Genomic DNA, 57,671 nt, shown 5'->3' on the forward strand with positions numbered 1-57,671 from the left:
GGCCGCGGCAACTTCACCGCGCAGCTGCCGTTGCTGCCGGGCAAGAAGCGCTTCATCAACGACACCATCGAACAGGTGCGCGGCAACCTCACCGGCTTGATCGCCGAGATCAACCACATGTCGGCCGAACACGAGGCCGGCGATATCGACGTGGTGATCGACAGCACGCGCTTCGATGGCGACTTCCGCAGCATGGCGTTGGGCATCAACCAGATGGTGGGCGCGCATATCGCGGTGAAGAAACTGGCGATGGGCGTGGTGGCCGAATTCGGCCGCGGCAACTTCGATGCGCCGCTGGCGCAGCTGCCCGGCAAGAAGGCCTTCATCAATGACACCGTGGAGCGTGCGCGCGGCAATCTGCGCAGCATTTCCGAAGTGATCCAGGTGATGGGCGCGATGGCCGAAGGCGACCTCACCCACACCGTGGAAGGCCGCTACGAAGGCGCGTTCGCCGACATGCAGCGCTACGTCAACACCACCATGAGCCGGCTGACCGAGATCGTCGATGAGGTCAACCGCAACGCCGAAAATCTGGCCAGTGCGTCGGAAGAAGTCAGCGCCACCGCGCAGGCGCTTGCGCAGGCCGCCAGCGAACAGGCCGCCGGCGTGGAAGAAACCAGCGCCTCGCTGGAGCAGATGACCGCCTCCATCGCCCAGAACACCGAAAACGCGCGCGTCACCGACAGCATGGCCGCCAAGGCCGCCAGCGAAGCGGCCGACGGTGGCGACACCGTGCGCGCCACGGTGGTGGCGATGAAGGACATCGCCAAGAAGATCGGCATCATCGACGACATCGCCTACCAGACCAATCTGCTTGCGCTCAACGCCGCCATCGAAGCGGCGCGTGCCGGCGAACATGGCAAGGGCTTTGCGGTGGTGGCTGCCGAAGTGCGCAAGCTGGCCGAGCGTAGCCAGATTGCCGCGCAGGAAATCGGCGAAGTGGCCGAATCCAGCGTGGAACTGGCCGAAAGCGCCGGCCGCGTGCTTGGCGAGATGGTGCCTTCGATCCGCCGCACCTCCGACCTGGTGCAGGAAATCGCCGCTGCCTCCGAAGAACAGACCGCCGGCGTCAGCCAGATCAATACTGCGGTCGGCCAGTTGAACCAGACCACCCAATCGGCCGCGGCCAATGCCGAAGAGCTGGCGGCCACGTCCGAAGAAATGAGCGCACAGGCCGAACAGCTGCAGCAGTTGATGGGCTTCTTCCGGCTGGGCAATGGCGGGCGCGGCACCACCTCGGGCAGCAGCAGGCCGGGGCCGCGCCGGATTGCAACGCACGCGCCCGCCGCTGTGAGCAGCGCGCCGCCGCGACGCACCAACGTGCGCCAGATCAGCGCGGTGGCCGCCACTGCCGATGCGATCGACGAATCGCAATTCGCCAGCTTCTGAGGAGCCGACGATGCACGCGCACACTGCAACCAGCCCCAACGCGCTGCCGTCGCCGGCACCGCAGCAATACCTCACGTTTTTGCTGGGCGGCGAGATGTTCGGCCTGGGCATTCTGGGCATCAAGGAAATCATCGAATACCGCGCGCCCACCGACGTGCCGATGATGCCGCCGGCGCTGCGCGGGGTGATCAACCTGCGCGGCGCGGTGGTACCGGTGGTGGACCTGCAGCAGCGCTTCGGCCGCACCCCCAGCGCGATCACCAAGCGCAGCTGCATCGTGATCGTGGAAATCGCGCACGGCGAGGTGCATCAGGTGCTCGGGCTGTTGGTGGATGCGGTCAGCGAGGTGCTGGACATCGCGCCGGCCGACATCCTCGACACACCCAGCTTCGGCGCCGGCATCGCGCGCGACTTCATCCATGCCATGGGCAAGATCGGCGAGCGTTTCGTGATCCTGCTCGATGCCGATTCCGTGCTGGGCAACGATGCACTCGCCCAGCTCCCGGCCGCCGAACTGGCGGCGTGACCTCACGCATGCACCCAAGGACTCCCATGCGCCCTGCCCTTCTCTCCTGCAACTGTGCGTTGGCCGGCCCGGTCCTGGTCGTGGACGACAGCGTGGTCCAGCGCGAACACGCCATGGCGTTGTGTCGCCAGCTCGGCGCCAGCGTGGTCGACGGTGCAGTCGACGGGCACGCGGCACTGGAATGGCTGACGGGCGCCGACGCGCCATCGCTGTTGCTGGTGGATCTGGAAATGCCCGGCATGGACGGCGTGCAGTTGCTCGACGCCCTGGCCCGCGGCAAATACAGCGTGCCGGTGGTGGTGGTGTCGCAACGCGGCGGCGCCCTGATCGATGCGGTGATGCAACTCAGCCGCAGTGCCGGCGTGCGCGTGCTCGGCGGTATCGAAAAACCGATGAACCTGCAGGACCTGGCCACCGTGCTGGATTGCGAACCGGAGCCGGCCGCCGACGCTGCCGTGTTCGCGCCGGTGGCGATTTCGTCGCTGATGTCCAGCGGCGGCGCGGCCGCCTCGCGACTGGATCGTGCCATGCGCCGCGGCGAGATCCGCGTGGCCTACCAGCCCAAGCTCGATCTGCAGGATGGCCGCCTGCGCGGCGTGGAAGCGCTCGCGCGCTGGCGCCGCCCGCAGGGCGACATGATCGGCCCGGACCGCTTCATCCCGCTGGCCGAGCGCGAAGGCCTGATCCATGCGTTGACCCAGCAGGTGATCGACAAGGCCATTGCGCAATTGGTGGACTGGCGCGCCGAAGGCTTCGAGCTGAGCCTGGCATTGAACCTGTCGCCCCGCTTGCTGGGCGAAGAGAATTTTCTCGAGCAGCTGTGCGGCAAGCTGAGCGACAACGGCCTGAGCCCGGCGGACCTGGTGCTGGAACTCACCGAAAGCGCCATCGTGGAGCCGGCCAATGCCTTGAGCATGCTGGCGCGTTTGCGCTTGCATGGGTTCGGCCTGTCCATCGACGACTACGGCACCGGCTTTTCGTCGCTGCAGCGTCTGGCCAGCATCCCGTTCACCGAACTCAAGCTGGACCGCAGCTTCGTGCATGCCGCGCATCGCAGCCGCAGCCAGCGCACCGTGCTCGAATCCACGCTGGAGCTGGCGCATCGGCTGGAACTCACCGCCGTGGCCGAAGGGGTGGAAACGCCCGAGGATTGGCGGCTATTGCGCGAACTCGGCTGCGATCTGGCACAAGGCTATCTGATGGGCTCGCCGATGCCCGGGCCGATGCTGTCGGAGTGGTGGCGCGAACATGCCGTACGCATTGCGCGCCTGAGCGATAACAGCGTCGCCAGCGACGCGGACGTGGCCTGAGCCGATGAGTACCGCCACCGCCATCACCGAACAGGAGTTCGGCCGCTTCCAGCGTTTCATCTTCGAAGCGGCCGGCATCAGCATTTCTTCCGGCAAGAAGGCCATGCTGTGCGGCCGCCTGGGCAAGCGCCTGCGCGAGCATCAGTTCAGCACCTACACGCAGTACCTGCAGCTGCTGGAAAGCCGCCAGGACCGCAGCGAGATCCAGACCGCGATCGACCTGCTCACCACCAACGAAACCTACTTCTTCCGCGAGCCCAAGCATTTCGAGCTGTTGCGCAAGCTGGCCGGCGAACACCGTGGCGGGCTGCCGTTCCGCTGCTGGAGCGCGGCCAGTTCCAGCGGAGAAGAGGCCTACAGCATGGCCATGGTGCTGGACGACACCTTGCAGGGCCGCCCGTTCGAGGTGGTCGGCAGCGACATCAGCACCCGTGTGCTGGCCAAGGCACGCACCGGCCATTACGCGCTGCAACGCATCGACGGCATCCCGCAGGCGTATCTCAAACGCTACTGCCTGCGTGGCCAGGGCGAGTACGACGGCACCTTGCTGGTGGAGCGGCGCCTGCGCGAGCGCGTGCAGTTCGTGCATGCCAACCTCAATACCGCGTTGCCGGCCTTGGGCAGTTTCGATGCGATTTTTCTGCGTAACGTGATGATCTACTTCAACGGCCAGACCAAGCGCGAAGTGATCCTGCGCGTGCTGTCCAATCTCAAATCGGGCGGGCATTTCTGCATCGGCCATTCGGAAAGCCTGAGCGAACTCGACATCGATCTGGTCCAGGTGGCACCCTCGATTTTCCGCAAGGCATGACCCAAGGATTCACCGTGTCGACAGCGCTCAATCGCCCCACCCCCCCCCCTATTGCCCGTAGCAACGCCATCAAGGTCCTGGTGGTCGACGATTCGGCGGTGGTGCGTCAGGTGCTGCTGGGCGTACTCAACGACGCGCCCGGCATCGAGGTCATCGCCACTGCCGCCGACCCGCTGCTGGCCATCGAAAAGATGCGCCAGCAATGGCCTGACGTGATCGTGCTGGACGTGGAAATGCCGCGCATGGACGGCATCACCTTCCTGCGCAAGATCATGAGCGAGCGCCCCACCCCGGTGGTGATCTGCTCCACGCTCACCGAAAAAGGCGCGCGCGTCACCATGGATGCACTGGCCGCCGGCGCAGTGGCAGTGGTGACCAAGCCACGGCTGGGGCTCAAGCAATTTCTCACCGACTCTGCCGACGAACTGGTCAATACGGTGCGCAGCGCGGCGCGCGCCAACGTCAAGCGACTGGCCGCACGCGTCACTGCGGCGCCGCTGGAGGCCGAGGTCAAACACACTGCCGATGTGATCCTGCCGGCGCAGAGCGGGCGCGCCCTGGCGCAGACCACCGAACGCATCGTGGCCATCGGCACCTCCACCGGCGGCACCCAGGCACTGGAAGAAGTGCTTACCGCCTTGCCGCGCGTATGCCCCGGCATCGTGATCGTGCAGCACATGCCGGAGAAGTTCACCGCCGCCTTCGCTGCGCGTCTCAATGGTTTGTGCCAGATCGCCGTCAAGGAAGCCGCCAACAACGACCGGGTGATGCCGGGACGCGCATTGATCGCGCCCGGCGGCAAGCACCTGCTGCTGCGCCGTAGCGGCGCGCAGTATTTCGTCGAAGTGATGGAAGGCCCGCCAGTGAATCGGCACCGCCCGTCGGTGGATGTGCTGTTCCGCTCCGCCGCGCGTGCGGCCGGCAGCAACGCACTGGGCATCATCATGACCGGCATGGGCGATGACGGCGCCGCCGGCCTGCTGGAAATGCGCCAGGCTGGCGCACGCACGGTGGCGCAGGACGAACACACCAGCATCGTGTTCGGCATGCCCAAGGAGGCGATCAAGCGCGGCGGTGCAGACCGCATCCTGCCGCTGGGTGCGATGGCACGCGAGATCGTGACGCAGCTGCAATAACCAACGGACGTCCGCGTCACGCGCGAACGGATCTGACCGGGCCACCGCACTCCCTTCTCCCGCCTGCGGGAGAAGGTGCCCGAAGGGCGGATGAGGGCAACCACTGAGCAACCAGCTACAGCTGCGACTCCAGCGGCAACCAGCCCATCACCGTCGCGGTGCCACGCCGCCACACGCTCGCTGCCGGCTCGCGCGACCACACCTCGGGCGGTTGCGCCGCATCGTCGTGCCACCGCAGTGCGCCCTGGTCCAGGGTGACGCGATAACTCACCGGCGCACTGACCTTGCGGTTGTACAGCCGCTCGAGTTCTGCGGTCACCGCACGGTCGTTGAACAGCAGGCCCATTTCGGTATTGAGGTTCATCGAGCGCGGGTCGAGGTTGAACGAGCCGATAAAACCGCTGCTGTCGTCGACCACGAATGCCTTGGTATGCAGACTGGCGCCACTCGAACCGAACAGGCTGCCCTCCGGTTTGCCCATCGGCTTGAGTTCGTGCAGCCGCACGCCCTGTTGCAAGAGCGGCACGCGATAGTCGGCGTAACCGCTATGTACGGCCACCACGTCGTTGGCCGCCAGCGAGTTGGTCAGAATGCTCACCCGCACATCGCGACGGCGCAGGTCGCCGATCCAGCGCATGCCGTCGGCATCCGGTACGAAATACGGCGAAATCACTTTCAGTTCGCGCTGCGCATGCGCCATTTCGCCAATCAGCACCGGCGTCATCCAGTCGGCTTGCGGCGGTGCGCCGTCTGCTTTTTCCGGCGGGTCGGAGACGATGCGCGCCTGCGATACCCAATGCACCGGGCGGTCGCCCTGCATCAGTTCGCGCACGCTCGGCGAACGCCGCAGGCGTTCCACATACGGATTCGCACGCGCCGATGCCATGCCAGCATCCAGGCTGCCGCGCAGCGCATCCAACGCCTGCGGCCTGGCGGTGACCAGGGCGGCCAGCGGCAAGGCGTTGGGGCTGTTCCAGTAGGCGTCGAATACCTGCTCGGCCTGGCCCACGGCCGGCCCCATCAGCGCTGCGTCCATGTCCATGAAATTGGTGTCGCGCGCCGCATCGAAGTATTCGTCGCCCACGTTGCGCCCACCCACCACCGCGATGCGGCCATCGGCAATCCAGGCCTTGTTGTGCATGCGGCGGTTGATGCTGAACATGCGCAGCACCATCTCCACACCGCGCATCAAGGTCCCTTCGCGGGCGCGGGTCGGGTTGAACAGGCGGATGTCGATCAGCGGGTGGCTGTCCAGCGCGGCCAGCACCGAATCGCTGCCGTGGATATTCATGTCGTCCAACAGCAAGCGCACGCGCACGCCGCGATCGGCCGCGCGCAGCAACTCGTTGTGCAGCAGGTTGCCGGTGAAATCGGCATGCCAGATGTAGTACTGCAGATCCAGGCTGCGCCCGGCCGCACGCGCGGTGAGTGCACGCACCGCAAACGCATCGATGTTGTCCGGCAGGATCACCATGCCGGTCTGGTCGGTGTGCGCCTGTTGCAGTGGCGCAACCACCTTGTCGATGGGGGTCGCCATCCCGGTGGCAGGCAGTGCATGACTGACCGGGCCGCGTTGGCGGTCGGCAAAGCGCCCGTAGCCGTACAGCGACAGCGTGCTGGCCAGCACCAGCAGCACCAGCGCAATGCCGCCCCATTTGAAAACCTTCCGCTTCGTCACTGCCGGCTCCGCACTTCACAGCGCGGCTGTGTAGAGGGCGTGCACGCACACTGGTGTGCAGACGCTGCTACAAGCAGGCCCGACAATACAGGTGAAAACCAGGCAGTTGTGTTGCAAGCGACCAACCAGACAACTGCATGCCTCACCGCGCAACCACGGTGATTTGCAGCGTTTTCAGCTGTGCTGCGCAAGCGTTGCCAGAGCAACCGCTCGCGCGCGCCATGCCAGGCTTACCAGATGGTCACGCGCTCCTTGTCGCCGCGCACCATCGCATCGCCGGGCTTGCACTGAAACGCCTGCGCAAACGCCGGCATGTTCGACGGCGCACCGTTGGCGCGGAAATTCGCCGGGGCATGCGGATCGGTATTCAGGCGCACGCGCAATTCGCCATCGGTGAAATTGCGACGCCACACGGTGGCCCAGTTCATGAAGAAGCGCTGGTCCTGCGAATAGCCGTCGATCTCCTTGTTGGCAGCGGGCTGCTCCTGCAATGCCATCTGCAAGGCGTCGTAGGCCACGGTCAGGCCGCCCAGGTCGCCGATATTTTCGCCCAGGGTGAGCTTGCCTTTGACATGCACACCCTCGATCGCTTCATAGCCGTCGAACTGCGCCACCAGCTGGTCGGTGCGCTCGGTGAACAGCTTGCGGTCCGCATCGGTCCACCAGGTATCGAAGTTGCCCTTGGCATCGAACTGGCTGCCGGAATCGTCGTAGCCATGCATCATTTCGTGCCCGATCACCGCGCCGATACCGCCGTAATTGAGCGCCGGGTCGGCCTTGGGGTCGAAGAACGGCGGCTGCAGGATCGCCGCCGGAAACACGATCTCGTTGCGCGTCGCGTTGTAGTACGCATTCACCGTCTGCGGCGTCATGTGCCACTCGCGCTTGTCGACCGGCTTGCCGATCTTGTCCAGCATGTAGCGATAATTGAACGCCTGCGCGGCCTGCATGTTGGCAAGGAATCCATCGCCACGCGTTTCCAGGCCAGACCAATCGCGCCACTGGTCCGGGTAGCCGATCTTGGGAGTGAAGCTGGCCCACTTTTCCAGGGCGCGCTGCTTGGTTTCAGCGCTCATCCATTCCAACTTTTCCAGCCGCGCCTTGAGCGCCGCCGACAGGTTCTGCACCAGCTGCTGCATCTGCTCTTTCGATTCGGCGGGAAATGCGGATTGCACGTACAGCTGGCCCAGCGCCTCGCCCATCGCCTCGTTGACGGCGTTCAAGGTGCGCTTCCAGCGCGGCAGCATGTCTTTCTGGCCACGCAGCGTCTTGGCGTAAAAGTCGAAGTTGGCCTGCTCGAAGGGCTTGGCCAGATACGGCGCCGCCTCGTCCACGCTATGGAAGCGCAGATACGCCTTCCAGGTATCGACCGGCGTGTCGGCCAGCATCGCATCGAGCTCGGCGAAATAACCCGGCTGGCTCAGCGAGAACGTGCCGGCCGGGACCTTGAGCGCGCTAAAAAATGCCTGCCAGTCGAAGTGCGGCGTCACCGCGTTGGCACCGGCCACATCGACCGGGTTGTAGCGTTTGGCAGGGTCGCGCAATTCGATGCGCGACAGCGACGCGGCCGCCAGCCGCGTTTCGAACGCCATCACCGCCTTGGCCTGGGTGGCCGCCTGCGCCGCAGGAATCCCGGACAGTTCCAGCACACGCGCAATGTAGGCCACGTACTGTTCGCGGATCTTGGCCTGCGCCGGATCGGTGTAATAGCCCTTCTCGGGCAAACCCAAACCGCCCTGCCCTGCGTAGGCGATCATCTGCTCGGAATTTTTATAGTCGGCATTGGCGCCGAACGAAAACACAAAGCCCTGGCCTTGCGCATAGCTGTTGCGCAACCACGCGGCGATGGCCGGCGCATCGGTCAGCGCATTGATCGCTTTCAACTGCGGCTGCAGCGGGGTGATGCCGGCGGTGTCGATCGCCGCTTCGTCCGAACCTGTGCGCCACAGGTCGGCGATCTTGGCATCCACCGAGCCGGCCGACAGATTGCCGCGTGCCAGTTGCTCCACCAAGGCGTGCTGGATGGTCAGCGAACGCTCGGCCAGCACTTCGAAACTGCCCCAGCTGGTGCGATCGGACGGCACCGGGTTGGCCTTGAGCCACTTGGCGTTGACGAAGCCGTTGAGGTCCTGGCATGCGTTGATGGCCGGATCCAGATCGCCGCTGCCGAACGCCACGATCGGCGCATCGAGCTTGGACACATCGACCTTGGTCGGCGCAGCCTGCGGGGCGGTGGGCGCCCCCTTGGCAGTGTCGTCGGAGGCGCCGCATGCAGACAACGCGACCACGATGGCCACCGCAAGCGATAGCGGGGCGAACTTGCTCAACTTCATTGAATTCTCCAAGGCATGACCGCGCATGCGCGGTCGAAAAAAGTCGGCAGCCCGTCGGGAGCCGCCAGCGAAGAGCAGCGCATCAAGCGGCGCTCGCTCCTTCGTCAGTCGCTCTGCAACCGGCCACACCAGATCACTGCAGCGGCACCGCAACGCTCTAGCGTCCGTTGCCGCGCTTTATCGAAACGTCATTGCAACGACAGGCCGCTGGCGCGTCTGCCACGGACGCTGCGACCGTCTCACCCAATACCTGCATCCCGGCACAACGCGCGCCATCGCATGCAGTCACCGGCGCGCGTAGAACGGCGCCATCACCACGTACACCGGATACGCCACCACCATCAGCACCAGGGCGACCTCATGCCCGGACGCCGCATCGGCCCACGCTTCCATCTGCCGTACCGGTCCGAACAGACCCATCGCCAGCAACACCACACCGAGCATGCAGATCAGCAAGGCCAGTGCCAGCCCGGGGCCGGAGATGCTGGCGCCGGTCAACACCGCAACTGCACCGCTTCCACCGGCCAACAACATCCCAACGGTCACCAGATAGGCGCGACAGTAAGTGGCAGTCATCTGCTGGGTTCTACGTTTGCCGGACATCATGTCTCGCCTGCACCAACGCGGCGCGTGCGCGATTCACGCCCACACACCGCTTCCATTCACCACGGCGCGCAGCCTCTTGGGGCGGCGTGCCACACAAGACGAGCGCTGCGCGCAACGCACGCCGCGCTTCAACCGCCAGCGGCGCTTACTTCGCCTTGCCCTGGTTGGCCACTGCTTCGGCCGCGCGCTTGGCCGCTTCCGGGTCGCCCAGGTAACGGAAGTTACGTACCTGCAGGTTGTCGTCCAGTTCGAACAGCAGCGGGATGCCGGTGGGAATGTTGAGCTCCAGGATCTGCTCGTTGGAGACCTCGTTGAGGTACTTGTACAGCGCACGCAGCGAGTTGCCGTGCGCGGTCACCAGCACGGTCTGCCCGGCCTTCAACTGCGGTGCAATCGCGTCGTGCCAATACGGCAGCACACGCACCAGCGTGGTTGCCAACGATTCGGTTCCCGGCAACGCATTGCGGTCGAGCGTGGCGTAGCGACGGTCGTGACACGGATGGCCCGGGTCGTTGACGTCCATCGCCGGCGGCGGGATGTCGTACGAGCGGCGCCAGATCTTGACCTGCTCCTCGCCATGCCTGGCTGCGGTTTCGGCCTTGTCCAGGCCTTGCAGGCCGCCGTAGTGGCGCTCGTTCAGACGCCAGCTCTTGGACACCGGCAACCAATCCTGGTCGAGTTCCTTCAACGCGCCCTGCAACGTGTGGATGGCGCGCTTGAGCACCGATGTGTGGGCAACATCGAACTGCAGCCCTTCGTCCTTCATCAGCTTGCCGGCCGCCGCAGCTTCCTGGCGGCCCTGCTCGGTGAGTTCCACATCCACCCAGCCGGTGAAACGGTTGTCCAGGTTCCATTGGCTCTGGCCATGGCGCAGCAGTACGAGTTTGCGGGTCACTACGGTTCTCCGATTGGGGGCCGATCAGCCTGCGATTGTAGCGGCAGCCAGCGCATCGCTGGCGTGCACGATCTGCCCACGTGCGGGGCGCGATGCTGCGGCCATGTCCAGCATCGCTCCGGTATTCGCCGATTGGGACGGCAGCGCCGCACAGGCGCGACAGTTGCAGCAGCAACTGGCACACCGCGTGGTATTGCAAGACCAAGTCGCCGCAGCGCCGCAACTGCTGGCCGGTTTCGATGTGGGCTTCGAAGACGATGGCCAGACCACACGTGCCGCCGCCGTGCTGCTGGATGCAGCGACCTTGCTCGCGTTGGAAGCGCATGTGGCGCGCGTGCCCACCTCGATGCCATACGTACCGGGCCTGCTCAGTTTCCGCGAATTGCCGGCGTTGCTGCAGGCATTGGCGTTGCTGTCGCGCGCACCGGATCTGGTCTTCATCGACGGCCAGGGCATCGCGCATCCACGCAAGCTCGGCATCGCGGCGCACTTCGGCGTGGTGACAGGCCTGCCGTGCATCGGCATCGCCAAGCAACGCCTGGCCGGCAGCTTCGCCGAGCCCGGCCCCGAACGCGGCGACCACACTCCCATCCTGCTGGGTGGCATGCAGATCGGCTGGGCATTGCGCAGCAAACCGCGCTGCAATCCGTTGATCGTCTCGCCCGGGCATCGCATGTCGATGCAGGGCGCACCCGACTGGACCCTGCGCACCTTGCGCGCGTACCGCCTGCCCGAACCCACGCGCCTGGCCGACCGGCTCGCCTCGCGCCGTGGCGCGGTCGATGTCCCCACCCAAACAAATTTGCTGTAGCCAGCCAGATGCGCCACCACGGCGCGTTCGTTCGCACGCCGCGCACAGAACATTGCGTCGCCGCCAGACACGCGCACGCAGCGCCTGGCGCATGCCAAGCTCTGGCTCCGCGTCCGTCACGAGCCGCCGCCATGACCATCTTGATCGCCCCGCGCGTGCATGACATCGGCGGACTGCAAGTACGTCGCGCGGTGCCCACTCTGCAGGCGCGCAGTGTGGGCCCGTTCGTGTTCGTCGACCATATGGGCCCGGCCGTGCTGGAGCCGGAGCACGGCATCGACGTGCGCCCGCACCCGCACATCGGCCTGGCGACTGTGACGTTTCTGTGGGCAGGCGAGATCGGCCACCGCGACACGCTGGGCTCGGATCAGGTAATTCGCCCCGGCGACGTCAACTGGATGACCGCCGGCCGCGGCATCGCCCATTCCGAGCGCACGCCCGGCCCGGCGCGAGCGCGCGAACATGCGCTGCACGGCATGCAGACCTGGATTGCCTTGCCACGTTCGGCCGAGGAAACCGCGCCGGCGTTTCACCACCACGCTGCGGCGAGCCTGCCGCAGCGGCACCGCGACGGCGTCTGGCTGCGCGTGATCGCCGGCCGCGCCTATGGCGAGGAATCGCCGGTGCAGGTGTTCAGCGGCACGCTCAATGTGGCGCTGGATCTGGCGCCCGATGCCAAGCTGGATCTGGACACCGGCCACGCCGAGCGCGCCCTGTACATCCTGGAAGGCGAAGCGCAGCTGGATGGCGCCGATGTGCCGGCACGCCACCTGATCGTGCCCTCGCCCGGCGCCCGCGGCCGCCTGCGCGCCAAGACCCCGCTCAAGGCGATGCTGCTCGGCGGCGAGCCGCTGGATGGGCCACGCCATCTGTGGTGGAACTTCGTTTCCAGCTCCAAGGAACGCATCGAGCAGGCCAAGGACGACTGGCAGGCCGGCCGCTTCGGCAGCATTCCCGGCGACGACAAGGAGTTCATTCCGCTGCCTGAAACCCCGGCGCCGAAGCCGGTTGATTACCCTTGAAACCGTGCGCGCCGCATGCGTGCGGGCAAGCCCGATCACCAGGTCTCGTAACGGAAGTGCCACGCCGCACATGCCATGCCACTGCCGCTTGCGACATCGCTTGAGCTGATTCGCAAAACTGTGGTAGTGATGGACGTGTAGACGGAGCGCGTTGCGTGGACGGCAGGTTTTGAGCGGGGAGCTTGAGGCACTGCTGCGGCACCAGATCGGCGCGCCCGCATCGTCATCCAATGCCGGGGAATCGTGTATGAAGTCTGCCTTCTGCCTTGTCGGCCTGAGCTTGCTGCTGGCCGCTGCCACCGCCCATGCCCAGACCTCGCCGGTCTGCCCGCCACTGCCGCCGGCGTCCAACCTGCAGTGGAACGAGCTTGCAGGTGCCGATTACCTGGTCTGCAAGGCAGTGACCGCCGATGGACGGCAAGTCGTCGGGGTGATGCTCACCACCCGCGACCCGGCCATGACGCTGGCACGCGACCGCCGTGCCGAAAAGGGCCAGATCCAGCAGGAAGATTTCTACTGGTACAAGCTCGATCTGGGCGGCCGCGACATGCCGGGCATGGAATCGCGCCGCGTCACCGTGGTCGAACTGGGCAAGAAACGCTACGCGCAGCTGTGGATCGACGGCGCCAGCACCGAAGAGCTCGCCTCGATGCAATCGATGGTGCAGAACATGGATCTGCAGCCCGCCAGCCTGGCGCTGCAGCGCTGACGCAGCACATGGTGCAGCACTGCTGGCTGTCGATATAGCGCCCCTGCAGCGCGCCGGGTGGCCCGGTACGCTGCAGATCGCATCTGGCAGCACGGTTGCGGCCGGCCGTGCCGCTGCGGATCACCGTCACCTGCTCGCATGTCTGCGCCAGCGTCATGCAGACGTCAGCGCCAGCGAAGATGCTTTTTCTCTAACGTTGAGCCCGGGCATCGCGACTGGGCTCTAGCAGCCAGCGTAGCGATCGCTCGTTCCGATTCCGATCGCATCATCCGTCCACTCGGCGACAACGGCAGCGTTTGTCAGCCTCCCGGAATCGCCGTGCCGCCGGTGCCGCTTGCGGCCTGCAACTGGCTCTCGATGCGCACCTCGCCCGTCAGCAGGCGATGGATCGGGCAGTTGTCGGCCACCTCCATCAAGCGTGTGCGCTGTGCGTCATCCAGCGCACCGTCGAGCACGATTTCGCGGGTGATCGCCGTGCCGGCGGCACCGCGCTGGGTGTAGTGCAGATGCACGTGCACCGCCGTCAGCGGCCACTGCTTGCGCGCGGCCACCATCGACACCGTGATGGCCGTGCACGCACCCAGCGCACCCAACACCTGCGCTTCGGGGTCCGGCCCGGCGTCGGCGCCGCCGTTGGCCGGCTGCGTGTCGCCGCTCCAGGTGTGCTGCCCATCGTGGATGCTGACGGTGTACGGCACCGCGCCGGTGCTGACGCTGACAGGCCGGTCACTCATTGCGCGCTCCCACTGTCGTGCAGCCGCGCCGGTTCAAAACCGGCGTTCCTGGAAATCGACGAACGCCTGCATCAATTCCTGCTTGGTGTTCATCACGAACGGGCCATGCCGCATCACCGGCTCGTTGAGCGGGCGGCCTGCGACCAGGATCAGTTGCGCACCATCGGCACCGGCGCGCACATGCAGGCGCTCGCCGCCACCGAGGACCGCCAGTTCCTGCGCCGGCAACGCGCGCGCTGCATCGCCCTCGCCCACTGTCAGTGCGCCTTCGAAGGCATACGCAAACGCGTTGTGACCGCCGGGCAGCAGGTAATCCCACTCCACGTTCGGCTCCAAGGCGATATCCAGATACACCGGGCTGGTCGCGGGCTGCACGATCGGGCCGACGACATCGCCCACCGCCCCGGCAATCACCTTGACCGTGACACCGGGCGCCGGATGCGCCACCGGAATGTGGTCCGGCGCATATTCCTGGTACTTGGGGTCGCTCATCTTGTCGCGCGCCGGCAGGTTCACCCAGAGCTGAAACCCGCGCATGCGCCCGGATTCCTGCTCGGGCATTTCCGAGTGGATCAGGCCGCGTCCCGCCGTCATCCACTGCACGCTGCCCGGGGTCAGCAGGCCTTCGTTGCCGTGGTTGTCCTTGTGCCGCATGCGCCCGTCGAGCATGTAGGTCACCGTCTCGAAGCCGCGATGCGGGTGGCTGGGAAAACCGCCGATATAGTCTTCGGCCTTTTCGGTACCGAACTCGTCCAGCATCAGAAACGGGTCCAGCTCCGGCAGCTGCTGGGTGCCGATCACGCGGGTGAGCTTGACGCCTGCGCCGTCGGAGGTCGGCAGGCCGCGGATGGTGCGCAGCACATGCGCCGCTGTGGTGGTCGTGGTGCTCATTGCTTGTCCCTGTGCGCTGTGGCCTAGCGCCAATGATGGGTGCAGGTACCGCGCTGCCCAACCGCGACCATTGCAACCGATCGTTCCAAACGCCGGCCTTCGGCTGGCGACTAGCGACTAGCGCATCTGTCGCGCCACGACCCTACGACCAAAGTTTTACCCCGCTGCGGAGCGCTGCCATTGACCGCAGCCCGGCACGGGGTGACCCTTGAGTGAATCGTTCCTGAGGGGCATGCATGAAAGGGTTCTCGAAGCTGGCCTGGGGCGCGCTCGCGCTGCTGGCCGCGTTCTGTCTGGGTACCGTGGCGCTAAGGCGCGGCGAACAGATCAACGCGTTGTGGATCGTGGTGGCCGCCGTCTCGATCTATCTGATCGCCTACCGGTTCTACAGCCTGTTCATCGCCGACAAGGTGATGCAGCTGGACATCACCCGCGCCACCCCGGCGGTCGCCAATAACGACGGCCTGGATTACGTGCCCACCAACAAGCACGTGCTGTTCGGGCATCACTTCGCCGCCATTGCCGGCGCCGGGCCATTGGTGGGCCCGGTGCTTGCCGCGCAGATGGGCTACCTGCCCGGGCTGCTGTGGCTGGTGGTGGGCGTGGTGTTTGCCGGTGCGGTGCAGGACTTCGTGGTGCTGTTCCTGTCCAGCCGCCGCAACGGCCGCTCGCTGGGCGATCTGGTACGCGAAGAGATGGGCCAGGTGCCCGGCACCATCGCCTTGTTTGGCGCCTTCCTGATCATGATCATCATCCTGGCGGTGCTGGCGATGGTGGTGGTCAAGGCACTGGCCGAAAGCCCGTGGGGCATGTTCACCGTCATCGCCACGATGCCCATCGCGCTGATGATGGGCGTGTACATGCGCTACATCCGCGTCGGCAAGATCGGCGAGATCTCGGTGGTCGGGTTGATCCTGCTGCTGGGCGCGATCTGGCTGGGCGGCAAGGTCGCCGCCGACCCGACGTGGGGCCCGGCCTTCACCTTCACTGCCAAGCAGATCACCTGGATGCTGATCGGCTACGGTTTCGTGGCCTCGGTGTTGCCGGTGTGGCTGCTGCTGGCACCGCGCGATTACCTGTCCACCTTCCTCAAGATCGGCACGATCCTGGCGCTGGCCATCGGCATTCTTGTGGTGATGCCGGACCTCAAGATGCCGGCGCTGACCCAGTTCGCCTCCACCGGCGACGGCCCGGTGTGGAAGGGCGGCATCTTCCCGTTCCTGTTCATCACGATTGCATGCGGCGCAGTGTCCGGCTTCCATGCCCTGATCGCCTCCGGCACCACGCCCAAGCTGCTCGCCAATGAAGGCCACATGCGCTACATCGGCTACGGCGGCATGTTGATGGAATCGTTCGTGGCCATCATGGCGCTGGTGGCCGCCTCGATCATCGAGCCGGGTATCTACTTCGCCATGAACAGCCCTGCCTCGCTGGTCGGCACCGACACCGTGGCGGTCGCGGCCAAGGTGTCCGAATGGGGCTTTGCCATTACCCCCGAAGTGTTGGAAGCCACCGCGCGCGATATCGGCGAGCACAGCATCCTGGCGCGCGCCGGCGGTGCACCCACGCTGGCCGTGGGTATCGCGCAGATCCTGCATCAGCTGCTGCCCGGCGAAGACACCATGGCGTTCTGGTACCACTTCGCCATCCTGTTCGAAGCCTTGTTCATCCTCACCGCGGTGGATGCCGGTACCCGCGCCGGCCGCTTCATGCTGCAGGACCTGCTGGGCAACTTCATCCCGGCGCTGAAGAAGACCGAATCGTGGACCGCCAACATCATCGCCACCGCCGGGTGCGTGGCACTGTGGGGCTATCTGCTCTACACCGGGGTGATCGATCCGTTCGGCGGCATCCAGACCTTGTGGCCGTTGTTCGGCATCTCCAACCAGATGCTGGCAGGCATCGCGCTGATGCTGGGCACGGTGGTGCTGTTCAAGATGAAGCGCGACCGCTACGCCTGGGTCACCATCGTGCCGGCGCTGTGGCTGTTGCTGTGCACGACCTACGCGGGGCTGATCAAGATCTTCGACAGCAACCCGGCGCAGGGCTTCCTGGCGCAGGCGCACAAGTTCCAGGACGCCATCGCCAGCAACACCATCACCGCACCGGCAAAAACGGTGCCGCAGATGCAGCAGATCGTCACCAACGCTTACGTCAACACCGGGCTGACGGTGCTATTTCTGTTCGTGGTGGGTTCGATCCTGATCTATTCGATCAAGACGATCGTGGTGGCACGCCGTAACCCGCAGCGTAGCGACCGCGAAACTCCGTACGTGGCGTTGCAGCCGCACCAGATGGCAGACCTGTAATGGGCACGCAACTTGTCCTGGCCAGTCAATATCAGGTGCATCGCCGCATCTGGCGACGCCTGATCCAGACCGCGCGGTTGTGCTGCGGCATCCCCGATTACGACAACTACGTGCGCCACATGCTGGAAAAACATCCGGACAAGCCGGTGATGGACTACCCCACCTTCTTCCGCGAACGCCAGGACGCGCGGTATGGCGGCAAGAGTGGGTTTCGTTGTTGTTGATTTGGTGATCGGTTGATCGGTTGATCGGTTGATCGGTTGATCGGTTGATCGAGAAGTTGAAAACGCAACAGGGCGCGATGCGAATCGCGCCCTGTTGTTTTGATGTAGATGCGACAGCGCTTATTTTCGGCGCGATCAGGCAATACGGCAGGTCGATTGCAGAGCGGCTGATCTGGAGCTTGGGTGCAGGGCCCTTGCCCGCCCACCATCGCAGGACACGCCGTGAATCCGTCCATGGAGGCTCTGGCGCGGCATCCATGCCGCTCAAGGTCCCGCGACGGTGAGCGGGCAAGGACCAGTCACGATGGTCGGTGCGTTTTCAACAAGCAACCAGCAAGCTAGCAACTCGGCGTCACGCTCTTCAACAAACCACCAGCCGACCGCTTGGTGCAGTGATTTCTTTCTTCAATAACGCTACCGGTGAACTATCTGGTGCGGTGTCCTTACCGATTGCGGGACCGTTGGCGGCATGGATGCCGCCACCGAGCCCCCATAGACGGGTTAACGGCGTGTCCCGCGGGCGGTGAGGACACCGCGCCCTCGACCGAGGCTGCGCGTTTGCTGCAGGGCCCTTGCCCGCACACCATCGCAGGACACGCTACAAGTACGTCCTTGTAGCTCTGGCGCAGCATCCGTGCCGCTCAAGGTCCTGCAACGGTGAGCGTGCAAGGGCCAGTGATGATGGTCGGTGCGCAACGTTTTCAACAAGCAACCAGCAAACCGCGACGTGCTGTCCTCGAAGTGGTCGGACAGCGCCGCAGGTCAACTGCAGCGTGCAGCTCGCGCATTGGCTGCGCCCGCTACCCACCGAACGGGTGACTCAACCAGCGCGCTTTTGCGCCAACCGCGCGAACAACGCAGGCAAATCACGCATCTCATCGAACACCTCAAGCACACCGATGCGGCGCAGGGTGTCGCCATGGCCCGGCGGAATGTGGCTGGCACCGGTAAACCCCAGTACCTGCATGCCTGCCGCCACGGCCGCCGTCGCGCCGGTGGGGCTGTCTTCGATGACCAGGCAACGCTCCGGCGCCACTCCGGCTGTGCGCGCGGCCAGCAGATAGACATCCGGTGCCGGCTTGGGTCGCTCCACCATGTCGGCACTGAAAATACGTCCCGCCGCACGCGCGGTGAGCCCGGCCCGTTCCACCGACGCGATGACATTGTGACGCCGGCTGTTGGATGCTACCGCCAACGGCAGCGGAATCTGTTCCAGCGCCTCGCGCACGCCGGCAATCGGCTGCACCTGCGCCTGGATCAACGCCTCGCTGCGCGCCTGGATCTGCGCTAGCAAGGTCTCCGGCAACTGCAGCGCAAAGCGCTCTTCCACCCGCCGCAACACCTCGCGTGTGGTCTGCCCGAAGGTGGTTTCCAGCAGATGTTCCAGCGGCTCGCCTGGCACGAAAGCCGCCAGCGCTTCACGCATCACCCGGTCGGCCAATATTTCGCTGTCGACAAGAACGCCATCGCAGTCACTGATCAGTAGCTCGTACGCCATTGCACCCATCTGCTCGCAAAGCGCCATTATGCCGGCCGGGATGTGACCGTCGGCTGTGGGGGGCGGCACCGTGGCGTACGGGTAGCGCGTGCACTACCGCGCACCTGCGCTGTCTGCGCCACCCACGCAGCCGGCCCCAAGCATGAGACCAACCCCAGGTCACTTCCCCAAGGCCCGTGTCACGAAATCTTTCCGCCCGCGATGTTTGCAGCTGCTAGCATTCGGCCGGCTGTGGCGGGACATGCCGCAGCGTCATCAGGAATGCGCTCAGGAGAAGGAGATTTCGATGCAACCGCGATTCCCCGCCCTGCTCGTTCTTGCGACCTCGTTTTTCGCGGTCTCATGCACTGCCTCGCCCGGTGCCAAGGAGCAAACCACCATGTCAGCTACGCTGCAGGACCACGCCGTCGCCTTCCGCGACCCCACTCTGACCGAGATCGCCAAGGCCATCGCGCACGGGGATGTCGCCCGGATCAAGGCACTTGCCCCCGACGCCGCTGTTTCGTGCGGTGCAGAGCAAGCGCGATGCGCAGATCGATGTGTTGATCAAGGCCGGTGCGGATGTGCAGCGCCTCGACCATACCGGCAACAGCGTGCTGCATCTGGCAGCACAAAGCGGCGCGGCCAGCCCCGCAGTGCTCAGGCTGCTCGAGGCCGGCGTCGATCCAACGCTGCGCAATGCCCAGCAGAAGACCTTTCAGGCGTATTTCTTCACCACCCCGGATCGCCTGCTCAATGCCAGCGGCCAGCAGGTCAGGTCGGACGTGCGCGCGTGGTTGAGCGCGCACAATATTGCCGCAGAAAGCAGCCGCTAAGCGCGCTTTCCGCATGACAAACGCAAGGAGCCGCGCATGAGCCCGTCAGAATCCACTTCTTCTTCCACCCCGGGATTCGGTGATGAAAGCCCAGGACATACAGGCGCAAGGCACGCAATTGCAACCAGGCAGCCAGCTGTTCAACGACGCAGTGGTGCAGCTTGACGGGCAACGCGAGCGCCTGGGATTGCGCGATGACACGGCGTTTCTCAACACCGCCGCCAGCGTGGCCGCGCGTGCGGGCAGCGATGGCCTGCAGCGTATCGATCATCTGGTCCCGAACCGCGATGGCGACAGCCTGATCGCAGTGCAGGGCCGCATGGACGACCCGGCCCATCTGCGCAGCCATGTGCAGACGGCATCCGCAGCCAACGAGCCGGCGCAGACCAATGTCAGCCAGTTGCAACAGCACAACCAGCAACACACCCAGCAACACACCCAGCAGCCGGCGCACCCGCAGGAAGAACAGCGTCGGGTGATTCAGCAGCAAGCCGGCCCGCGGAAAAGTGCGGGCCGCAGATCCTTGCATATCTCAAGGATGTGGCCGAGCACACTGCCGTGTTGTCAGCTGCAGTCGTTACGAGCGCGCGCTCCCTGCACGTTGCTTGGCAGATGCGTGCAGTGGAGCGTTTCTCAGCGGCTGCACGTCTGGCCGGATCGCGGCCCGGCGTGGCTGACACCAGGTAATGAGCAGTCGTCGGGCGAAACCGACGCCGCGTAACAGCCGCATGCGTGCGCAGTCCATGCCGCGACGCCGAGCGTGGGCCAGGCCGGTCGGCGATCACGCCCGACTGGCCGCCGCGCAGCCGTCTGGTTAGCTGCTGCTAGCCCGCACCGGCCATCGCGCGCAAGGCGATGCCGACCAGATATGCCAGATAGGTGCCGGTGGCGTAGCCCATGGTGCCCAGCAATACACCGACCGGCGCCAGTGCCGGATGAAACGCGGCGGCGACCACCGGTGCGGAGGCCGGGCCGCCGATATTGGACTGCGAGCCGATCGCAAAATAGAAAAACGGCACCCGCAACAGACGGCCAAGCCCCCACAGCAAGCCGATATGCACGGCGATCCAGATCAGGCCGAGCAGGAACAACCAGGGCCGGTCCAGCAACGCCAGCAGGTCCATCTGCATGCCGATGCAGGCAATCAGGAAATACAGCAGCAAGGTGCCGACCCTGGAGGCGCCCGCACCTTCCAGCGTGCGTGCGCGGGTAAAGCTCAGCAGCAGGCCCAGACTGGTCGCCAGCACCACCACCCACACGAACGGCGTGTCCAGACTGAACTGGCTGGCCCAAGGCAACTGCGCCTTGCACCACGCCGCAAGCGGGTTGGCCAGCGCATGCGCCAGGCCGACGCCGCCGAAGGCCACTGCCACGATCACCATCAGGTCGGCCAGGCTGGGAATGCGCGCATGTTCGGCCTGAAAGCGCGCCATGCGCTCCTGCAAGGCATCCAGCGCACGGGTATCGGCACCGCTGCGTGCGTCGATGTTGCGCGCGCGGCCGGCCAGGAAAATCAACACCGCCATCCACACGTAGCCCACGCCCACATCCACCACCGCAAATTGCCCGAAGGTGGTTGCGTCCACAGCGAAGACTTCGCGCATCGCCAGCATGTTGGCACCACCGCCGATCCAGCTGCCGGCCAGCGCCGCCATGCCGGCCCAGGTGTCGCCGGCCACAGTGGCCGGATGCAGCCAGCGCATCACCCAGAACGCCACCACCGCGCCCAGCATGATGCTCAGCGATGCGCCCAGATACATCGCCACCAATTTGGGGCCGAGCCCCAGGATTGCGCGCAGATCGATACTCAAGGTCAGCAGGATCAATGCGGCGGGCAGCAGCACGTCGCGGGCGATCGGGTTGTATAGACGGGTGTTGGCGCCGTCGATCAAACCGACCGTGTTGTAGATCCCGGGCAGCAGATAACACAGCAACAGGGCCGGCACGAAGGCGTAAAAGCGCCGCCAGGGCCCGTGCTCGCGCGCTGAGGTCCAGAACACCGCGCCCAGGGTGGCGGCAATCAAGCCGAACACGACGATATCGTTTTGGATCAACGCAGCACCGGCAGCATTCACGACAGGCGGACATCCGAAAAAAGGTAGCCGCCAACATGCGGGTCGGGCCAACAGCGGCCGACGCCTTGAATCTAGCCGACCTGGCCGTCTGCGCAAACCCGCCAGCGTTGCCGGAAGGCCGCGGTGTCAGTTAGAAACGTGCTGCCGGGATGCGGCAGAGTAGCGCGCGTCTCAGCCGTAACGCCGCACCACGCGGTCGCCGGCGCCGGTATTGACCACCACCCCGCTGGGCTGACCGGTGGTCAGACAGTGCAGCTTGGCCATCAGTTCGGCGTACTCCAGGGCGCCCTGCTCGCGCAGATAGCGCAGCGGCGACCACTGCGGGCGGGTGACCCACCACCCGCCTTGTTCGGGGTGTATGCGTACGACGTAACGTGACTCGTCCATCAGGCCTCCGGCCAGTGCGTACAGCGGTCGAGCAATGCGCAGGCCGCGCGGAAAGCCACGGTGCATGGGAGTAGTGGGAAGACTTTCTCCTGTCCGGGATGCCGGCGCGCCCTTACTCAAGGGGCCGCGGGAGAGTGGCCAAGGGCCCCGCGTCCGGCATAGCCAGAATGTTCTTTTAAGCATGTCAATGCTGTAGGGCGGACACTGGCGTACAGGTAGGAAAATTCTTACGTGACTCACATCACATCCAGCGCTACATTCGGCCTGGAACGGTGAACGCCGTGTCGTGAGCAACCGTCAGACGAGGGCGGACGGTGCGCACTGGGGTGATCGGTTGCTCTTGAAGACTGCCTCTGGGGAGGAATTGCATGTATCTGCTCAGGAAATTTCACTTTTCGGTCAAGACCGCCATGGTGATTGGCTATGTTCTGGTGATCAGGGAAGCGGTCGGCTTATGGTCGTGAACGCGTCGGCTTGCGGAGCAACGCAGGCCGGACGTGGCCGGTGGCGCGACGCAGCGAGTGCGCTGAGCGGCCTGTAGCCCAGTCATCGCCACCGGTCACGCCACCGTCTGAGCGTGCAGTGACGGCGCCTGTCTTATCGCCCCACCGACTTGCGTACCCGTTGAAACCCAGGCTGACAGGGATTTGTACGCATACCCGTCATGGCGTCTCACTCTGCGTCCACCCACCCGCGTTGCTGCGCGGCGGCAAGGTCGGCAGGCGTGTCGATATCCAGCGCCAGCGCTGGGGCGCTCACGCAGCCCAGGGTCTGCACGTCCAGGCTGGCAAACAGGCCACGCAGGCCGCTGTCGGCCTGTAACGGGACATCCGCCCAGGCGCTATGGGTGACCACCGCGGGAATGCCGCGCACGCCGGCATAGCCGCTGGTCGCACAGCCCGACGTGGCGCGATCGGCTTCGTCCAGCAATGCGCGCAGATGCGGGGCGTCCAGCGCCGCCTGGTCGCAGCCCAGAATCAGGCTGCGCCGCAGTGCCGTGTCGTCCTGCACATGCTGACGCAGCGCGGCCAGGCTGGAACCCATGCCTGCCGACCAGTCGGCGTGCCGCAATATTTCCACGTCCAGGCCCTGCAACACCTGGGTCAACGCGTCCGCATCGGCGCCCAACACCACTACACAGCGACTCGGTGCAGTCTGCAGTGCGATGCGTGCGGCGCGGCGCAGCAAGGGCTCGCCGTCGCGCATCAGCAATTGCTTGGAACGGCCCAGCCTGCGCCCCGCGCCTGCGCCCAGCACCAGCGCGGCGTGATCGCGCCTCACGCCGCGCCCCCTGCTACCGCCGCAGAACTGCGCAGTGCCAAGCGCGACATGGCGCCGGCATCGCGCTTCGTGGCGCAGCAGTGACGCGCGCGCTGAGCGGTTACGAAAAACTCGATGCGCACCGCGTTGCGCGATACGTCGACGTGCTGATCGAAAACAAGGGTCATGGCGACGTGGTGCTGATGGGAGACAGCCGCAGCGTAGAGAGCGAGCTGTGCGTGCAAGGTGACCGCAGATTGCTCGAGCAGCTGCTGCGTCAGCGGACGTCATTCGCACGGTCACCGCTGGTCACGGCGGGCTGCATGCATACGTCCACCACGCTTCCGATTGCCAGTGCCTCGGCGTTGCGAGCTAATAACTCACCTACACCAGACAGGAGCACCGCGACTTATCGGCTCGCTGCAGTGGCCTGCATCTCCGCCACCGCCTGCGTCGCCTCGGCGATGATGCCGAGCGCGATGGTGTGCGGCGATGAGCGCCCCATGCGCCAGCCGGCGGGCAGCCGCAGACGCGCAAGCGCTGTGTTGTCGTAGCCGAGCGCGCGCAGTGCCTGCAACCGGCCTTCGCGTTTATGCCGGCTGCCCAGGATGCCGATGCAGGCCACATTGGACGCAAGCCCGTGCTGCGCGACCTGCAGATCGATTTCGGCATCGTGGGCCAAGCTATACAGCGCACTGTCGGCATCCAGATGCAGGTCCTGCAACGCATCGCCCAGCGCGCGCCGGTCGTAATGCTCCGCTGCAAGCCCCGGCGGCGCTTCGCCGGGGCCGTGCGGCCGCAGCACGCGTACGTCGATGCCCATCTGGCTGGCCATCGACACCAGCACCAGCAGCGCGGGGTCGGCGCCGACCAGCACCAGCCGCAACGGCGGCCGGTGCGTCCGCAGGAATTCGCCAGCACGCGCGTCCTGCGCAGTCGCCGGGTAACGCACCGTGCCGGAGGCACGATCCAGCGCCACATGAAACGCGCGCCGGTGCTGGCGCGCGTTGCGCCACCGCGCCAGATACTCGCCCAGGTCGGGCACCGGCCACACCAGCACCCCGATGCGCCCGCCGCAGCTGAGCTGGATGTCCAGCACCTCGCTGCCCTCGCCGTAATCCAGCCACCGCGGCTGGCCGTCGCGCAGCGCTGCCATGGCCTCGTGCGCCACCGCCGCTTCCACGCAACCGCCGGACACATAACCGGCCACGTTGCCGTCGGCGCAAATCGCCATCTCGCTTCCCAGCGGACGCGGCGATGAGCCTTGAACGTCGACCAAGGTGGCGATCGCCACGCGCTGGCCGGCGCGCTGCCACGCGGTCAGCGTTGGCAGCAAATCGTCGTGCAACGCGTAATCCGGCCATGCTGGCCAGGCCGCTTGGGCCGGGGGCGCATGCGTGACCGGGGCAACCACTGCACTCACGCGCGCAGCATCTCGGGCAGGTGCGGCAGCAGCTTGTCCAGCGTGACAGGGTAGTCGCGCACGCGCACGCCGGTTGCGTTGTACACCGCATTGGCAATGGCGGCGGCCACACCGCAGATGCCCAGCTCGCCCACGCCCTTGGCCTTCATCGGCGACGACAGCGGATCGCTTTCGTCCAGGAACACCACTTCCTGATGCGGAATGTCCGCATGCACCGGCACTTCATAGCCGGCCAGGTCGTGGTTGACGAAAAAGCCCCGGCGCTTGTCCACCGCCAGTTCTTCCATCAGCGCCGCGCCGACGCCCATGGTCATGCCGCCGATGACCTGGCTGCGTGCGGACTTCGGGTTGAGGATGCGCCCGGCCGCGCACACCGCAAGCATGCGCCGGATGCGCACCTCGGCAGTGGCGATATCCACACCCACTTCGACAAAATGCGCGCCGAAGGTGGAGAGCTGGTGGGTCTTGCTCAGGTCGCCGAATTCGATCTTGTCTTCCACCACCAGCGCGCCATTGGCCGCCGCATCGCCGAGCGCGATGCGCTTGCCGCCGGCACGGACATGGCCGTCGGCAAATTCGGCCGCCGCCGGGTCCAGGCCCAACTGCTTTGCCACCGCCTCGCGCAATTTGACTGCAGCTGCATACACGCCTGCAGTAGAACTGTTCGCGCCCCATTGCCCACCGGAGCCGGCCGACGCCGGGAAGCTGGAATCGCCCAGCCGCACGTCCACCCAGTTCAACGGCACACCGAGCATTTCGGCAGCGGTCTGCGCAATGATGGTGTAGGAGCCGGTGCCGATGTCGGTCATGTCGGTTTCGACCACCACGCGCCCGCCCCGCTCCAGGCGCATGCGCGCACCGGAGGTCATTGCCGGCGCGTTGCGAAACGCGGTGGCAACACCCATGCCGATCAACCAGCGCCCATCGCGGTTGCTGGCCGGCTTGGCTTTACGCTTGGACCACTGGAAACGCTCGGCACCGTCCTCCAGGCACTTGACCAACTGGCGCTGCGAGAACGGGCGCTGCGGGTTTTCCGGATCGACCTGCGTGTCGTTGACGACACGGAACTTGACCGGATCCATCGCGAGTTTCTCGGCCATTTCGTCCATGGCCACTTCCAGTGCCATCAACCCGGGTGCTTCGCCAGGCGCGCGCATCGCATTGCCTTCCGGCAAATCGAGCACCGCCAGACGTGTAGCGATCAACCGGTTGGCCCCGGCGTAAAGCAACTGCGTCTGCGCGGCGGCGATTTCCGGACCGCCGCCAGGTAGATCGCCCGACCAGCTCTCATGTGCGATCGCGGTGATCTTGCCATCGCGCTGCGCACCGATGCGGATGCGCTGCACGGTAGCCGGACGATGGGTGGTGTTGTTGGCGACCAGCGGGCGCGGCAGCATGACCTTGACCGGACGTTTCACTTCGCGTGCAGCCAGCGCGGCCAATACGGCATCGGTGCGCAGAAACAGCTTGCTGCCAAACCCGCCACCGACATACGGCGACATGATCCGCACGTTCTCGCGCGGGATGCCCAACGTAACAGCCAGATCGCGCGCGCCCCAGTTGATCATCTGGTTGGAAGTCCACACGCTGAGCTTGTCGCCGTCCCACATCGCGACCGATGCGTGCGGTTCCATCATGGCGTGCGAGTGATCGGGTGTGGTGTATTCGGCGTCCAGTTGCACCGGTGCCGCTGCGAAGGCGCCAGCGAAATCGCCGACGGCGCTATTGGGGGCACCGCCCTCCTTGGTGACCTTGGCGCCATCGCGCGCCTTCTTCAGGTCGTATGCGCCGACATGGCGGCCGTAATCGACCTTGATCAACTGTCCCGCTGCGCGCGCCTGCTCGAAGGTCTCTGCAACCACCACCGCAATCGCTTGGTGGTAGTGCTGGATCTCCGGGCCGCCCAGCAACTTGGCGGTATTGAGCTTGCCCTTATGCAACGTTCCGGCGTTTTGCGCAGTCACGATGCCGAGCACGCCGGGCGCGTTGCGCGCCGCGCTCAGATCGATGCTGCCGATGGTGCCTTTGGCGATGCCCGCGCCCACGACATGCCCGTAGGCCGCGCGGCCCGGCATGTCGTGATGTTCGTAGGCATACGGCGCCTGGCCGGTGGTCTTGAGCGGCCCATCGATGCGATCGACGGGCTTGCCGACGACCTTGAGCTGATCGATGGGGTTGGTACCGGCGGGAGTGTCGAATTTCATATCAGGCCCTCGTGTCGGCCAGGATCGCGGTCAGGGTGCGCTCGACCAGCGGCACCTTGAATGCGTTGTGTTCGGTGGGCTGTGCGCCGTCGAGCAGCACAGACGCAATGGCGCGCGCGCCCCGCTGCGATTTCGCTTCGGCCGCTTCGCTGCGCCACGGCTTGTGCGCAACGCCGCCGACGGCAACGCGGGCGCTGCCATCGCGTTGCACGACTGCTGCCACCGACACCAGCGCAAATGCATACGATGCACGGTCGCGTACCTTGCGGTACACATGCGTGCCACCGAGCGGTTTGGGCAAGGTCACTGCGGTGATCAGCTCGCCGCGTTCCAGCACGGTTTCCAGATGCGGCGTCTTGCCCGGTGCGCGGTAGAACTCGGACAGTGCCACCGCACGCGTCTGGCCGTCCGGGCGCACCGTTTCGACCACGGCATCGAGCAAGCGCATGGCAATGGCCATGTCGCTGGGATGAGTGGCGATGCACGATTCGCTGGTCCCGATCACCGCCAGTTGACGGTTGAACCCGCCGATGGCCGCACAGCCGCTGCCAGGCAGCCGCTTGTTGCACGGCTGATTGGTATCGTAGAAATAGGGGCAGCGCGTGCGTTGCAGCAGGTTGCCGGCGGTGGTGGCGCGGTTGCGCAATTGCCCGGAGGCGCCTGCCAGCAAGGCGCGCGACAATACTGCGTAATCGCGGCGCACGCGTTGATCTGCAGCTAGATCGGTATTGCGCACCAGGGCACCGATGCGCAAGCCGCCGTCGGGCGTTGCATCGATGGTGTCCAGGCTCAGGCCATTGACGTCGATCAGGTGCGACGGCGTTTCGATCTGCAGCTTCATCAGATCGAGCAGGTTGGTGCCGCCGGCAATGAACTTGGCACCGGGCTGGCGCGCTGCCTTGGCTGCGGCATCGGCTGGCGAGGTGGCGCGCTCGTAGCTAAAGGCCTTCATGCGCGGTCTCCGGCAACCTCATTGATGGCATCGACGATGTTGGAATACGCACCGCAGCGGCAGATGTTGCCGCTCATGCGTTCCTGCAATTCGGGCGTGGTGAGTCTGGTCCTGCCGGTGAGGTCTTCGGTGACATGGCTGGGGATCCCGCGTTTCACTTCGTCCAGCACCGCCACTGCCGAGCAGATCTGGCCGGGCGTGCAGTAGCCGCACTGGTAGCCATCGTGCTTGACGAACGCCGCCTGCATTGGATGCAGTTTCTCCGGCGTGCCCAGCCCTTCGATGGTGGTGACCTTGGCACCTTGATGCATCACTGCCAGCGACAGGCACGAATTCATGCGCTGCCCATCGACGATGACCGTGCAGGCGCCGCACTGGCCGTGATCGCAGCCTTTTTTGGTGCCGGTGAGGTGCAGGTGCTCGCGCAACGCATCCAGCAAGGTGGTGCGGTTATCCAGGGTCAATGTCACCGGTTTGCCGTTGACTTCGAAGGCAACCTGGCTGGATGCATTGGCCGGCTCGACCGCCTGCCGCTGCGACATGGCGGTGGCAGCAGTGGCAGCCATCGATTGGGTTGCGGCAACGCTGGCTGCGGATGCCGTCCCCGCGATCAGTACCTCGCGACGGGTCATCTTGATGTCTCTCATGGCTGGCATCTCCAACAATGCTGGCTTATACAGTTCTTAATCAATGTGCAGCGCGGCCGGTCACAAGCGCGTGAGCGCGCGGCAGCGACGGCGGGACTGAAACGGCGGTATTGCCCGATTCTAGTGCCCGTTTTCGCCCGCATTGGCGCCGGCAACTGCATGCGCCTATGAACCACGCTCATCACTGTGTTGCGCGACCCCGGGCCCTGATGACGTTGGAGCGGGACAGGCTGGCTATGCGGTCGCGCGTGCAACACGTGCATCGTCGGCCACGGTGGCGATCGTAGACGAAAGGAGTGTCGGTCGTGCTCGCCAGCAGGCGCGGTGCGAACGGCCATTCTGCGAAAGCCGTCTTGATGGGTTTATACGCCAGTGGTGCCTCGCACCGCCAACGCACATTGCAGCAGGAGATGTCAGAACTCCAGCGCGACCTTGCCGAGATGCCCGCCGGATTGCTGTAGCGCAAATGCCTCGCCGATCTGGTCCAGCGCGTAGCTGCGATCGATCACCGGCCGCAGCGGCAAGCCGTCCAGCGCACGCACCAGATCCTGCTGATGCTTGCGGCTGCCAACCACCAGCCCTTGCAGACGTTGCTGGCGCCCCATCATTTCAGCGGTCGGCACCGGCACCGCCGCGCCGGTCAATACGCCGATCAAGGCGATATGGCCGCCCACACGCGCCGCACGGATCGACTGCGTCAGCGTGCCGGGGCCGCCGACTTCGACCACATGATCCACGCAGCGCCCATCGGTGATGTCCAGCACCTGCGCCGACCATTCGGCGTGCTGCCGATAATTGACGACATGGTCGGCGCCGAGCGCGCGCACCTTCTCCAGCTTTTCGTCCGACGAGGACGTCGCGATCACACTCGCGCCCATCGCCTTGGCAATTGCACTGCAAGGATCGACACCCCGCCGGTCCCCAGCACCAACACGCTGTCGCCGGCCTTGAGTCCGCCATTGACCACCAACGCACGCCATGCGGTGACGCCAGCGGTAGTCAGCGTTGCGGCCTCGGCATGGCTGTAACCGCCGGGAGCGTGGGTGAAGGCCGTGCGTCGGCCACCACCGCAGAGCGCGCGTAGCCATCGACACCGTCGCCTGGCGTGGTCGCAAAACCGGCATGCAACGCCTCGCCATCCAGCCACTGCGGGAAGAAGGTGGAAACCACATGATCGCCTGCTGCGAACTCCTCGACCTCCGGTCCCACTGCTTCCACCACACCGGCGCCGTCGGACATCGGAATACGCCCGTCTGCGGTCGGCATCTGCCCAAGCACCACGCCCAGGTCGTGGAAATTAAGCGAGCTGGCATGCAGGCGCACGCGGATCTGGCCACGTGCGGGCTGCCCTGGATCGGGCAACGCAACGGACTGTAGCGAGGCGATGGCTGCGGGATGGCGAAGACCAATGGCTTGCATGGGGTCACTCCTGAACATGATGCAGCGCACGGGACAGCATGCGCGCCGTTATGCGAACGCAGTCGAGCTGGCTTTCAGTCAGTAGCGTCGTCTGGTGTATGCACAGCGAACGCAACGGCGACCACCATTGCGCACAGCGGCACGTGCAAGCGGGCTGTTGCTTGCCGCATGAGGCAAGTCCGCACGCGCGCGTACCTGTGCACATAGCCACAGGTGCCGCGACGCGTAGGCTGGCACGGCGGTTGCATCGCCCTGATGTCCAGACAGGTAGCCACAGTGACGTCAACCACCAAGCGGCGACGGCAACGAGCACAACGGATCGCGCTGCATTTCGTGCTGACTGTGTCGTGGATGCTGCTGCTCGGTTCGGAGTACTGGTCCATCCACGAAGAGCGCGCAACCGCGCTGCGCAGCGCCCAGGCGCAGTCATTGAATCTGGCCAATTCGCTGGCGCAGCACGCCAGCGACACCCTGTCCATCGCCGATGCGGTGCTGTCGGGGCTGGTGTCGCGGGTGGAGCATGATCAAGGCTCCAGCGCCGCACGTTCGCCGATGCATGAATTTCTGGTGCGCGAAGCACGTCGCTCGGATCGGCTGCATGGCATCTTCATTTATGCGGCGGACGGCAGTTGGGTGAGCTCGTCGCTGGACAACACACCCAGAACGCACAACAACGCCGACCGCGCCTATTTCAAATATCACAGCGACCATCGCGACGCCTTGTCGCTGGTCGGCCCGCCCGTGCAAAGCCGCTCGGACGGCTCATGGGTGCTGACGCTGAGCCGGCGCCTCAACACGCCGAGCGGCGAGTTTGCCGGCGTGGTGCTGATCACCCTGCAACTGAGGTATTTCCAGAATTACTACAGCACCTTTGAAGTCGGTCCGCACGGCACCATCGGCATGACCAGCGACGATGGCATCGTGATGGTGCGCCGGCCCGACAAACAGGGCGTGATCGGCACGTCCATCGCGGGCACCTCGATCTACTTCACCATGCGCGCGCGCAAGCACGGCACCGCCACCTATCGCTCGCCGATCCATGGCGTGCAGCGCATTTCCAGCTTCGCGCCGGCGCGGCCGTATCCATTGACCGTGCTGACCGGCGTCTCTGTCGACGATGCCTTGGCGAACTGGCGGCAGGCGGCGCGCCAGCGCATCGTGGTGGCCGCGCTGGGCTGCACGCTGCTGCTCGGCGTGGGGATCTGGCTGGATCTGCAGCTGCGCCGCATGCATCGCAACGAAGCCAAGCTGAGCACCGAAGCCTGGGTGGACGCGTTGACCGGCATCGCCAACCGGCGCGCCTTCGACTACCGGCTCTCGCGCGCCTTGAAGGACGCCGTTCGCGTGCAAGCGCCGTTGTCGGTGCTGATGATCGATGTCGACCACTTCAAGCTCTACAACGACACCTATGGCCATGTGAATGGCGACGCTTGCCTGCGCCTGATTGCCGGCGCCATTGCCGGCTGCTCGCGACGCAGCGAAGACGTCGCCGCACGCTACGGTGGCGAAGAGTTCGGCATGATCCTGCCGCATACCGATGCCGCCGGCGCACTGCGCCTGGCCGATGCGGTGCGCAATGCGGTCGCCGAACTCGGCCTGATGCACCTGCCCAGCCCCACCAGCGCGCATGTCACGGTAAGTATCGGCGCCGCCACCTTCGAACCGGGCGAAGCGCCCTTGAGCCCCAACACCATCGTGCAAGACGCCGATTCGGCGCTGTATCGCGCCAAGCAGAACGGTCGCAATCGCACCTCGGCGTAATGCCTACGTCGGTTGTCGTGCAAGCGGATCGCATCCGGCGCGCTGTTTGTGTGGCTGAAACGCGTGCGATACGCGACTTCCCGCTGGTTTGCACTGGCCTGCTGCACTTCGCCAGACGGCTTCAGAACGGCATCGCGCCGACCCGGCTACGGCGTGCCGCTGCTCGCCGGCAAACCCCTCCACACTCGAAGGCGCTTCAGCTGCCACGCGCTTGCGGAATTCGCCCGCCAGCACCACCGGGGCTTGCCGCGCGGGATCTAGTTCAGCGATTCGCCGCGCTGCCACAGCGGAGGAATTCTGGTTTCTCTGGGCCACAGCTCATCCAGGCTCGGGACCTCGCGCAAGCGGCCGCCCAGCATCACCGCGTCGATCTTTTGCGCGTTGCCGATATCCAGGCGCGGATCGGCCTGCAGGATCACCAGATCGGCCAGCTTGCCGGCCTCCAGGCTGCCCAGCTCCGCACCGCGCCCGATGCTGCGCGCACCGCCCAGCGTGGCGGCCTGCAGCACCTCGGCAGGCGTCATGCCACCTTCCACGTGCGCCTGCATTTCCCAGTGCAGCCCCGGCCCGGCGATCTCGCCGTGCGAGCCCATCGCCACCAGCCCGCCGCGGCGCTGGATGCGCGCCACGTCGCCGGCGATGCGTGGATACAGCATCAGCGACGGATCGATCCAGCGCTGCGACTGCGCCTGCTGCATGGCCACCTCGTACGGGCGGGTTGCGCGGAACGTCGCATCGCCCAGCGGCCGATCGCGGATGACGTAGTTGTTCTGCGCGGCAGGGCCACCGTTGGCGATCATCAGCGTTGCGTCATAGCTGGTGCCGCTGCGTGCCATCAGTTCGATCACATCGCGGTACAGCGGCGTCGGCAGTGCGTGTTCGTGCCCGGCGTAGCCGTCCATGACCTGGTTGAGGTCCAGTTTCAGGGCCAGCGAGCCCTCGCTGGTGGGGCGCATGCCCAGCGCGTGCGCGGCCTGCACCAACCACTGACGCTGGCGGCGATTGCCGACCAGATACTGCTTGATGGTGCGCGTGCGGTAGTGGTCGCGATAACGGCGAAGCAGCGCGCGTGCCTCATCCAGCGAGGCGATGCGGTTGAACGAGAACAGTGCCATGCCCGTGGTCGGTGCGCGCGCGCCCACCACCATGCCGGCATCGACCAGATCCTGATAGGCCAGCATGTCGATGCTCAACGAGGAGGGATCGAAGGCGGTGGTAATCCCGTAGGCCAGTCGCGCGCGCAGGCCCCAGGGCCGCATGTCGAGCAGATCGCGGCGAAAATCGGCGACATGGTCATGCACATCGATCAGGCCCGGAATGAGGAAGCGCCCACTGACATCGCGCAGTTGCGTGCCAGCAGGAATCTCCACACCGCCACGCGGGCCGATCGCGGCGATGCGCCCATCGCGCACCAGCAGGTCGGCGTCGGCAATGGCCTCGTCGCCACGCTGCGTCAGCGCGGTGGCGCCACGCAGCAGCAGCGTGCCTTCGGCCACATCGCGCGGGATCTCCACCCTGGCCTGCACTACCTGCGTGTTGCGCCCTGGCGTAGGCACATCTGCGTCCCAGCCCGGCGCATCGGCGGCATGCAGGGCGATATCGGCGCGTGCACGGCGGTAGACGCTGGAGCCGATCGACCAGGTGATGGTGCGGCTGTCCGCACTCCAGGCAAAGTCATCGGCACCGACATCGGTGATGCGCCGGTGGCGCACGCCGGGCGCCAATAGATCCACCGTCGTTCCCTGCGCGGGCACCGGCAGCAGGTGCAGCTGCTGGGCGACCTGGGCCAGCAGCCACTGGCCATCGGGACTGATGCGCAGGTCGTCCACCGGCACGCTGCCGTCCTGGAAATACCAACCCGGCCCCTTCACCACGATGGGGGCGTCGGCACGCCCGCTGCGCAGGTCGATGCCGATCAGGCCGCCGCTGCCCATCGCATAGACGCGGTCGGGCGCCGCACCGAAGTGCAGCGTGCCGCCCAAGGTGCCGCGATAGAGGATCGTGGCCTGGCCGCCCTGCGCCGGCAGCTGTTGCAGCTGCGCCTCGCGCACGCTGCCGAACACCATCGCGGCCTGCATGCGCGCCACGTTGTCGGACGCCACCACCAGCACGTCGCGTCCATCGCGGGTGAACAGCGGATGGGTGTAGTACGCGCCCGCCCCACGGCTGAGCTGGCGCGGGGCCGCAGCGCCGGGCTGCAGCGACCAGACCTGGCCGCCCTGCCCGCCGTCCCAGGTGACGTACGTCAACGCCTTGCCATCCGGCGACCAACCGGGATGGAAGGCCGGCACCTCTCCGGTGGGCAGCTTGCGTGGCCGCGCGCCGTCCTGCATGTCCATCAAGTAGAGCGCGCCCAGCGCAGAAAACGCCACACGCCTGCCGTCCGGCGATACCGCAGGGTCCTGGATCAGACGCGCCTGGACCGGGCCGGTTTCCTGGCGGATGTCAGCGCCGGTCAGTGGCCCCAGTTCCAGATCGACCGAGGCGGTAAACGGGATCGTACCTGCGCCCCGGCCATCCAGCGCAATACGCTCGAAGCGGCCGTTGCGGCTGAGCAGCAGCGCACGCCCATCGCGGCTGAAGGCGTAGCGCGGCACCAGATCCTGCCAGCTCTGCGCCTGGCTCTGGTCGTGCGCGATCGGAAAGGCGATCCAGCGGTCCTCACCGGTGGCGAGCGTGCGCAGGCGCAGCCCGGTCTGGCCTTGCTGGCGGGTGGCGTAGGCCAGCTGCTTGCCGTCCGGCGAAAGCCGCGGGCTGAAATAAGTGCCGGGAAACGGCCGGCGCCCAGGCACGCCGGGCACCGGCAACACCGTCTCTTCCTTGCCGGTGGCCAGGTCGCGCCGCACGATCGACCACAACTCCAGCTCGGCGCTGTCCTTGTCGCCACTGCGGCGCGCCGCGTAAAGCTGCCTGCCATCCGGCGACACCACCGCACCCAGCGTGCTCTGGTCGCTGGCGGCGCCCTCCGCGCGGACCGGTGCCACCAGGGTTTCGCTGCCATCCAGCCCGTAGCGCCACAGTTCGTAATCGTTGACCGACCAGCGAAAACGGCTGGCGTACAGCGCGCGGCCATCCGGCGCCCAGGCCGGCGACACCAGTACCGTATCGTCGTCGCCGAACGTGAGCTGTTGCGCGTCGCGCCCATCGGGCCGCATGCGCCACAGGTTCTCCGCACCGCTGCGGTCGCTGACGAAAGCGATCCATTGCCCATCCGGCGAGAACGTCGGCTGGCTGTCGAAGCCCAGGCCGCGGCTGATCGCCCTGGCCCGGCCGCCAGCGGCGTCCAGCGTGTACAGATCGCCGAGCAGGTCGAACACCAGCCGGCCATCGCGCGGCGACACGTCCAGCCCCATCCAGGTGCCTTCATCGGTCTCGAAGGCGATACGGCGCGTGGCCTGCAACGGCAGCGTCTGTCCCGGCGCCTGCCGCGGGCGCGGCATGCCGGGCGTCGCGGTTGTACCGGCAGCAGTGGCCAGCCACGGCAGCGGCAGATGCTCGGCGGGATCGTGGGCAAGCGCGGCAGCGGCCGCGATCGACAGACAGACCATCAGGCCAAGACCGAGCCACTGACGCACGCCACGCTCCTTCATCAAGACGCCACCTTGCGCAGGCGGCGTCGGATCATGCCAAGGACCTGCGCGGTTGCGTGGCGCAGGCGGGTTTCAAACGCCGCTCACAGATCGACCGAGAACGAGACGGTCAACGTGCGCGGCGCGGCCAGGACCAGATAATTCGCCCCCGGCGCGCCACCGACCGACGACCAGAAGCTGCGGTCGAACACATTGTCCACGCGCGCACGCACGCTCCAGGCCTTGCCGCCGGCCTGAAACGCATAGCGCGCGCCCAGGTCCAAACGCGTCCAGGATGGGATGTGCCGCACGTTGACCGCATCGGCGTATTGACGGTCGGTATAGACCGCGCGCCCGTCGACCGTCAGGCCCGGCAGCGCAGCGATGTCCCATTCCAGGCCCAGATTGGCCTGCTTGTCCGGCACACCGAGCACGTCGTTGCCTTCGTTCACGCCGCCCTGGGTCTTGTTATAGCCGGCGTCCAGCAGCGTGAGGCCGCCCAGTGCGCGCAGGCCGTCGAGGGGCTGGCCGTAGAAGCTCAGTTCCAGGCCCTGGTTACGCTGCTCGCCGTCGGTGGTCAGGCGTGCGTTGCTGACGATGGTGTTGGGCTGGTTGATGCGGAACAGCGCCGCGGTTGCGCCGTAGCTGCCGGCGTCGTACTTGGCGCCTAATTCGACCTGCTTGGACTTGAACGGCGCCAGCAGTTCGCCGGCATTTTGCAGTCGCGTGCTGCCCGATAAAGCCGGCACTTCCTGGCCAGGCAACAGGGCTTCGGCGTAATTGGCATACAGCGACACCGCACGGCCGAACTTGAAGACAACCGCGCCGACCGGCGTCACCACGCTGTCGCTGTAGCGGCTGAGTCGCGCGCCGGTGGTGTAGTCGTAGCCGTACTGCTCCAGCTTCTGGTGGCGTGCGCCCAGGGTCAGCAGGATGCGGCCGTCATCGAAGGCCAGCGTGTCGGCGATGGCGACGCTGCGGGTCTCGTTCTTGCTGGTGGTCAGCGGCTCGAACAGCACGCCACCGGGCAACAGGCCACCCAGCGGTGCCACCGCCACCGGGTCGTACAACGTACCGACCGCCGTGCCGTAGCTGCCGAATGCAAAGGCGTTCTTCGAGTCCAGCTTGAAGGCCGACGCCGACGCGCTCAGGCGATGACCGACGCGGCCGGTGTCGAATGTCGCGCGGATGCCGACATCGCCGGTGGCGACCTTGTCTTCTCGGTAGTTGTCGAAGCGACCGGTGTTCAAATTGCCGGCGGCATCGGTGTTGGGATTGGCCAACACGTTGTGCTCGTCGCTGTCGCGCATGCCGACCGCTGCCCACGCCATCACGGTATCGGTCAGGTCGTATTCGGCACGGATCACGCCGAAAGTGTCGCGCTCCTGCGCGAAGGTCCAGGGCTGCGCGAAGTTGATATCGGCATCCGGGGCGCGCGGAATTGCGCCCACCGGCGTGACGCTCGGACGCGGACGGTCGGTGCGCTGGTCCTGCCAGCCGATGTCGGCCGACAGGCGCAGCCGCTCGCCGCGGTAATCCACCCCCAGCGACCCCATGCCCAGCTCGCGATCCTCGTTGGTGGCGTTCTCGCCATCGCGGCGCGCAACGTTGGCGCGCACGCCCCAGGCACGGTCCTGGCCGAACCGGTAGGACGCATCGGCCGCGCCATACATCTGGCCGCCAGTCTCGCTGCCCAGCGTCAGCCGGGTGAGGTCGTTCTCGCCCGCGCGCTTGGGCACCAGGTTGAAGGCCCCGCCGATCCCGCTGCCGCCGGGCGCGGCGCCGTTGATGAAGCTGTTGGCGCCGCGGAACACTTCCACCCGCTCCAGGAACTCGGCCGCCACGTATTGGCGCGGCAGCAGGCCGTACAGGCCGTTGTAGCTCATGTCGTCGGAGAACACGGGGAAGCCGCGTACCACGTACAACTCCTGGAAGTTGCCGAAGCCACGCGCCACCCGCACCGCCGGATCGTTCTGCACCACGTCGGCCACGCTGCGCGCCTGCTGGTTGCGCATCAGCTCGGCGGTGAAGTTCATGCTGTTGAACGGCGTGTCCATCACATCGAGGTTGCCGAACAGGCCAACGCGACCACCACTGGCGACCTGCCCGCCAGCATAGTCCGGCGGCAGCTCGACCTGCGAACCGTCGGCAGTGACGGTCAAGGTGTCGAGCGTCTTGGCATCGTCGAGGGGCGTTGCCGCGTGCTGCGACCACGCGATCGGCGCGGCACAGCAACAGGCGATGGCAACGGCAAGTCGCGCGCGCGGGCGCAGCGACAGGAAACGCGGAACACGAGCATGCATGCGGGGAACCTGGTCAGCTTGAAGTGAGACGCTGGCTGGGGACGCAGGTTCCCTGGCTGAGAGGCCGTCCGACAGCGCGCAGACGACGCGTAATTATGGCACCGCTCACGTCGTTTAAACATCCCGCAAAGGTGTGGGCACTACCACTGGCGTGGCCGGTGTCTGATGGCTGGCCGAGAAGCAACGACGCTCGCTTCCCGCAGCGGTGTTCGGGCTGAGTATCGTGGATCGATGCCGGCGCTGCTGCAAGATAGCCAGCCCCTGCCTTGGTTCGGGGTGCCTGCCGGCTGCAGTGGCGCGCCACAGGCGCCTACCCGAGCGAGCGACAGCCCGTGTCGATAGCAAAAATCCCGCTAGGGCAAGGCCTTGGCGGGATTCTGGTGATGCGCCATTCTGTGGAGATCAGAACGGGATGTCGTCGTCCGCGAAGTCGTCCATCGGCGGTGCCGACTGCTGTTGGGCAGGCTGCTGACGACGCGGCGCATAATCCTGCCCGCCGCCCTGGCCGCCGCCGTATCCACCACCGCCCTGCCCGCCACCTCCGCCGCCTTGCTGACGTGGTGCCTGCGAGCGCTGCGGGCGATCGCCGCCCATGCCGCCGCCACCGCCGCCTTCACCACGGCCGCCAAGCATCTGCATCTCGTTGGCGACGATGTCGGTGCTGTACTTTTCCACGCCGTCCTGGCCGGTGTACTTGTCGTAGCGCAGCTCGCCTTCGACATACACCTGCGAGCCCTTGCGCAGGTACTCACCGGCGATTTCGCCCAGCTTTCCGAAAAACACCACGCGGTGCCACTCGGTGCGTTCCTGGTTATTGCCCTCGCGGTCCTTGCGCATGCTGGTGGTGGCCAGGCTCACGCGCGTGATCGCCATGCCGGCCTGGGTGTACTTGGTGTCGGGATCGTTGCCGAGGTTGCCGACGAGGATGACTTTATTGATGCCGCGGGCCATAGGTGCTTCCGAGATGATGCGCTGGCGCCGGGGGCGCGCAACGAGGAATGTCTGTGCGGCAATGTTACCGCACCTGCCCCTCGACGGTCCTGGCAGGTTGCCGCGCGACGCTGCCGGGCAAGCGCCCTGCCAGGGGTCGGAAATCCAGCCCGGCCGGGCCTTTGCGGCTTCCGGCCGAGCCGCGCGGATGGCAAATGTGAAGACACCGGTTGTGCCCGGCGGGACGGATCCGGCCCGGGCACCTATAATCGACACACATCACGAACGCCTGCGCATGACCATCGCCGAAGACCTCCCCACCGTTCTGGGCCTGCCCCAGATCCAGTCCCTCGCCGCGCCCGACATGGCTGCGGTGGATGCGCTGATCCGTCGCCGCCTGGCCTCGGACGTCGTGCTGATCAACCAGATCGCCGATCACATCATCTCTGCCGGCGGTAAACGCCTGCGCCCGATGCTGGTGATGCTGGCCGGCCACGCCGCTGGCGGCTCCGGCCCGGAGCACCACCAGCTGGCGGCGATCGTCGAGTTCATCCACACCTCCACCCTGTTGCACGACGACGTGGTGGACGAGTCGGACCTGCGCCGCGGGCGCAGCACCGCCAACGCGCTGTGGGGCAATGCGCCCAGCGTGCTGGTGGGCGACTTCCTGTATTCGCGCAGCTTCCAGTTGATGGTCGAGCTGGATCGCATGGAAGTCATGCAGATCCTGGCCGACACCACCAACCGCATCGCCGAAGGCGAAGTGCTGCAGCTGTTGCACGTGCATAACCCCGACACCGACGAAGCCGCCTACCTGCGCGTGATCGAACGCAAGACCGCGGTGCTGTTCGCTGCCGGCACGCGCCTGGGTGCGCTGGCCTCGGGCGCCACGGCCGAGGTGCAGCAGCAGTTGTACGACTACGGCATGCAGCTGGGCTTCGCCTTCCAGATCGCCGACGACGTACTCGACTATGCCGCCGAGGCATCGGACCTGGGCAAGAACCTGGGCGACGACCTGGCCGAAGGCAAGGCGACGCTGCCGCTGATCCACGCCATGGCGCATTCGGATGCGGCCACGCGACAGCGCCTGCGGCAGATCGTCGAACAGGGCGACGCGGCGGCGATGCCGGAAGTGCTGGCCGCCATCCACGCTACCGGCGGGCTGGACTACAGCCGTCAGCGTGCTGCCGAATATGCCGCCGCCGCGGAACACGCGCTGCAGGCCTTGCCGCACAGCCCGGCAGTGGCGGCGCTCCGCGGCCTGGCGCGTTACGCGGTCGAGCGCACGCACTGATCCAGAGCGCTGGGCGCTCTGGACGGGATTTGGGATTGGAAATTGGGGATTCGCAGCGGCGGCTTGCGCGAACTTTCTTTTACGAATCCCTGTATCAGGCAGCCAAATGGTGGGTCAACGCAAACCCCTGAGCAAAAACTCAGGGGTTTGATGCATTGAAGGACGGGACCGCGCTCTTGACGAATCCCAAATCCCGAATCCCAAATCCCGGCTACTTAGCAAACCGCTCGTCGAAGAAATCACCCAGCATGCGGTACGCGCGCTTGGCCGCCCGCGGGTTGTACAGGCAGCCCGGCGGGCTGTTGGCATCGGCTTCGGCGAAGCAATGCACCGCGCCGCTGAAGTTGACGAACTGCCAGTCTGCGCCGGCGGCATTCATCTCGGTTTCGAACGCGGCGATATCTGCCTTGCTCACGCTCTTGTCGTCGGCACCGTTGAGCACCAGCAGCGGGGTTTTGGCCGTGCCGGCGGCTGCAGGGCTGGGGGTGGCGATGCCGCCGTGCAGGCTGACCACGCCGGCCAGCTGCGCGCCCGCGCGCACCAGTTCCAGCACCGTGGTGCCACCGAAGCAGAAGCCCACCGCACCGATGCGCGTTGCATCCAGCGGCGCCGTGCCGGTCTGCGCCTTGAGCACCTCAACCGCTTTCAGCGCGCGTGCGCGCAGCGTCGGCGGATCTTTCTTCAGGGCACGGGCGAACTGCCCGGCCTCGCTGTCGTTGGCGGGGCGCTTGCCCTTGCCGTACACGTCGGCCACCAGCACCACGTAATCGTCGCCGGCCAGCTGCTTGGCCTTGGTCACCGCCGAGTCGTTGACGCCGCGCCAGTTCGGCACCATCACCAGGCCGGGGCGCTTGGCAGCGCCGGCATCGTCGTACACCAGCACGCCGCTATAGGTGTCCTTGCCGACCTTCCACTCCAGCGGTTTGGCCTGCATCGCCGCCGCTGCGGGGAAGGCCAGCGAGGCCAGAACACCGATCAACCCAACGCCACGCCATGTCCGTCGCTTGTGCATGTGCTTGCTCCCAGGATGGTGCGGCGAGTGTAGGCGCTGCCGGCGTGCAGGAGGGGTCGTCATTGCCGCTGCCGGCACTGCATCGACAGTCGGCTGGTCGCAGCGAGCTGGGGAAGTCCGCCTCCGCTGCGCGTGCCGGTTTTTCAATCGCAGCGGCCCAGCGGCCTCGGAGTTGGCGCGGCCAGCACACCGTTGCGCAGTCGTTGTGTAGCGTGGAGGCCGCCGAGCAACTGCAGTGTGCGAGGTGCACATGCCGATTGCGGGGCCCGACTACGCCTGCCTGGCGGTCAGCGCAGTCGGTCTGTTAGCCGCGCTCAATGCACGCCCAAGCCGGGAATCGCGCTGATCTCCGCCGGGTCGAACCCCGCCAGCTGCGCGAAGTGCCGGCCACGCGCAACGTAGTCGCTATACGCCCCGAAGCTGGGCGCACCCGGCGAGAGCAGCACCACACCGCCCTGCTCGCCCAGCGCCTCACGCGCCAGCTGCATGGCGTGTTCAAGATCGTTGGCAGCATGCAAGCCCAAGCGCCCGGCATCGGCAAACGGCGCCAGCAGCGCATGGATGCGTGGCCCATTGGCACCCATGGTGACGATCTCCAGCGGCGGCTGCCGCGCCATGTGCTGGGCGAAATCCTGCCAGTCCAGACCGCGGTCGTGCCCGCCAACCAGCAGGGCCACGCGACGCTGCGCAAAGCACGCCAGCGCAGCCAGCGAGGCATGCGGCGTGGTGCTGATCGAATCGTTGACGTAACTGACGCCGTCCACGCTGCCCAACAACTGCAGGCGATTCGGCAATGGACGAAAGCTCAGTGCGGCCGGCGCCAGTGCCGGCGCATCCAGGCCCAGCGCTTCCACCGCTGCCAGTACCGCGCATAGATTGCGGCGATTGTGTTCGCCGGGCAGCGGCACCTCGGCAGTGTCGAAAACCCCCTGTTCGCCGCGATAGACCACATCGCCGCGCAGGTGCCAGCCATCGGAATGGTTGAACCACCGCACCTGGCTATCGGGCAACTGCAGGCCGGCAAGATGCGGGTCGGCGGCATTGAGCAGCGCGATGCGCGGCCGGCCTTCGGTCACCAGCGACAGCTTGTCGCGCACATAGCGCGCCTCATCGCCGTGCCAATCCAGATGCTCGGGAAACAGATTCAGCACCAGCGCCAACTCCGGACGTGCGCCGCTGCGCCCCACCTCGCCGGTCTGGTAGCTGGACAACTCGATCGCCCAATACGCCGGCGGCGGCTGCGGCTCCAGCACTTCCAGCAACGGCTGGCCGATGTTGCCGACCAACGCAGTGCGATGCCCGGCGGCGCGCAGCAAATGCGCCAGCAGCGCGGTGGTGGTGCTCTTGCCCTTGGTGCCGGTGACGCAGATGACGCCAGGCACGCTGCCGTCCGGCTGCGCGTGCTCGGCAAACCACAGCGCGGTGCCGCCGATGAAGTGCGTGCCGTATTCGTCGCTCGCGATGCGTGCTTCGCTGCGATACGGGCTGATGCCGGGCGACTTCACCACGATGTCGAAGCGCCCCAGCGCCTGCGCGCTGGCGTCGGTTTCCACATCCAGGGCCATATCGGCCAGCGTCTCGAGTTCGCGCGCTTCTTCGGCGTTGCAGAACACCGTCAGCGGTTGGGCGGGCAGCCGTGCGCGCAGTGCGCGATACGCCGCGCGTCCTTCGCGCCCCCAGCCCCACAACGCGACCGCCTTGCCCTCAAGCTGCGAAATTCGCACGCACGCGCTCCCACAGCGCCGCTGGAATTCGGTGCTCGCCATCGATGGCCATCAGCGCTTCGACCTGCAGGTCGTGCTGATCCAGCTGCGGCTGGATCTCGCGAATGAAGCGCTTCACCAATGCGTCTTCCTTCCACTCGGCGCGGCTGGCCAGCACCGCCATCGCCGCACGCGATTCGCGGCCTTCGCCCACGCATTCGAACGGCTTGTGGTCCTGGAATTCCAGCAACGCATCGTAGCCGCCGGCCTGGCTGGCATCGTCGAGCAGATTGCGCCCGAAGATCTTGACCAGCCGCGTCTTGGGCATGAACGGTGCCAGCGCAAGAAACACGAAATGGCACTTCGGGCACACGCCGCACCAGCGATGCACCGGGCGCTCGCCCATGATGTGGAAGTTGCGGTTGCAGCTGGAAAAATGCGCGTCGTAGTGGTCGGTCTTGGCGAACTGCCGCGCCACCGCCAACTCCGACAACGGCCGCAGCAACGAGTAATAGCGCAGGTCGGCCGCCACCTGCCGCTGCACGTAAGCGCCGAAGGCCTGTTCGAATGCCCAGCCCTTGGACCACTGATGATTGACTTCGCCGGTGCCGGGAATCTGGCTGCCATAACTGGCCGAACGTTCGTTGGAAAACACCACCTGGTCCACGCCGGTGAGCAGCGCTGCCAGCACCAGAATGGCCGAATTCACCGCGGTCACCGGGATGTGCCCGTTCCACGCACCCTGGCGATTGAGTTCGAACAATTCCGGTGCCAGCACACGGCCGATATTGAGCACAGGCAAAGCGGTGCGCTCGGCGCAGGCGCGGATCAGTTGCGAGCCGCCGATCCAGCTGACGGTCTGCTCCACGCCGGCATGGCGCAGCGCTTCGATGCTGACCAGCGAATCCTTGCCGCCGCCGATCGCCACCAGCGCATGCTCGCGCAGGCCGAGCGCAGGCGCAGTGCCAGGCGCTTGTGCAGCGACCGGGAAATTGATCTTGCCGTGCAGGTTCAAGCCATTGCGGTACGCAAATTCCCCCAGGCCGTGGAGATACACGCTTTCCACCAGCGCGGCGGTCTCGGCATCGATGCTGTAGCTGTCGATGGCGATGTTCGGCGGTACCGCGGCCTTGAAATAACTCACCCCTGCAATGAGATGCAGCAGCCGCAGCGCCTGCTGCACGGCAGTGGCATGCGCGCCGTCCAGCACGAACGGCGCACCCGGCACCGCAACGGTCTCGACCAGCTCCGGCCCCTGGTCGAAGGCATACACCAGCGTCGCCACGCCGGTCTGCGCGTCGAGTGCGCAACGCACGAAACGGAAGGTGGAAATCTGGTGTTTGTCGAAAGCGCTCATGGACTACCTGCAAGAACACGTACACGACGCAGATAACGTCGGCACAGGACATATTCAATCATGGAAAACGGCACTGCCGCCCATAGCAGCGGCAGGCAACCGATCACGAACACCAGCAGCATCACATCCGAGCGCATCACCTGTGGTTCACCGGTGATCGCCAAGGCGACCAGCAGATACAGCAATAACGCCGGCAAATAGCCAAGCGCGCTGAACACCACGGTGCGCAATGCCATGCCGCCGGCGCGTTGTGCTGGCGCTCGCTCGGCGCGCCGCCTGTGCCAGGATGCTGCGCCCCAGGCGCCAACGCCGGCAGCTAGCAGGCCAGGCAAGGCCCATTTCAGGCTGTCGGTCCACGGCATCCGCAGCCCGGCCATATCGATGGCGGTGGAGAACACCATCGACACGCCACCGGCCAGCGTGCTGAGCGCCACGAACTCAGCCAACGGGCGCATCGATCACCTCTTCGCGTGGCAGCTCGCGCTGGTTGTAGGTGCTGGCCATGGAATAGCCATAGGCGCCGGTGTCGGCGACCAACACCACATCGCCCGGTGCGGTCGCCGCCGGCAGGCGGCGGCGCTTGCCGAATACGTCCGACGATTCGCAGATCGGCCCGACGATATCGAACGTCCCAACGGCCGGCGCGTCGAGCTGGCTGAGGTTTTCGATGTCGTGCCAGGCGTCGTACAACGCTGGGCGGATCAAGGTGTTCATGCCGGCATCCAGGCCCACGCGCTGCACGCCGTCCTTTTCGATCACCTGGGTCACCTGCGCCAGCAACACCCCGGCTTCGGCCACCAGATACCGGCCCGGCTCGATCGCCAGGCGATAGCCCGGATGCACGGCCTTGACCTCGGCCAGGCCCTTGGCCCACACCTCCAGATCGAACGGCTCGTCTTCGGCGCTGTACGGAATCGGCAGGCCGCCACCGATATCGATGGTTTCCACGGTGCCGATGCGCCGCGCGAAGCCGGCCAGTTCGTCGTACATCATGCGCCAGTGCTCGCCGGTCTCCACGCCACTGCCCAGGTGCGCATGCACGCCGGTGATGGTGACCTCGAGCGTGCGCGCCATTTCGACGAACTCATCCACGCGCGTGGACGACAACCCGAACTTGGACGCCTTGCCGCCGGTATTGACCTTCTCATGGTGCCCGTCGCCGTGTCCCAGGTCGATGCGCAGCCACACGTTGCGGCCGCGAAACACCTCCGGCCAGTTGCGCAGCGCTTCGACGTTGTCCACGGTCACGGTCACGCCCAGTGCAAACGCGGCCTCGTACTCGGCCTTGGGCGCAAAGCTCGGGGTGAACAACACGCGCCGTGGCGACAGCTCCGGCAGCGCCTGAAACACGCGGCGCAATTCGCCATGCGAGACGCATTCCAGCCCGAAACCGGCCTGCTCCAGCGCCATCAGGATGGCCGGATGCGCATTGGCCTTGATCGCGTAATAGCGCTGATCCACCGCGGCAATCTGCGCCAGCGCATGCGCACGCGCACGTACCGTAGGCAGGTGGTAGGCGTAGCGCGGCGTGCCGGCCTTGGACAGCGACAGCAGATGCGCGCGCTCGGCATGCCACCACGGCGTAGGACGCGGACGCACCGAGCCGATGATCTCGCGCCAGCGCGGGCCGAACACCTCGCCTTCGCTCACCGGCATGGCGCCGCTGTCGATCAGCTCGGCATGCAGGATCGGCAGCAAACCGTCGGCATCGGCCTCGTCGATGACGAAGGTCAGGTTCAAGTCGTTGGACGACTGCGAAATCATGTGCACGCGTTCCTGCCCGAACGTTGCCCACACATCGGACAACTTGTGCAGCAGCGAGCGCATGCCACGCCCGACCAGCGTGATCGCCGCGCAAGGAACAATGATCTTGACCTTGCAGATCTGCGACAGATCGGCCGACAAGGCCGCCAGCACATCGGTGTTGACCAGGTTTTCCGACGGATCCAGCGACACGGTGACGTTGGTCTCCGCCGAGCCGATCAGGTCCACCGACAAACCGTGCTTTTTGAACAGCGTAAACACGTCCGCGAGGAAGCCGACCTGCTGCCACATGCCGATGCCTTCCATCGACACCAGCACGATGCCGTTGCGGCGGCTGATCGCCTTCACACCCAGCACCGGCTCGGCATTGCCGTCGATGCTGGTGCCGGGCAGATCGGGGCGCTCGGTGTCCAGGATCGCCATTGGCACGCCGGAATCGCGGCACGGTTTGATCGAGCGCGGGTGCAGCACCTTGGCGCCGGTGGTGGCGATTTCCTGCGCTTCGTAATAGTCCAGCCGGGTCAGCAGGCGCGCGTCCGGCACTTCCTTCGGGTTGGCGCTGAACATGCCGGGCACGTCGGTCCAGATTTCCACCCGGCTGGCGCCGAGCAGCGCACCGAAGTACGCCGCCGATGTATCCGAACCGCCACGCCCCAGGATCGCGGTGCCGCCATCGGCGTGCTGCGAAATGAAGCCCTGGGTGATCAACAAGCGCGTGGACTGCGCATCGAAGCGCGCGCGCCAATCGGCGTCGGACTGCCACTGGCAGGACACCGACAAGCGCTTGGACCACTCGCTTTGATTGGGTTGCGGCGGCAGCGCCGACAACCACTGGCGCGCATCCAGCCAGCCCATGTCCAGGCCGTTGGCGTGCAGATACGCAGCACCGATGGTGGAGGACAGCAATTCGCCCTGCCCCAACACCTCGGCCTGCCAATCCAGCGTGCGCATGGCGGCGCGTGCATCGCCCACCAGCGCATGCAACGCGGCAAGACGCTCGCCCAGCACCGCATCGGCGTCGAGCTCCAGCTCGGCCAGAAACTCGCGATGGCGCTGTTCCAATGCCGCCACGCGCTGCGCGCTGTCGGCGGCGCCATCGGCAATGGCGGTCAGCTCATTGGTCACGCCCGACAAGGCAGACACCACCACCAGCACGCGGCCACCGGTTTCGTTGGCCCGTTTGCTCGCCAGTTTTCCAATCGTGTCCCAGCGATGACGACGCGACACCGAGGTGCCGCCGAACTTGAGGACGATCCAACGATCGGTAGAGTGGGGAGCTGACATTGAGATAGGCGTTTAGATGAGGGGGAAGATGCCCGGTATACCGAGCGGAACCTCCGATTCTACTGCCAATGCCGCTCGCATGACCCCGCGTGCGATCACGGCACGCGGGCCGCTACGTCCACTGCCGCATCGGTTTGCGCTGCAACCATCGGCATGCCTTTCATCGACCGAGAGCCACATCATGAGCAAACACCGCTATCTGCAACTGGATGTCTTCGCCGGCCAGGCCGGCAGCGGCAACCCGCTGGGCGTGGTGTTCAAGGCAGAGACGTTGTCGTCCGCGCAGATGCAGCAGATTGCCGCTTGGCTGAATCTGTCGGAGACCATCTTCTTCCTGCCGGTCAGCGTGCCCGACGCCGATTACCACATCCGCATCTTCACTCCGCGCGCCGAGCTGCCGTTTGCCGGGCATCCCAGCGTCGGCGCGGCCTGGGCAGCAGTCACGCACGGTCTGACCGCCTACACACCCGAGGGCCAGCTCCGCCAGCAATGCGCAGCCGGCGTGCTGCCGGTGGAAGTGTTCGACCGGCATGGCGCCTTGCTGGTGCGGCTGCGCGCGCCGCGTGCGCGCGCCATCGACACTGGCACGCTCCATGCCGACGCGCTGCGCGCAGCCAGCGCCGGCCTGCGCGTCAGCGCGCAGCCGGCCGCGCTGTGGAACAACGGCCCGAACTGGTGGCTGCTGGAACTGGCCGACGCGCAGGCAGTGCGGCAGGCAAGCCCGGACCTTGCCGCCATTGCGCGCCTGACCCAGGCCAGCGCCGCCGTTGGCCTCGCCATCTACGCGCCCGTACACGATGGCGATGCCGACTTGGTCGTCCGCGCGTTCTGCCCGGGCGACGGCATTCCGGAAGACCCGGTCACCGGCAGCGCCAATGCCTGCATTGCCGCACGCCTGCATGGCGAAGACCGCTTGCCCGGCACAGCGTCGCGCTATGTCGCCAGCCAGGGCCGCGAGGTCGGCCGCGACGGCCGCGTGCACGTGGAGGTGGATGCGCAGGGCGAGGTCTGGATCGGCGGCGCGACGCAACAAGTGATCGAAGGCCGCATCGATTGGTAAGCTGCCGCGCCCTCAACGCGGAACCGCCACCATGACCACCCGCCGCTTCCTGCAACTGGATGTGTTCTCCGCCCGCTCCGGCAGCGGCAATCCGCTGGCGGTGGTGCTGGATGCGCAGGGCCTGGACGATGCGGCGATGCAGGCGATTGCGCGCTGGACCAAGCTGCCGGAAACCACCTTCGTGTTTCCTGCCGCAGACGCGCACAGCAGCTACCGGTTGCGGATGTTTTCGCCGCAAAAAGAAGTCCCGTTCGCCGGCCACCCCAGCGTGGGCACCGCACATGCCGTGCTCGAAGCAGGCCTGGCCGCGCCTGAAGATGGCGTGCTGGTGCAGGACGGCATCGCCGGTCAGTTGCCGCTGCGCGTGGACCAACGCGACGGACACCGCAGCATCGCGATTCGCACGCCGCGCGCACGTGTGACCGAACAGGTGGACGCTGACGACCCGCGCCTGCGCGATGCCCTGCACGGCTGGCCGCTGGGCACCCTGCCGCCTGCGCTGATGGACGGCGGCCGCACCTGGTGGGTGGTGGAGCTGGCCAGCGAGGCCGCGCTGCGTGGCCTGCAGCCGGACTGGGACGCGATTGCTGCGTTGGCCGAAGCCACCGGCAGCATGGGCGTGTTCGCCTATGCCCGCGCCGCGGCACCGGGTGCTTACGATCTGGCAGTGCGTGCCTTCGTCGGCAATGGCCGGCGCTTCGAAGATGCGGCGTCCGGCGCGGCCAACGCAGTGCTCGCCGCATGGCTGGACAGCCGTAGCGCGTTGCCCGGCACCGAACGCCGTTACGTGGTCAGCCAGGGCCGCGAAATCGGCTTCGATGCCTTGCTGGAACTGCGCATCGATGCCGACGGTGACGTGTGGTCGGGTGGCCAGGTACAGACGGTGATTCGCGGCACGCTGGATTGGACGTGAAGCCGTTGACGTATCGACCAGGCCGCCCGACGTGGCGCGGCCAGTGTTCGGAGCCGGCCGCATTCACCACGCCAGAAACAACAACGCTGCGGTTGCCCGCAGCGTTGTCTCACATCCGGATGCCGCAACCAGCGCGCGGCATCCCGCACATCCTGCAATGATCAGTCAGGACGCACGTCGACGCGCACGCGGATACGGTCGCCCGGGTTGTAATCGCTACGCGTGTGATAGGTGCGCCCGGCGTATTCGTACGTCACGTCGTAGCCTTCCACACGGTCGCGTTCGCGGCGGTAGGACACCGGCTCGCAAACCCTGACATTGCCCTGGTAATTGCGGTTGTTGGCTTCGTAGATCGAGCGCCCCGCCGCGACACCGGCCATGGTGCCGACGGCAGTACCCACCAGGCGACCATTGCCGCCGCCGATCTGGCTGCCGAGCACCGCGCCGGCGATACCACCGATGACACTGGCCACACTACGATTGGAGACGCCGGCCTGGCCGTAGTTGCCACCATCACGGTGATAGCCATCGTTGCTGGTGTAGTAACCGTCGGCAGGACGGTTATAGCACTGTTCGCTGGTGCGTTCGTTATAGGAATCGGACACGATGATCGGGTCCACACGCACCACCCGCGCGTATTCGTAACGACCGTCCTCGTAGCCGCTGCGGCCATTGTCGCGGTAGCCGCCGTCATAGCGCTGCGCCGTGGCACTGCCCGCCACGACCAGACCCATCACCAGAGCACCAAGCACGAGAGTTTTCATTGCGGCAGCTTCATAGGGAGGACACGCTGCCGATGCTCGGCTTGCCGCAGTGAAACCGCCCTGAACCAAACCGACCCTCCAAAGCCCTATTCAGGTTGCCGCCAGCTGCACGCGCCGGGCGCGTGCAGCGGCGTTGGTGTCAGCTGGATAACTCGGTTTCCAGGCTGACCGGCACCGCGCTCAGCGCCTTGGACACCGGGCAATTCTTCTTGGCGGTATCGGCCAGCTCGCGGAACTTGGCTTCATCGATGCCCGGCACCACGGCGGTGAGCTTGAGGCGAATCTGCGACAGCTGCGGGCCGCCTTCCATCGACAGATCCACGTCGGCGCGGGTGTCCAGCGAGGTCGGCGGAAAGCCGGCTTCGGTCAACTGCGCCGACAGCGCCATGGTGAAACAGCCGGCATGCGCGGCGGCGATGAGTTCTTCCGGATTGGTGCCCTTTTCGTCGCCGAAGCGGCTGCTGAAGGCGTAGCGGGTGTTGTCCATCAAGCCGCTCTGCGGCGTGCTGAGCTGGCCCTTGCCGGTCTTGAGGTCGCCTTCCCAGTGAGCGGTGGCGTGACGTGAAATACCCATTGCGATCTCCTGCGCTGAAAGGAGCGGTCACGATAGGTGAGTGGGTGTTAGCTGGTGGTGCGGGGAGTCGGGAATCGGGAATCGGGAATCGTAAGAGCGGATCGCGGGCGCGGCCGGCGGCAAGCGGCTGTCTGTTTGCACGTGCGGAGTTAGCATGGGACACAAGCGCGCAGCGGAACCTGTGGTGCGTCCAGCAATAAGCGCCCGCGCCTTGGCAATCGAAGATCGCACATCGAAGGCGACCGCGCGGCAGCTGCGCGGTCGCATTACCGCTCTTAGCCGAGCAGGGTTTCCAGCACGGCCATGCGCACCGCGACGCCGTTGGCGACCTGGCGCAACACGCAGGACTGCGCACCGTCGGCGACGTCATCGGTGATTTCCACACCGCGGTTGATCGGGCCCGGATGCAGCACCGCGGCGTCGCGGCCGGCGCGCGCCAGGCGTTCGCGGGTGAGCCCGTAGTCGCTGTGGTATTGCTCCAGCGACGGTACCAGGCCCTCTTCCATACGCTCGCGCTGCAGGCGCAGCATCATCAGCGCATCGGCGCCTTCGAGCATGGCGTCGAAATCCTGGCCGACCACGCAGCCCTCCAGCATGTCGTCGTCGGGCAGCAGGCTGGCCGGGCCGCACACGCGGATTTCGCCGGCGCCCAGCGTGCGCAGCGCATGCAGGTCCGAGCGCGCAACGCGCGAATGCTTCACGTCGCCGACGATGACCACCTTGAGCTTGGAAAAATCGGTGCCCTTGGCCTGACGCAGGGTGAGCATGTCGAGCAGGCCCTGGGTGGGATGCGCGCTACGTCCGTCGCCGGCATTGATCAACGCAGTACCCTCGCCGGCGGCCGCGGCCAGCGCTTCCACCGCGCCATCGTCGGGGTGACGCACCACAAAGCCGCGCACGCCCATCGCTTCGAGATTCTTCAGCGTGTCGCGCGCGGTTTCGCCCTTGCGCGTGGATGAGGTGGAGGCATCGAAATTGAGCACGTCTGCGCCCAGCCGCTGCGCGGCCAGATGGAACGAACTGCGGGTACGCGTGGAGGGTTCGAAGAACAGCGTACACACCGCGGTGCCTGCCAGCACGCTGCGCTTGCCCACGCGCCCTACCGCCGCGTCGCGGATCTGGCCGGCGCGGTCGAGCAATTGCAGCAGCGTGGTGCGCGGCAGTCCTTCCAGGGTGAGCAGGTGGCGCAGGCGTCCGTCCGAATCGAGTTGCATGGTGGTCATCGCAGGTCGGGAGTCAAGGAAGAAGGGTGGCTTGGTCGGGCGCGGCCAACCAGCGTTCGACGATCACCGCAGCGGCCATCGCATCCAGCGCTTCGGCATCGCGGCGGCGTTTGCGCCCATCGGCGCGCGCGCGCGCGAAACGCTGCGCGGCCTCGACCGAACTGGAGCGCTCATCGATCAGCACGACCGGCAGCGCATAGCGCTCGCGCAATTGGCGTGCAAATGCATGCGCACGCTTGCGTGCGGGTTGATCCTTGTCGTCCAGCGTCAACGGGTCGCCGATCACCAGGCCGTCCGGGCGCCATTCCTTGTGCACGCGATCCAGCGCGACCCAGTCCGGGCCGCTGGCATGCACAGGGATGACGGCAACCGCACGCGCGCCGGCACCGAGCGCGGTTCCGACCGCCACGCCGATACGGCGCGACCCCACGTCGAAGCCCAGCACCGTGCCGTCGGAGCGGATCGCGCCCGCCTCAGGCATGCCCGGAATAATCCGTGAGCCGGAACAGATCCACGCCGATACGCCCGGCAGCGGTCCGCCAGCGATCTTCCAGCGCGGTGGCGAACAGCACGTTGGCATCCGACGGCGCGGTGAGCCAGCTGTTTTCGCCCAGTTCGAATTCCAGCTGGCCCGCGCCCCAGCCCGCGCATCCCAATGCCACCAGCGCGTTGCGCGGGCCGTTACCGGCCGCCATCGCCTCGAGAATGTCGCGCGAAGTGGTCAGGAACACGCCCTGCCCCACTTCCAGGCTGGAATCCCATTCGCGCGCATCGTCGTGGATCACAAAGCCACGCTCCGGGTGCACCGGCCCGCCGCTGAGCACGATCTGCTCGCGCAAGAGCTCATCGTCGGTGTCGATGCCCATCTGCGAGAGCACCTCGCCCAAGGTGTATTCGGAGGGCCGGTTGACCAGCACGCCCATGGCGCCGTTCTCGTCGTGCTGACAGATCAGCGCGACGCTGCGCGAAAAGGTAGGGTCGGACAGCGCCGGAAGCGCAATCAGCAGTTGGTTGGCCAGAGGCGTGGGCAAAACAGACATAGGCGCATTCTAGCCGTTCGCTTCGCCGCGCGCAGAGCCGCTGCCATACTGGGCGGCCTTGCTGGTCGCCGGCAGCGATCGATGCGCCGATGCAGCGCGGATCTGCCGTTGCCCCCACCGACACTGACCGACGCGTTCAGCTTGATCGCCGGGTGCGCCGCGCCGCGCCGACGAACGGCGCAGCTGCGCAGACGGCGTCCCCTTCAATGCGTCAGCCACGCTGTGGCCCCGATGCTGCGGCATCCGGCATGCAGTTCGACTTCACCTGCCCCACCACCACAGGCACCTACATGAGCTGTTACTGCAGCATCGCACCGGGTCATCCGGTCCATGGCCACTACCACGATCACGAATACGGCTTTCCGCAGCGCGACGAACGCGAACTGTTCGAGCGGCTGGTGCTGGAGATCAACCAGGCCGGACTGAGCTGGGAAACCATCCTGCGCAAGCGCGGCAATTTCCAGCGGGCGTATGACGGCTTCGACGTGGACACCGTTGCAGCGTACGGCGATGCCGACATCGCCCGATTGATGGGCGATGCCGGCATCATCCGTAATCGTCTCAAGGTGCTGGCGGCGATCCACAACGCGCAGGTCATCCAGGCCCTGCGCGCAGCACATGGCAGCTTTGCCAAATGGCTGGATGCCCACCACCCGCTCGACAAGGCGGCCTGGATCAAGCTGTTCAAGAAAACGTTCCGCTTCACCGGCGGCGAAATCACCGGCGAGTTCCTGATGAGCCTGGGCTACCTGCCCGGCGCGCATCATGCCGGCTGCCCGGTCTTTGCGCAGATAAGGGCACTGGCGCCGCCGTGGATGCAGGCGCAGCGGCCCGCGAAAACGCGTACGGTCCAGCGCGGCTAGACACCTCTTGCAGGTGCCGCGCGAACTGCTCGCGCCATGACGATTCGCATTGGCATTTCCGGCTGGCGGTACGCACGCTGGCGCGGCACGTTTTATCCGGCCGGCCTGGCGCAGCGGCGCGAACTCAAGTACGCCGAACTGCTGGATGCATTTTTAAGCAGCTGCCGCGCGACAGCGAGGCGGCATTGGCGCAGGCGCGCAAACGCGACATCGCGCTGATGCAGGGCCGCAGCGCACTGGCCATCGATCGCCAGCGGCCGATCCGTCACGCATTGGAAGTGCGTCACGACAGCTTCTGCGACCCGGCCTGCCTGCGACTACTGCGGCGTCACACTGTCGCCATGGTGGTGGCCGATACCGCGGGGAAATTTCCGTACCTTGAAGACGTCAGCGCCGATTTCGTCCATCTGCGCCTGCATGGCGATGCGCAGTTGTATGCCAGCGGCTACAGCGACAGCGCACTGGATCGCTGGGCGGCACGCATCGCCGCCTGGGCCAGCGGCGGCGAACCGGACGATGCGGCGCGTGTCGGCGCACGCGCACGCAAGCGCAGCACGCGGGATGTGTACTGCCACTTCGACAACGACATGAAGGTGCAAGCACCGTTCGACGCACGCGGGTTGCTGCAACGGCTGGATCTACCGACCAACTGCCCGGCACGCGCAGATGTCGGCTGAGGCGGCAGACGTCACGCGCCCCGTACCGCCCGTGGTGCGGCGGGCGTAGTCAGCACCGAAGCTGCAAGCCCCCCACATCGATTCAGCGCAGGACACGCGTCAGCGTCGCTCGCCACTTCACACCGGCGCAGATCACACGCCCATGTACCGATGCGGGCGGTGATTGAACATCAGCACCAGACTGAGCATCAGCGCGCCGAGGGCCGAATACAGCACCTTGTCCGGGGTCAGCACGAAGAAGGCGACCAGCATCAGCATCGCATCGAAACTCATCTGCACCTTGCCGGCGCTCCAGCCGCGCTCGCGCTGCAGGTACACCGCCAGAATGCCGATGCCGCCCAGGCTGCCGCGATGGCGAATGAAGAACAGAATGCCCAACCCCGCCAACGTACCGCCGACGATCGCCGAAAACAGCGTTTCGATGTGCGCATACTCAGCCCAGCGCGGCAGCAGATCGGTGAGCGCCCCGCAGGCACCCACCGCCGCAAAGGTCTTCAAGGTGAATTCCCAGCCCATGCGGCGCACGCTCAGCCAGTAGAACGGCAGATTGACCAGCACGAACACCAGACCGAAATTCCAGTGCAGCGCGTAATGCAGCAGGAAGGCCACGCCGGCCATGCCGCCGATCATCAAGCCGCCCTTGGCGAAGATGGCCAGGCCAAGCGATGCGACCAGGGTCGCCAGCACCATGCCTTGCACATCCTCGGCCACCGAATGATGGAAGGCGTGCTCGGCGGCGGCAGTGCCGGCCGAATCCGGCGGCGGCGTCAACGGGCCGGATGTGACCACGGCGCCATCGTCGGGCAACGGCGCTTGCTCCGGACGGAGATCGGAATCGGGAAGGCTCACGGATGGGGAACTGCAATGGGGTGCGGATATTAGACACTAACGGCTGACGCGGTTACATGTGAAACCGCAGCGCGCCAATGCGCAGCGCAGCCGGCCTTCAGTCAACGGCCGCGCTGCGTGTCGACCAACCGCACGCCCAGCGCCTGGTTCGACAGCGCGACACCAGCGCGACTGGCTCGCCCGTTTACGCATCTCCCGATCAAATCTCGCCCCGCTGCGGGCAGCGGTTGGACGCTTTAACTAACGCACATCCCTGCGTAATTGCCGCTGTCCTTATCGAACCTCGGCAATCTCCACGCCATCCAGCCCCTGTGCCAGGGTCTTGGCATCGCCACCCTGGGAGAGCTTGATGCGCAAGCGCACTTCGTTCTGCGAGTCGGCGTAGCGCAGCGCGTCTTCGTAGCTGATTTCACCGGCCTGGTAGAGCTCGAACAGGCTCTGGTCGAAAGTGCGCATGCCCAGGTTGGTGGACTCCTTCATGACATCCTTGAGCTTGTGGATCTCGCCGTCGCGGATGTAATCCTGCACCAGCGGGGTGCCCAACATGATTTCCATCGCCACGCGGCGGCTGCGCCCGTCCGGGGTCGGAATCAGTTGCTGCGCAACCACGCCCTTGAGGTTCAGCGACAAGTCCATCAACAGCTGGTTGCGGCGATCTTCCGGGAAGAAGTTGATGATGCGGTCCATCGCCTGGTTGGCATTGTTGGCGTGCAGGGTGCACAGCACCAGGTGGCCGGTTTCGGCAAAGGCCACGGCGTGATCCATGCCTTCGCGGGTGCGCACCTCGCCGATCATGATCACGTCCGGCGCCTGGCGCAGGGTGTTTTTCAGCGCATTTTCCCAGCTATCGGTATCGATGCCGACTTCGCGCTGGGTGATGATGCAGCCTTCGTGCTTGTGCACGAATTCGATCGGATCTTCGATGGTGATGATGTGCCCGGTCGAATTCTGGTTGCGGTAACCGATCATCGCCGCCAGCGAGGTCGACTTACCGGTACCGGTGGCACCGACGAAGATGATGATGCCGCGCTTGGTCATCGCCAGCGTCTTGATCACCGGCGGCAGGCTCAGCTCGTCCACGGTGGGGATGCGCGTTTCGATCCGGCGCAGCACCATGCCCACCTGATTGCGCTGATAAAAGCAGCTCACACGAAAACGCCCGACCCCGGACACGCCGATGGCGAAGTTGCATTCGTGGGTCTTTTCGAATTCCTCGCGCTGCGACGGCGTCATCACGTTCAACACCAGGTCGCGGCTCTGCTGCGCCGTCAGCGGTGTCTGGGTGATCGGGCTGATCTTGCCATTCACCTTGATTGCCGGCGGCATGCCCGAAGTGATGAACAGATCCGACGCCTTCTGATGCGCCATCAGCTTGAGGAAGGAGGTGAAGTCGATGGTGCTCATGGCGTGCTCCTCTGGAGCAGGGATTCGGGAGTGGAGATTCGGGAGTGGCAAGAGCGGGGTCCGGCACGGGAAATCGCCGTTGCGAATCCCCAATCCCGAATCCCAAATCCCGGCTACTCGAATATCCGCTTGTCCTTGGCGTATTCGCGCGCCTGGTGGCGCGTGATCAGGCTGCGCTTGACCAGGTCCTGCAGATGCTGGTCCAGCGTCTGCATGCCGTACTGCTGGCCTGTCTGGATCGACGAATACATCTGCGCCACCTTGTCCTCGCGGATCAGGTTGCGGATCGCCGGGGTGCCGACCATGATTTCCCACGCGGCGGTGCGACCGCCGCCGACCTTCTTCAGCAGCGCCTGCGAAATCACCGCGCGCAGGGATTCGGACAGCATCGAGCGCACCATCGGCTTTTCGCCGGCCGGGAACACGTCGATGATGCGGTCGATGGTCTTGGCCGCCGAGCTGGTATGCAAGGTACCGAACACCAAATGGCCGGTTTCCGCGGCGGTCAGCGCCAGGCGGATGGTTTCCAGGTCGCGCAATTCGCCGACCAGAATGATGTCCGGGTCTTCGCGCAACGCCGAGCGCAGCGCTTCGTTGAAGCCGTGCGTGTCGCGGTGCACTTCGCGCTGGTTGATCAGGCACTTCTGCGAGGTGTGCACGAATTCGATCGGGTCCTCGACAGTGAGGATGTGGCCGTATTCGTTCTTGTTGATGTAGTCGATCATGCCGGCCAGCGTGGTCGACTTGCCCGACCCGGTCGGGCCGGTCACCAGGATCAGGCCCTGCGGCTGGTCGATCAACTGGCGGAAGATCGGCGGGCAGCCCAGGTCTTCCAGCGTCAGCACTTCGGAGGGAATGGTGCGGAACACCGCACCGGCGCCGCGGTTCTGGTTGAACGCATTGACGCGGAAACGCGCCAGCGAGGGAATCTCGAACGAGAAGTCGACCTCGAGGAATTCCTCGTAATCGCGCCGCTGCTTGTCGGACATGATGTCGTAGACCAGCGCATGCACCTGCTTGTGGTCCAACGCCGGAATATTTATGCGGCGGACATCGCCATCGACACGGATCATTGGCGGCAGCCCTGCAGACAGGTGCAGGTCCGATGCCTTGTTCTTGACAGAAAACGCCAATAGTTCAGCGATATCCATGCGCTGCTTTTCCCCTAGGCTGCGATTGGAAGGTACTCCCCGACCAGCAGTATAGCGTTCTGGCTGCTGGCGGGAAGCGGCCTGGGCCGGTTCAGGCCGGCAGCGACGCGTC

The 57,671-nt window shown here is 65.9% G+C and carries 46 protein-coding genes and 4 pseudogenes (1 of these 50 running past the window's edge); 18 read left to right on the forward strand and 32 right to left on the reverse strand.

Going from position 1 to position 57,671, the window contains the following annotated elements:
- The 5 genes in view from M3O59_RS13755 to M3O59_RS13775 are tightly spaced (at most 26 nt apart) and all read left to right on the forward strand, a layout consistent with a single transcriptional unit that may run on beyond the window.
- Positions 1 to 1,389, forward strand: partial view of a methyl-accepting chemotaxis protein gene (locus M3O59_RS13755; RefSeq protein WP_147308465.1) — the 3' portion only. It extends 768 nt beyond the left edge of the window; the window shows 1,389 of its 2,157 coding nt (coding positions 769-2,157); its start codon lies beyond the left edge, outside the window; its stop codon occupies positions 1,387 to 1,389.
- Positions 1,390 to 1,399: 10 nt separating this feature from the next.
- Complete coding sequence (locus tag M3O59_RS13760) at positions 1,400 to 1,915, forward strand: chemotaxis protein CheW (RefSeq protein WP_116905424.1); 516 nt, start codon at positions 1,400 to 1,402, stop codon at positions 1,913 to 1,915.
- Positions 1,916 to 1,941: 26 nt separating this feature from the next.
- Positions 1,942 to 3,225 carry an EAL domain-containing response regulator gene (locus tag M3O59_RS13765; protein ID WP_116905425.1) on the forward strand — a complete coding sequence of 428 codons (1,284 nt, stop codon included), beginning with the start codon at positions 1,942 to 1,944 and terminating at the stop codon, positions 3,223 to 3,225.
- A 4-nt stretch (positions 3,226 to 3,229) separates the two neighbouring features.
- Entirely contained in the window at positions 3,230 to 4,036 is an 807-nt protein-coding gene (locus M3O59_RS13770; RefSeq protein WP_116905426.1) for a CheR family methyltransferase, read from the forward strand.
- Positions 4,033 to 5,172 carry a protein-glutamate methylesterase/protein-glutamine glutaminase gene (locus M3O59_RS13775; RefSeq protein WP_181920491.1) on the forward strand — a complete coding sequence of 380 codons (1,140 nt, stop codon included), beginning with the start codon at positions 4,033 to 4,035 and terminating at the stop codon, positions 5,170 to 5,172. Before M3O59_RS13770 ends, M3O59_RS13775 begins: the two co-directional genes overlap by 4 nt.
- A 115-nt stretch (positions 5,173 to 5,287) precedes the next feature.
- Here M3O59_RS13775 and M3O59_RS13780 read toward each other — a convergent pair whose 3' ends face one another.
- The 4 genes from M3O59_RS13780 to gpmA form a co-directional block, all read right to left on the reverse strand.
- Positions 5,288 to 6,850, reverse strand: a complete 1,563-nt coding sequence (locus M3O59_RS13780) for a phospholipase D family protein (RefSeq protein ID WP_116905427.1) — start codon at positions 6,848 to 6,850, stop codon at positions 5,288 to 5,290.
- Between the two features lie 230 nt (positions 6,851 to 7,080).
- The gene (locus M3O59_RS13785) at positions 7,081 to 9,183 is read right to left on the reverse strand and encodes a M13 family metallopeptidase (protein ID WP_116905428.1); all 2,103 of its coding nucleotides are present in this window, start codon (positions 9,181 to 9,183) and stop codon (positions 7,081 to 7,083) included.
- Between the two features lie 285 nt (positions 9,184 to 9,468).
- Positions 9,469 to 9,786, reverse strand: coding sequence for a hypothetical protein (locus M3O59_RS13790; protein WP_064630699.1), 318 nt, complete (start codon positions 9,784 to 9,786; stop codon positions 9,469 to 9,471).
- Between the two features lie 148 nt (positions 9,787 to 9,934).
- Positions 9,935 to 10,684, reverse strand: a complete 750-nt coding sequence (gpmA, locus tag M3O59_RS13795) for a 2,3-diphosphoglycerate-dependent phosphoglycerate mutase (RefSeq protein WP_064630674.1) — start codon at positions 10,682 to 10,684, stop codon at positions 9,935 to 9,937.
- A 103-nt stretch (positions 10,685 to 10,787) separates the two neighbouring features.
- Between gpmA and nfi the strand changes: the two genes are divergently transcribed.
- The 3 genes from nfi (at position 10,788) to M3O59_RS13810 (ending at position 13,226) form a co-directional block, all read left to right on the forward strand.
- Positions 10,788 to 11,495, forward strand: coding sequence for a deoxyribonuclease V (gene nfi / locus M3O59_RS13800; RefSeq protein ID WP_116905429.1), 708 nt, complete (start codon positions 10,788 to 10,790; stop codon positions 11,493 to 11,495).
- Positions 11,496 to 11,626: 131 nt separating this feature from the next.
- The gene (locus M3O59_RS13805) at positions 11,627 to 12,517 is read left to right on the forward strand and encodes a pirin family protein (RefSeq protein WP_116905430.1); all 891 of its coding nucleotides are present in this window, start codon (positions 11,627 to 11,629) and stop codon (positions 12,515 to 12,517) included.
- 247 nt (positions 12,518 to 12,764) lie between these two features.
- Positions 12,765 to 13,226, forward strand: a complete 462-nt coding sequence (locus tag M3O59_RS13810) for a hypothetical protein (RefSeq protein ID WP_064630680.1) — start codon at positions 12,765 to 12,767, stop codon at positions 13,224 to 13,226.
- Positions 13,227 to 13,525: 299 nt separating this feature from the next.
- Here M3O59_RS13810 and M3O59_RS13815 read toward each other — a convergent pair whose 3' ends face one another.
- Complete coding sequence (locus M3O59_RS13815; RefSeq protein WP_116905431.1) at positions 13,526 to 13,960, reverse strand: OsmC family protein; 435 nt, start codon at positions 13,958 to 13,960, stop codon at positions 13,526 to 13,528.
- 33 nt (positions 13,961 to 13,993) lie between these two features.
- Positions 13,994 to 14,851, reverse strand: a complete 858-nt coding sequence (locus M3O59_RS13820; protein WP_116905432.1) for a pirin family protein — start codon at positions 14,849 to 14,851, stop codon at positions 13,994 to 13,996.
- 236 nt (positions 14,852 to 15,087) lie between these two features.
- Here M3O59_RS13820 and M3O59_RS13825 point away from each other — a divergent pair, with 236 nt between their 5' ends.
- Complete coding sequence (locus M3O59_RS13825; RefSeq protein WP_064630684.1) at positions 15,088 to 17,160, forward strand: carbon starvation CstA family protein; 2,073 nt, start codon at positions 15,088 to 15,090, stop codon at positions 17,158 to 17,160.
- The gene (locus M3O59_RS13830; RefSeq protein WP_016904074.1) at positions 17,160 to 17,384 is read left to right on the forward strand and encodes a YbdD/YjiX family protein; all 225 of its coding nucleotides are present in this window, start codon (positions 17,160 to 17,162) and stop codon (positions 17,382 to 17,384) included. Before M3O59_RS13825 ends, M3O59_RS13830 begins: the two co-directional genes overlap by 1 nt.
- 820 nt (positions 17,385 to 18,204) lie before the next feature.
- On the opposite strand, the gene M3O59_RS13835 is transcribed toward M3O59_RS13830, so the two are convergent.
- Complete coding sequence (locus M3O59_RS13835; RefSeq protein ID WP_181920497.1) at positions 18,205 to 18,909, reverse strand: HAD family hydrolase; 705 nt, start codon at positions 18,907 to 18,909, stop codon at positions 18,205 to 18,207.
- 214 nt (positions 18,910 to 19,123) lie between these two features.
- Here M3O59_RS13835 and M3O59_RS13840 point away from each other — a divergent pair.
- Positions 19,124 to 19,697 (forward strand): annotated as a pseudogene (locus M3O59_RS13840) (ankyrin repeat domain-containing protein).
- Positions 19,698 to 19,770: 73 nt separating this feature from the next.
- A pseudogene (locus M3O59_RS13845) lies at positions 19,771 to 20,184 on the forward strand (XVIPCD domain-containing protein); the annotation flags it as partial.
- A 337-nt stretch (positions 20,185 to 20,521) separates the two neighbouring features.
- On the opposite strand, the gene M3O59_RS13850 reads toward M3O59_RS13845, so the two are convergent.
- The 9 genes and pseudogenes from M3O59_RS13850 to M3O59_RS13890 form a co-directional block, all read right to left on the reverse strand.
- Positions 20,522 to 21,772, reverse strand: a complete 1,251-nt coding sequence (locus M3O59_RS13850) for a DUF819 family protein (protein WP_064632611.1) — start codon at positions 21,770 to 21,772, stop codon at positions 20,522 to 20,524.
- A gap of 171 nt (positions 21,773 to 21,943) precedes the next feature.
- Positions 21,944 to 22,159: a hypothetical protein gene (locus M3O59_RS13855; protein WP_064632618.1), complete on the reverse strand. Its 216-nt coding sequence runs from the start codon at positions 22,157 to 22,159 to the stop codon at positions 21,944 to 21,946.
- Between the two features lie 672 nt (positions 22,160 to 22,831).
- Positions 22,832 to 23,440, reverse strand: a complete 609-nt coding sequence (locus M3O59_RS13860; RefSeq protein ID WP_116905433.1) for a nucleotidyltransferase family protein — start codon at positions 23,438 to 23,440, stop codon at positions 22,832 to 22,834.
- Positions 23,437 to 23,607 (reverse strand): hypothetical protein, encoded by a 171-nt coding sequence (locus tag M3O59_RS13865; RefSeq protein ID WP_181920492.1) that lies wholly within the window; start codon positions 23,605 to 23,607, stop codon positions 23,437 to 23,439. Before M3O59_RS13865 ends, M3O59_RS13860 begins: the two co-directional genes overlap by 4 nt.
- 221 nt (positions 23,608 to 23,828) lie before the next feature.
- Entirely contained in the window at positions 23,829 to 24,842 is a 1,014-nt protein-coding gene (locus M3O59_RS13870) for an XdhC family protein (protein ID WP_116905434.1), read from the reverse strand.
- Complete coding sequence (paoC, locus tag M3O59_RS13875) at positions 24,839 to 27,046, reverse strand: aldehyde oxidoreductase molybdenum-binding subunit PaoC (protein ID WP_116905435.1); 2,208 nt, start codon at positions 27,044 to 27,046, stop codon at positions 24,839 to 24,841. Before paoC ends, M3O59_RS13870 begins: the two co-directional genes overlap by 4 nt.
- A 1-nt stretch (position 27,047) precedes the next feature.
- Positions 27,048 to 27,998 carry an FAD binding domain-containing protein gene (locus M3O59_RS13880; protein WP_116905436.1) on the reverse strand — a complete coding sequence of 317 codons (951 nt, stop codon included), beginning with the start codon at positions 27,996 to 27,998 and terminating at the stop codon, positions 27,048 to 27,050.
- Entirely contained in the window at positions 27,995 to 28,645 is a 651-nt protein-coding gene (gene paoA / locus M3O59_RS13885) for an aldehyde dehydrogenase iron-sulfur subunit PaoA (RefSeq protein WP_181920493.1), read from the reverse strand. Before paoA ends, M3O59_RS13880 begins: the two co-directional genes overlap by 4 nt.
- Before the next feature lie 413 nt (positions 28,646 to 29,058).
- Positions 29,059 to 30,064 (reverse strand): annotated as a pseudogene (locus M3O59_RS13890) (zinc-dependent alcohol dehydrogenase family protein).
- A gap of 213 nt (positions 30,065 to 30,277) precedes the next feature.
- Between M3O59_RS13890 and M3O59_RS13895 the strand changes: the two are divergent.
- Positions 30,278 to 31,825, forward strand: coding sequence for a sensor domain-containing diguanylate cyclase (locus tag M3O59_RS13895; RefSeq protein WP_181920494.1), 1,548 nt, complete (start codon positions 30,278 to 30,280; stop codon positions 31,823 to 31,825).
- Positions 31,826 to 32,082: 257 nt separating this feature from the next.
- Here M3O59_RS13895 and M3O59_RS13900 read toward each other — a convergent pair whose 3' ends face one another.
- The 3 genes from M3O59_RS13900 to M3O59_RS13910 form a co-directional block, all read right to left on the reverse strand.
- The gene (locus M3O59_RS13900) at positions 32,083 to 35,400 is read right to left on the reverse strand and encodes an amidohydrolase family protein (RefSeq protein ID WP_249054419.1); all 3,318 of its coding nucleotides are present in this window, start codon (positions 35,398 to 35,400) and stop codon (positions 32,083 to 32,085) included.
- A 98-nt stretch (positions 35,401 to 35,498) separates the two neighbouring features.
- A complete protein-coding gene (locus M3O59_RS13905) occupies positions 35,499 to 37,697 on the reverse strand; it encodes a TonB-dependent receptor (RefSeq protein WP_249046902.1) in 2,199 nt (732 codons plus the stop codon).
- Between the two features lie 402 nt (positions 37,698 to 38,099).
- Entirely contained in the window at positions 38,100 to 38,648 is a 549-nt protein-coding gene (locus M3O59_RS13910) for a single-stranded DNA-binding protein (protein WP_116905439.1), read from the reverse strand.
- 274 nt (positions 38,649 to 38,922) lie between these two features.
- On the opposite strand from M3O59_RS13910, the gene M3O59_RS13915 reads away from it, so the two are divergent.
- On the forward strand, positions 38,923 to 39,921 hold the full coding sequence (locus tag M3O59_RS13915; protein ID WP_116905440.1) for a polyprenyl synthetase family protein: 999 nt from the start codon (positions 38,923 to 38,925) through the stop codon (positions 39,919 to 39,921).
- Between the two features lie 211 nt (positions 39,922 to 40,132).
- Here the strand turns inward: M3O59_RS13915 and M3O59_RS13920 are convergent, their stop codons facing one another.
- The 5 genes from M3O59_RS13920 to M3O59_RS13940 all read right to left on the reverse strand — a co-directional run bounded on the left by M3O59_RS13920 (position 40,133) and on the right by M3O59_RS13940 (position 47,041).
- Positions 40,133 to 40,933: a dienelactone hydrolase family protein gene (locus M3O59_RS13920; protein ID WP_147308466.1), complete on the reverse strand. Its 801-nt coding sequence runs from the start codon at positions 40,931 to 40,933 to the stop codon at positions 40,133 to 40,135.
- A gap of 314 nt (positions 40,934 to 41,247) precedes the next feature.
- On the reverse strand, positions 41,248 to 42,657 hold the full coding sequence (murD, locus tag M3O59_RS13925; protein ID WP_116905441.1) for a UDP-N-acetylmuramoyl-L-alanine--D-glutamate ligase: 1,410 nt from the start codon (positions 42,655 to 42,657) through the stop codon (positions 41,248 to 41,250).
- Positions 42,638 to 43,993 carry a UDP-N-acetyl-alpha-D-muramoyl-L-alanyl-L-glutamate epimerase gene (murL, locus tag M3O59_RS13930; RefSeq protein WP_116905442.1) on the reverse strand — a complete coding sequence of 452 codons (1,356 nt, stop codon included), beginning with the start codon at positions 43,991 to 43,993 and terminating at the stop codon, positions 42,638 to 42,640. The genes murD and murL overlap by 20 nt, the downstream gene beginning before the upstream one ends.
- Positions 43,990 to 44,448, reverse strand: coding sequence for a hypothetical protein (locus tag M3O59_RS13935; RefSeq protein WP_116905443.1), 459 nt, complete (start codon positions 44,446 to 44,448; stop codon positions 43,990 to 43,992). The genes murL and M3O59_RS13935 overlap by 4 nt, the downstream gene beginning before the upstream one ends.
- The gene (locus M3O59_RS13940; RefSeq protein WP_116905444.1) at positions 44,432 to 47,041 is read right to left on the reverse strand and encodes a bifunctional aspartate kinase/diaminopimelate decarboxylase; all 2,610 of its coding nucleotides are present in this window, start codon (positions 47,039 to 47,041) and stop codon (positions 44,432 to 44,434) included. The genes M3O59_RS13935 and M3O59_RS13940 overlap by 17 nt, the downstream gene beginning before the upstream one ends.
- A gap of 181 nt (positions 47,042 to 47,222) precedes the next feature.
- Between M3O59_RS13940 and M3O59_RS13945 the strand changes: the two genes are divergently transcribed.
- Both M3O59_RS13945 and M3O59_RS13950 read left to right on the forward strand, forming a co-directional pair.
- Positions 47,223 to 48,101 (forward strand): PhzF family phenazine biosynthesis protein, encoded by an 879-nt coding sequence (locus M3O59_RS13945; RefSeq protein ID WP_116905460.1) that lies wholly within the window; start codon positions 47,223 to 47,225, stop codon positions 48,099 to 48,101.
- 31 nt (positions 48,102 to 48,132) lie between these two features.
- Positions 48,133 to 49,014 (forward strand): PhzF family phenazine biosynthesis protein, encoded by an 882-nt coding sequence (locus M3O59_RS13950; protein ID WP_116905445.1) that lies wholly within the window; start codon positions 48,133 to 48,135, stop codon positions 49,012 to 49,014.
- Between the two features lie 161 nt (positions 49,015 to 49,175).
- Here M3O59_RS13950 and M3O59_RS13955 read toward each other — a convergent pair whose 3' ends face one another.
- The 5 genes from M3O59_RS13955 to M3O59_RS13975 all read right to left on the reverse strand — a co-directional run bounded on the left by M3O59_RS13955 (position 49,176) and on the right by M3O59_RS13975 (position 52,615).
- On the reverse strand, positions 49,176 to 49,778 hold the full coding sequence (locus M3O59_RS13955) for a glycine zipper 2TM domain-containing protein (RefSeq protein WP_147308467.1): 603 nt from the start codon (positions 49,776 to 49,778) through the stop codon (positions 49,176 to 49,178).
- Between the two features lie 139 nt (positions 49,779 to 49,917).
- The gene (locus tag M3O59_RS13960; protein WP_116905447.1) at positions 49,918 to 50,352 is read right to left on the reverse strand and encodes an OsmC family protein; all 435 of its coding nucleotides are present in this window, start codon (positions 50,350 to 50,352) and stop codon (positions 49,918 to 49,920) included.
- Between the two features lie 275 nt (positions 50,353 to 50,627).
- Complete coding sequence (locus M3O59_RS13965; RefSeq protein ID WP_064632567.1) at positions 50,628 to 51,575, reverse strand: aspartate carbamoyltransferase catalytic subunit; 948 nt, start codon at positions 51,573 to 51,575, stop codon at positions 50,628 to 50,630.
- Positions 51,576 to 51,588: 13 nt separating this feature from the next.
- On the reverse strand, positions 51,589 to 52,056 hold the full coding sequence (gene ruvX / locus M3O59_RS13970; RefSeq protein ID WP_064632565.1) for a Holliday junction resolvase RuvX: 468 nt from the start codon (positions 52,054 to 52,056) through the stop codon (positions 51,589 to 51,591).
- Complete coding sequence (locus M3O59_RS13975) at positions 52,049 to 52,615, reverse strand: YqgE/AlgH family protein (protein WP_249046901.1); 567 nt, start codon at positions 52,613 to 52,615, stop codon at positions 52,049 to 52,051. Before M3O59_RS13975 ends, ruvX begins: the two co-directional genes overlap by 8 nt.
- A gap of 290 nt (positions 52,616 to 52,905) precedes the next feature.
- On the opposite strand from M3O59_RS13975, the gene M3O59_RS13980 reads away from it, so the two are divergent.
- A complete protein-coding gene (locus tag M3O59_RS13980) occupies positions 52,906 to 53,478 on the forward strand; it encodes a DNA-3-methyladenine glycosylase I (RefSeq protein WP_116905461.1) in 573 nt (190 codons plus the stop codon).
- A gap of 36 nt (positions 53,479 to 53,514) precedes the next feature.
- Positions 53,515 to 54,155, forward strand: a pseudogene (locus tag M3O59_RS13985) (DUF72 domain-containing protein).
- A gap of 132 nt (positions 54,156 to 54,287) precedes the next feature.
- On the opposite strand, the gene M3O59_RS13990 reads toward M3O59_RS13985, so the two are convergent.
- From M3O59_RS13990 to M3O59_RS14000, 3 genes are all read right to left on the reverse strand, one after another.
- Positions 54,288 to 54,962, reverse strand: a complete 675-nt coding sequence (locus M3O59_RS13990) for a YitT family protein (RefSeq protein ID WP_181920498.1) — start codon at positions 54,960 to 54,962, stop codon at positions 54,288 to 54,290.
- A gap of 315 nt (positions 54,963 to 55,277) precedes the next feature.
- Complete coding sequence (locus tag M3O59_RS13995; protein WP_064632557.1) at positions 55,278 to 56,408, reverse strand: PilT/PilU family type 4a pilus ATPase; 1,131 nt, start codon at positions 56,406 to 56,408, stop codon at positions 55,278 to 55,280.
- 113 nt (positions 56,409 to 56,521) lie between these two features.
- Positions 56,522 to 57,559, reverse strand: a complete 1,038-nt coding sequence (locus tag M3O59_RS14000; protein ID WP_064632554.1) for a type IV pilus twitching motility protein PilT — start codon at positions 57,557 to 57,559, stop codon at positions 56,522 to 56,524.
- Positions 57,560 to 57,671 lie beyond the last annotated feature (112 nt).

It is taken from the genome of Xanthomonas nasturtii (assembly GCF_023337365.3).
Classification (GTDB): Bacteria; Pseudomonadota; Gammaproteobacteria; order Xanthomonadales; family Xanthomonadaceae; genus Xanthomonas; species Xanthomonas nasturtii.

What these genes read in the sequence shown, in the direction of transcription:
- M3O59_RS13760 (WP_116905424.1), top strand. Translation starts at nt 1,400, where the DNA reads ATGCACGCGCACACTGCAACCAGCCCCAACGCGCTGCCGTCGCCGGCA.
- M3O59_RS13765 (WP_116905425.1), top strand. Translation starts at nt 1,942, where the DNA reads ATGCGCCCTGCCCTTCTCTCCTGCAACTGTGCGTTGGCCGGCCCGGTC.
- M3O59_RS13770 (WP_116905426.1), top strand. Translation starts at nt 3,230, where the DNA reads ATGAGTACCGCCACCGCCATCACCGAACAGGAGTTCGGCCGCTTCCAG.
- M3O59_RS13775 (WP_181920491.1), top strand. Translation starts at nt 4,033, where the DNA reads ATGACCCAAGGATTCACCGTGTCGACAGCGCTCAATCGCCCCACCCCC.
- M3O59_RS13785 (WP_116905428.1), bottom strand. Translation starts at nt 9,183, where the DNA reads ATGAAGTTGAGCAAGTTCGCCCCGCTATCGCTTGCGGTGGCCATCGTG.
- M3O59_RS13790 (WP_064630699.1), bottom strand. Translation starts at nt 9,786, where the DNA reads ATGTCCGGCAAACGTAGAACCCAGCAGATGACTGCCACTTACTGTCGC.
- nfi (WP_116905429.1), top strand. Translation starts at nt 10,788, where the DNA reads ATGTCCAGCATCGCTCCGGTATTCGCCGATTGGGACGGCAGCGCCGCA.
- M3O59_RS13805 (WP_116905430.1), top strand. Translation starts at nt 11,627, where the DNA reads ATGACCATCTTGATCGCCCCGCGCGTGCATGACATCGGCGGACTGCAA.
- M3O59_RS13810 (WP_064630680.1), top strand. Translation starts at nt 12,765, where the DNA reads ATGAAGTCTGCCTTCTGCCTTGTCGGCCTGAGCTTGCTGCTGGCCGCT.
- M3O59_RS13815 (WP_116905431.1), bottom strand. Translation starts at nt 13,960, where the DNA reads ATGAGTGACCGGCCTGTCAGCGTCAGCACCGGCGCGGTGCCGTACACC.
- M3O59_RS13820 (WP_116905432.1), bottom strand. Translation starts at nt 14,851, where the DNA reads ATGAGCACCACGACCACCACAGCGGCGCATGTGCTGCGCACCATCCGC.
- M3O59_RS13825 (WP_064630684.1), top strand. Translation starts at nt 15,088, where the DNA reads ATGAAAGGGTTCTCGAAGCTGGCCTGGGGCGCGCTCGCGCTGCTGGCC.
- M3O59_RS13830 (WP_016904074.1), top strand. Translation starts at nt 17,160, where the DNA reads ATGGGCACGCAACTTGTCCTGGCCAGTCAATATCAGGTGCATCGCCGC.
- M3O59_RS13835 (WP_181920497.1), bottom strand. Translation starts at nt 18,909, where the DNA reads ATGGCGCTTTGCGAGCAGATGGGTGCAATGGCGTACGAGCTACTGATC.
- M3O59_RS13855 (WP_064632618.1), bottom strand. Translation starts at nt 22,159, where the DNA reads ATGGACGAGTCACGTTACGTCGTACGCATACACCCCGAACAAGGCGGG.
- M3O59_RS13865 (WP_181920492.1), bottom strand. Translation starts at nt 23,607, where the DNA reads ATGACCCTTGTTTTCGATCAGCACGTCGACGTATCGCGCAACGCGGTG.
- paoC (WP_116905435.1), bottom strand. Translation starts at nt 27,046, where the DNA reads ATGAAATTCGACACTCCCGCCGGTACCAACCCCATCGATCAGCTCAAG.
- M3O59_RS13880 (WP_116905436.1), bottom strand. Translation starts at nt 27,998, where the DNA reads ATGAAGGCCTTTAGCTACGAGCGCGCCACCTCGCCAGCCGATGCCGCA.
- paoA (WP_181920493.1), bottom strand. Translation starts at nt 28,645, where the DNA reads ATGAGAGACATCAAGATGACCCGTCGCGAGGTACTGATCGCGGGGACG.
- M3O59_RS13905 (WP_249046902.1), bottom strand. Translation starts at nt 37,697, where the DNA reads ATGCATGCTCGTGTTCCGCGTTTCCTGTCGCTGCGCCCGCGCGCGCGA.
- M3O59_RS13910 (WP_116905439.1), bottom strand. Translation starts at nt 38,648, where the DNA reads ATGGCCCGCGGCATCAATAAAGTCATCCTCGTCGGCAACCTCGGCAAC.
- M3O59_RS13915 (WP_116905440.1), top strand. Translation starts at nt 38,923, where the DNA reads ATGACCATCGCCGAAGACCTCCCCACCGTTCTGGGCCTGCCCCAGATC.
- M3O59_RS13920 (WP_147308466.1), bottom strand. Translation starts at nt 40,933, where the DNA reads ATGCACAAGCGACGGACATGGCGTGGCGTTGGGTTGATCGGTGTTCTG.
- murL (WP_116905442.1), bottom strand. Translation starts at nt 43,993, where the DNA reads ATGAGCGCTTTCGACAAACACCAGATTTCCACCTTCCGTTTCGTGCGT.
- M3O59_RS13935 (WP_116905443.1), bottom strand. Translation starts at nt 44,448, where the DNA reads ATGCGCCCGTTGGCTGAGTTCGTGGCGCTCAGCACGCTGGCCGGTGGC.
- M3O59_RS13940 (WP_116905444.1), bottom strand. Translation starts at nt 47,041, where the DNA reads ATGTCAGCTCCCCACTCTACCGATCGTTGGATCGTCCTCAAGTTCGGC.
- M3O59_RS13945 (WP_116905460.1), top strand. Translation starts at nt 47,223, where the DNA reads ATGAGCAAACACCGCTATCTGCAACTGGATGTCTTCGCCGGCCAGGCC.
- M3O59_RS13950 (WP_116905445.1), top strand. Translation starts at nt 48,133, where the DNA reads ATGACCACCCGCCGCTTCCTGCAACTGGATGTGTTCTCCGCCCGCTCC.
- M3O59_RS13955 (WP_147308467.1), bottom strand. Translation starts at nt 49,778, where the DNA reads ATGAAAACTCTCGTGCTTGGTGCTCTGGTGATGGGTCTGGTCGTGGCG.
- M3O59_RS13960 (WP_116905447.1), bottom strand. Translation starts at nt 50,352, where the DNA reads ATGGGTATTTCACGTCACGCCACCGCTCACTGGGAAGGCGACCTCAAG.
- M3O59_RS13965 (WP_064632567.1), bottom strand. Translation starts at nt 51,575, where the DNA reads ATGACCACCATGCAACTCGATTCGGACGGACGCCTGCGCCACCTGCTC.
- ruvX (WP_064632565.1), bottom strand. Translation starts at nt 52,056, where the DNA reads ATGCCTGAGGCGGGCGCGATCCGCTCCGACGGCACGGTGCTGGGCTTC.
- M3O59_RS13975 (WP_249046901.1), bottom strand. Translation starts at nt 52,615, where the DNA reads ATGTCTGTTTTGCCCACGCCTCTGGCCAACCAACTGCTGATTGCGCTT.
- M3O59_RS13980 (WP_116905461.1), top strand. Translation starts at nt 52,906, where the DNA reads ATGAGCTGTTACTGCAGCATCGCACCGGGTCATCCGGTCCATGGCCAC.
- M3O59_RS13995 (WP_064632557.1), bottom strand. Translation starts at nt 56,408, where the DNA reads ATGAGCACCATCGACTTCACCTCCTTCCTCAAGCTGATGGCGCATCAG.
- M3O59_RS14000 (WP_064632554.1), bottom strand. Translation starts at nt 57,559, where the DNA reads ATGGATATCGCTGAACTATTGGCGTTTTCTGTCAAGAACAAGGCATCG.